The organism is Streptomyces cyaneofuscatus (assembly GCF_033109485.1).
Lineage (GTDB): Bacteria > Actinomycetota > Actinomycetes > Streptomycetales > Streptomycetaceae > Streptomyces > Streptomyces cyaneofuscatus.
Map to the genome: position 1 here is coordinate 7,098,122 of NZ_CP137002.1, position 56,686 is coordinate 7,154,807.

Consider the following 56,686-nt stretch of genomic DNA (forward strand, 5'->3'; position numbering starts at 1 on the left):
CCTGCCTGGAGGAGGGCGCCGACTTCTCCGACATGAACCGGGCGCTGCGCGAGCGCGACGTCCCGCGCATCCGGGAGATCTGGTCGCAGCTCGTCGAGCGGCTCGACAACCAGACCTTCTACGGCTTCCTCTGCGAGTCCGAGGCCTTCAAGTCCTTCCGGCACCGCGAGATCTTCGGCCAGGTCGGCTTCGGCACCGGCGGCTGGGACACCGACTTCCCCAACTCCATCCTGGAGATCCTGCGGGTCGTCTACACCGAGGCCGACGACCACCACCGCGGCATCGTCGGCGGCAGCCAGCAGCTCCCGCTGCGCCTGTGGGACCGCGAGCCGCAGAAGATCGTCCACTGGCCGCTGGGCACCTCGCTGGCCTCCCTGCACGGCGGCGAGCCGCGTGGCGCCGTGACCCGGCTGACCCGTACGGCCGGCAACCGCATCACGGTCACCGACGCCACCGGCGACATCCGCACCTTCCGGGCGGCCGTCTTCACCGGCCAGTCCTGGCTGTTGCTCTCCAAGATCGACTGCGATGACGCGCTCTTCCCGATCGACCACTGGACGGCGATGGAGCGCACCCACTACATGGAGTCGTCCAAGCTGTTCGTCCCCGTCGACCGGCCGTTCTGGCAGGACAAGGCCGTCGACAGCCAGGGCAACGTCACCGGCCGCGACACCATGTCGATGACGCTCACCGACCGGATGACCCGGGGGACGTACCTCCTGGACGACGGCCCGGACAAGCCCGCCGTCATCTGCCTCTCCTACACCTGGTGCGACGACAGCCTGAAGTGGCTGCCGCTCTCCCCGCAGGAGCGCATGGAGGTCATGCTCAAGTCGCTCGGGGAGATCTACCCGAACGTCGACATCCGCAGCCACATCATCGGCAACCCGGTCACCGTCTCCTGGGAGAACGAGCCGTATTTCATGGGCGCGTTCAAGGCGAACCTGCCCGGCCACTACCGCTACCAGCGGCGGCTGTTCACCCACTTCATGCAGGACCGGCTGCCCGCCGACAAGCGGGGCCTCTTCCTCGCGGGCGACGACATCTCCTGGACGGCCGGCTGGGCCGAGGGCGCCGTGCAGACCGCGCTGAACGCGGTGTGGGGCGTCATGCACCAGTTCGGCGGTGCGACCGACCCGACCAACCCCGGCCCCGGCGACGTCTTCGACGAGATCGCGCCGGTGGAGCTCCCGGAGGACTGAGCTCCACGGAAGACCGGCGCGGGCGTCAGCGGCACGGGGTGAGCAGGAAGCGCACCACGAGCCCGGCGCCCGCGTCGTTCTGCTTTGCGAACTCCTCGGCCGCCGCAGGGAATCCACGCAACTGCCGGAGCACCCGGGCCGCCATCCAGGCGGCCTCACGGGCCCGCTCCAGGCTCCACGTACTCACCAGGTGGGTCAGCGGATCCGCGATCCGGAGCAGATCGGGCCCCGGCATCAGCTCGTCGTGGATCCGCTCCTCCAGCAACGCGAGGAGATCACCCACCCGCTCGAACTCCCCTTCCAGCGCGGCCGGTTCGCAGTCGCGCGTACGGCAGGTGTCCACCACGGCCAGGACCAGGTCGTGCGCGATGTGCCCATGCAGCCCGGCCAGGGCGAACTGCACCGGGCGTACGCCGGGGTGGTGGCGGTACCGGAAGAGCGGCCGCCTGCACTCCGGCACCGGCCTGCCCGCATCGGCCGCGTCGAGGGCCGAGAGGTAGCGCTCGGCGAGACGCGCTTCGAGAGTGCCGGCGGGTGCGGCCTTCCACCCCATCGCCTGCCGTACGTCGTGGAAGACCCCGACCCCGTCGCCGGGCGGCCATCGGTGGGGGCGGGCGAGCACTGCTGGTTCCGCGAACTGTTCGGTCTGCGCCATGTGCGGAGCGTGGCAGCCGCGCGTCCCGCGTGGCACCGACCGGCCGAAGGTTCATCGGAACGGACGAACGGCGGTGCCGGAAGAAGGGGTTCCAGGAGTGCCGGGCAGACGCGCGCCACGCCGCACCACCCACCGGGCGCGCCGGCGTGCCGCCCGCCGCCACGCTCTGCTGGCCGTCGCCTCGGCCGTCGTGGCGATCGGCGCAGCGGCCGGTCTGATCGAGGCCGGGCAGGACGACCGGCGGCGGACCACGGGCGTCCCGGAGCCAACGCCTCCGCCGGTCCTCCAGCCGCTCTCACCCACCGTCCCGCCCTACGCCAGCGTCTTCCGTACGAGCGCCGTCCCACGGTGACCGCCTCGCGGCGCAGCCGGCGGCGGTCGGGTTCGCGCAGTGCAACCCGGGGGAGGTCGCCGGGGAGGTCCGCGCCGTCGCCCGGGGCGCGGCCGCCGCCGGACGGACCCCCGGTGCTCGTCCCGTACGCGATACCCGACCGGGACTGCGGCGGGGCCTCGCAGGGCGGAGCGCCGCTTCGCCGCACTCGCCCGCGCCGGATCCACCCTGCGTGCCGCCAACCCGAAGGCCCGGGTCCACTTCGACGGTGGGCACTCCGGCAGGCACCCGCCGGCGAAGCAGGCGGCCGCGCTCAGAGCTGCGGGGGCGGCCACCAGCGGCCACGGCATCTTCATCAACGTGGCCAACTTCCGCCCCCACCGCTGACGAGCGGACCTACGCCCGCCAGGTACTGGCGGCCCTCGGCGACCCCCTCCGCCCACGGGCTGGCCACGGGCTGAGCTGTTCAGCGATCGGCCGGCCGACTGTCGACGCAACCATCGCGCATGCTTGACTTTCGTCGGCCCACCGTTCCGACAAGGCCGGACGCATCCACCGTCGATACGCCCAGGAGCAGCACGTAGCCATGACCGACCGGATCACTGCACACTTCGGCGCCGACGGCCTGCGCCGCTTTCACCTCATGTCGCTTCAGGGTGCCCCGATGCCTGACGCAGCCGTCCGCGCGCTCAAAGATCAGGGAGTTCCGGTCGCTGTCGCGCCCTATTTCCGGGCGGCGGCCGCGAGCGATGCCGCGCAACTCGGGGCATTCGCCGTCCAAGGGGAGCGACCCTCCCCGCCCGGTGCGCTCAGCCGTTGGCTGCGGTTGGGCACGGACGGCGGAGCCGAGTTGTGTGTGAGGCCCGATGGTGCTGTCCAGGCCGTCTTCCTGGCCGAGACGGTTCCGGACATGTATGTCAGTTCCAGCCTCGATCTGTTCAACGAGGCCCTGGTCCTGCTCGACCGCGGCCTGCCGAGGCTGGCTTCCGCGGACGGCCTCGAAGACGCGCTTCCTCCCTTGCGTAACCTCATGGTGGGGCTCAAGGACCTCGACCCGATGGCTTTCGCCGAACGCGAGAGCTGGTGGCCGCGCGTTCTCGACGACGTCCGGCACACCCTGAACTTTCCCTTCTCGGCTTCCTTCGAGTTCACGTTGCCCGACGGCCGCAAGGAGATCGTGACCGACAGCGCCGGCCCCGGCCGACTCCATCCCGAGGAGCGCATCTGGCAGCGTCTGTCGGCCTCAGGCGTGCGGCCGGAAGATGTCACCCGGGTGTATTGCGAACTTGAACCGTGCCTCATGCCAGGCCACTACTGTGCCCAGTGGATGCAAGAGCTCTTTCCCACAGCCCGGTTCACGCACAGCTTTGACTATGGCGTGACGTCGGAATCACGCGAGGAAGGGCTGAAGCAGGCGATCTTGTACGCTGCGCAGCAGGCTGGCCCACAGGAGTAGCGGACCGGGGGAGTGCAGTGCCGGACATATCTGGCCTTCGTCTGCGCAAGCCGGGCGCGGGCCGCGAGCCCGCAGCGTCCGCGCTGCTCGGATGGCTCACGGATGAACGCTCGCCTCAACTCTGTGTCCTCACCGGGCCTGCGGGCGCGGGAAAATCCCACCTGCTGGCTTGGCTGGTCGAGTACGGCACCACCTCCGCGGACACCACGAAGCGCCGTGTCCACGCCGTGGCCCCGCTTGGGGGTACCGGCCTTCGCGGTGCCGCGTGGCTCCTGGCGGACCACCTGAGACTGGCGGCGCGGGCGCCCGCCGAACTCACCGCAGCCATCGCGAGAGATGGACGGCATACGGTTCTTGTCCTGTGTGACCTGCACCTTTCCCGCGCACCCGAAGCAGTCCTCGAACAATTGGTCCGGCCCCTGCTGCAACTCGGCCATGTGAGGCTGATCATCGAGTCCCGCACCGGAGCGCCCTGCACCGAGCACCTCTTCGAACAGACCCGGAACTCAGCGGTCATGGACCTCATGGACCCACGCTGGACCACGCCGGAGACCTTCAGCCGCTGGGCCCTGGCAACCGACCCCGCCGCCGATGCGGAACAGTGCTACCCGCTGCCCGGTCCGGTCGTACGGTCGGAGCAGGTGACCGAAACCTCGCCCAGCCTTGACTCCTTCGTCCTGGCCGCGGAGACCATGGTGCGAGCAGATCCCCACGCCGTCACGGCTTGGCTGGATCACCATGCCGGCGCCGCGGAGCGGGAGAGCGACCTCGGCCGCGCGTGGCTACGCGCAGGACAGTCTCTCTGCGTCTCCGACACAGCGTCAGCGCGCGCACTGACGCTGATTGCCGCACTCGACAGCGACACGGGTACTGATACCCGTCATGCCCTGAACGGCCTGGCGCAGTCTGAGCCATGGCATGTCGCACACACGTCCACCCGCGAAGGCGTGAGCGGGCACTGGCCGGGTCCGGCAACAGCGCTCTGTGCCGGAACGGCTCTGCACGCGCGGCATGTGCTGTGCGCCGGTCATCTCGGAGACGTTCGACTTCTCGATCCCACAAACGGCAGAGCTGTGGGCCGCCTGACGTCCCCTCATAACGGTCCGGCCGCAGCGATCTTCTGCCTCCCCGACGGGACGGTCGTCGCGGTCGATGACTTCGGTGGCGTCAACCTTGTCGGCGAAGCTCCGCGCAGACCAGGTCTGCGGGCCCTGCTGGAACCTGACGCCGACCCATCGACCCGACTACGGCGAGCCGTACTGGCCTTCCCCCAGCGGATGGCAGGAGCTACGCTCACCACCGCCGCGTCCCTTCCGGACGGTGCGGTTTTCGGCGACAGCGGCGGCCGTGTCCACGTTCTCCTGCTGAAGGAGAACACCGTGGACGTGACTTCCAGCATGCTGCACGACGGGCCCGTCACGGCCGTGACCGGGATCTCCCTCGAAGGGACAGGCCCCACGGTCGTGTACTCCGGCGGAGTTGACGGCAGGATCCGAGTGTGGAGCCCGGGCGTGGCCCCGATGCCCGAACCGCTCCTCCACGGGCCCAGCCCCGTCGTCGATCTCAGCGCCAGCAGCAGCGAAGGACGTTCCGCCGCGCTGGCGGTGGCTCAAGGTGACGGCTTGGTCCAGCTCCTCGACCTCGACAGCGGAACCGACCTGTCCTTCCGCCCGGGACCGCCTGTCCGCGCGGTGTGCTGTCTTCGTACCGGCGCAGGCGAGCTCCGCACCATGATCGGTATGGACGACTGCATCACCACGCTCGTTCCGCGCCCCTCACGCATTCACAACAGCCGATAACATCAACTCACCTTCTCTCGGCAGCACTTAGAGTGGATCTCTGACCATGAGTGGTCTTGAGCTGACACGGGGGAGTGGCGGGGTGGGCATCAAGCTGCCTGAAGATCTGCGCGACATCATCGAGATGGTCGGCGTGGACTGGCCTGACATCGACGAGGACGAACTCACGGGCACGGCCAAGGAGTACCGCGAGTTCGCGGAAGAGCTGCGCGACACCATTCGCGATGCCAACAAGGCATGCAGTAACGTTTTGGCCGGGCGCAGCAAAGGTAAGGCGGTGGACGCCTTCAGGCAGCGCTGGGGCAAGGTCTCCGGCCAGGACATGAAGCACCTCGCTGACGCCGTAGATCTGCTGGCCGACGCTATGGATACCGGTGCCGGATACGTCACCACCTGCAAGGTCGCCGTCATCGCCGATCTGAGCGCCGCTGCCGCAGCCGTCGCGGGAGGTCTCGTAGGTGCCTTCTTCACGGGAGGACTCTCGGCGCTTCTGGGAGCCGGCGCAGCCCTTGCCCTGAAGCTTGCGATCCGGGAAGCCCTTGAGCTCCTCGTCTCCCAGCTCATCGACCTCGCTGTCGAGAAGATCGAGGGCGAGGTCCTGGCGAAGCTGGAAGGGCTGTTCGATGACACCACCTCTTCAGGAGGCCGCGACAAGACCGGAACCCTCCTGCCGGAAGGACTTGATTCCGTCGGCCAGGACCTCTGGATCGAGTTCGCCGAGTTCGCCGACGCCATCGACCAGCTCGGCCGAGAGAAGGGAAAGCTCCAGGACAAGAAGAAGAACTTCGGAGACAAAAGGGCCAAACGTAGTCTCGTGGCGAAGAAGGACGACCGATTCGCCAAGTTCGGGGCGGCCATCGACAAGGCCGAGGACAAAGTCGAGGCCACCGCGCACTCCATGCAGAAGGAGATCGAGAAGAATGTAGAGGGAATCGACAAGACAAAGAAGAGCAACGACGAAACCGAAAAAGACGTCAAGAAGGACATGGAGGGCTGCGGTCCCGGCAAGAAGGACGGTGACGGGAAAGACGTACCGATGTACCTCCTCGCCAAGGACGGGACGGTACAGCAGCTGCTTCCGGACGGAACGTTGAAACCTGTCGACAAGAGCGACACGTCAGGAATCCATGGCCTGCTCGAGTCCGACGGAAAGGCGTGGCGGCCGGAGAGCAGAGCGGAAAAGAGGGACGTCGGTGTCCAGGACGGCGAAGGCAAGGTGGTCAGATCAACTCGTGTCGACCCCTACGAAGACCCCTTGGGGCAGGCTACGCAACTCGCTCGCTATGCCAACGACGACTACGAAACGAAGCACAACTACGCCGCAGGCCGATACATCGACCCCTCCGACAAGGGAAAGGAGCTCATACTCATCGGCCGAAGTGATCGAGGGATGCACTCCGAACGCGTTATCGGGTACTCCCTCATACGCAAGGGGAAGCAAGAAGGACTTCACGAAGTATTCACGGAACGGGCGCCTTGCCAAAAACGCAACAGTCGTTGTGACGCATGGCTCGCCAAGCATTTTGGTGAACACATCAAGGTGACGGATGCGGTTCCCTACGATCAGCTCAACGGGAAGAGAGAAGAGGGAAACGCGCTGCATCAAGCTTACGTGGATGAACTGAAGAAGGCGCACGGTCGCTGACATTGAATACGATAAGGTCAACCCATGAGCTACTCTGTCAGTTCACATGAGATTATCCGCCTGTTCGGCCTCCAGGGGATCGTTCTTTTTCCCCGAGAGGTGCAGCAGGAGCCGGACGGACTGTCGCGCTCGATGCGGATCCTGCACGAGGTGGGCCTTCCGCACGACGACCTCTTCCTGTCACGCATGGACGTGAAGAACCCTGGTCAGGACTCCGTTTACCTGGGTGAGTTCCTCGTATCCACGGGGCGGGCTTGCCCGGCCGAGGCCCAGAAGTGGCTGGTGCTGGGGTACTTCAACGACTCCGTCCTGGCCCTCGACCCCGATAGCCAGCACGTCTACGCTTTCCCGGAAGGTACTTCACGGCATCTGCTCATCCACCGCGATGTCGAATCCCTCGTCCACAGTCTTTGTGTGCTGCAGACCTACCACGTGGAGCGGGACTCCGCCGACGACGAGGAAGCGCTCGCGCGGCAGGCGCATGCGGAGATCGAGCAGTTCGACAGCACGCCGTTCCAGGACCCGGTCTCGGAGTGGAACATCATCTTCGAGGAGATCTTCGAAGGGTCCTGGTAACGAGCCCGCGCGGAGGTTCAGGACTTCCCGGGCCCGCCGTTCGGGTCGCCGGATCCCTCGTCGTACGTCGACGTCCCGGCGTCCAGCAGCGGTTCCTCGGTCTTCAGGTGGGCCGGGGCGAAGGCGCGCAGCACGTGGTAGCCGGTGATCACGACGAGGGTGCCGAGCGCGATGCCGCCCAGCTCGAAGTTGTCGGTGATCTTCAGGCTGACCCCGCCGACGCCGATGATGATGCCCGCGGCGGCCGGGACCAGGTTGAGCGGATTGCGCAGGTCCACCCGGCCGTTGAGCCAGATCTGGGCGCCGAGCAGGCCGATCATCCCGTACAGGATCACGGTGATTCCGCCGAGCACCCCGCCCGGGATCGCCGCGACGACCGCGCCGAACTTGGGGCAGAGGCCGAAGAGCAGCGCGAAGCAGGCGGCCGCCCAGTACGCCGCCGTGGAGTAGACGCGGGTCGCGGCCATCACGCCGATGTTCTCGGAGTACGTGGTGTTGGGCGGGCCGCCCACGGCGGTGGAGAGCATGGAGGCCGCGCCGTCCGCCGCGATGGCGGTGCCGAGCTTGTCGTCCAGCGAGTCGCCGGTCATCTCGCCGACGGCCTTCACATGGCCCGCGTTCTCCGCGACCAGCGCGATCACCACGGGCAGGGCCACCAGGATCGCGGACCACTCGAAGGCCGGGGCGTGGAAGGACGGCAGGCCGATCCAGTCGGCCTTGCCGACCGCGGAGAGGTCGAGACGCCAGTGGTCGACCGCCTCCGCGCCGCCCGCAGGGGAGTGGATCTTGCCGAAGACCAGGTCCAGCACCCAGGAGAGCACATAGCCGAAGACCAGCCCGAGGAAGATCGCGATCCGGGAGAGGAAGCCGCGCAGGCACACCACGGCGAGCCCGGTGGCGAGCATCACCGCCAGCGCCGTCCACTGGTCCTGCGGCCAGTATGTGGACGCGGTCACCGGCGCCAGGTTGAAACCGATCAGCATCACCACCGCGCCGGTCACCACCGGCGGCATCGCCGCGTGGATGATCCGCGCGCCGAACCGCTGCACCGCGAGGCCCACCAGGAACAGGACGGCGGCGACCACCAGCACCGCACCCGTGACGGTCGCGCTGTCACCGCCGCTCGCCCGGATGGTCGCCGCGACGCCGACGAAGGAGAGCGAGCAGCCGAGGTAGCTCGGCACCCGGCCCTTGGTGGCCAGCAGGAAGATCGCGGTCGCGACGCCGGACATCATGATCGCGAGGTTCGGGTCGAGCCCCATCAGGACCGGCGCGACGAACGACGCCCCGAACATCGCCACCACATGCTGGGCGCCGAGTCCGAACGTACGGGGCCAGGAGAGCCGCTCGTCGGGGCGGACCACCGCCCCGGGCGCGGGGGTCTTCCCGTCGCCGTGCAAGGTCCAGCGCACGCCGAGGCTCATGGTTGCTCCCTGAAAGGTCTGCTCGGTGTGCCGGCCGGTCCGCGACGTCGCGCGCCCCGGACTTCGGTGTTCACCTGCGGAAAAGATCAGCGCCATGGTAGTGGTGCGGCGCCGCTTCTCGCCGCCGGGGCGGCCTCAGCTCCCGGCCGGGCTCTTCGCCGCCGCACCGCCCAGCGTGGAGCCGACCCCGGGCCCGGACCCGGTCACCTTCCGGTCGCCCGCCCGCAGCACCCCGGCCCCCACCACCAGGCCGAACGCCAGCGCGGTCACCACGCCGAAGGACACCACCAGCGAGGTCGTCTCCGCCAGCGCACCGATCGCCGAGGGGGCGATCAGGCTGGAGGTGTACGTGATGGTGGCGACGCCCGCGATGGCCTGGCTCGGGTTCGGCCCGCTGCGCCCGGCAGCGGCGAAGGCCAGCGGCACCACGACCGCCACGCCCAGCCCCAGCAGCCCGAAGCCGCCCATCGCGGCCACGGGGGAGGGCGAGAGCACCACGAGCAGCCCGCCCAGGGTGGCCAGCGCCCCGCCCACCCGTACGGTCCGCACCGCGCCGAACCGGTCCACGATCCGGTCCCCGGCGAGCCGCGCCACCGCCATCGTCAGGGCGAAGGCCGTGGTGGAGGCGGCCGCGACCCCGTCCGAGCTGCCCAGGATGTCCCGCAGGTAGACCGCCGACCAGTCCAGGCTGGCGCCCTCCGCGAACACCGCGCAGAACCCGACGGCCCCGATGATCAGCGCCGACTTCGGCGGCAGGGTGAAGCGCGGCGGCGGCTCCTCGTCCGGCTCGCTGCGCAGGTCCAGCACCCCCCGGCAGGCGAGCAGCCCCAGCGCCGTCAGCACCAGCGCGGCGAGCGTGTGGTGGAGCCGGGCGTCGGCGCCGACATGCGCGGCGACCGTGCCGGCCGCCGAACCGATCAGCGCGCCCACGCTCCACATCCCGTGCAGCCCCGACATGATCGACTTGTCGAGACGGTTCTCCACCTCCACGCCCAGCGCGTTCATCGCCACGTCGGACATCCCGGCCGTGGCCCCGTAGACGAACAGGACGGCGCACAGCGTCAGCAGGTTCGGCGCCAGCGCGGGCAGGATCAGCGCCAGCGTCCACAGGGCGAGCAGCCCCCGCAGGGCGGTCCGCGCGCCGAAGCGGTGGCTGATCCGGCCCGCCAGCGGCATCGCGATCGAGGCGCCGATCGCCGGGAAGGCCAGCGCGAGGCCGAGCTGGCCCGCGCTCACCCCGGCGTGGTCCTGGATCCAGGGCACCCGGGTCGCGAAGCTGCCGGTCACCGCCCCGTGCACCGCGAAGACGGCGGCGACGGCGACCCTGGCCCGTTTCACCTGCTCCATGCTGTAGACGGTGGGGACCGTGGCGGTCGGTTCGTGCGTCATGCGGTCGTGCCCTCCCCTGAGGATCGACGGTGTGCGGGCCCTTCCCGGCGCTCCCGCTCCTCACTGCGTCGCGTAAACTATCAGGAACCCTGCCTGATAAATAGTTCTTTCGTGGCGCTCCTGACACCGACCCGGGAAAGAGGCTCCCCAGTGGTCTGGAAGGATCCCGGTATGCCCGCATCACCGAGCACGGCTCGGGCCATCAACGACCGGCTCGCCCTGCAACTGCTCCAGCAGGACGGCCCGTTGACGGCCGCCCAGCTCAAGACCCTGACCGGCCTCTCCCGTCCCACCGTCGCCGACCTGGTCGAACGGCTCCAGGGCGCCGGGCTGATCCACGTCGTCGGCGAGTCCGGCGCCGTCCGTCGGGGCCCCAACGCCAAGCTGTACGGGATCGTCGCCGACCGGGCCCACCTCGCCGCCCTCGACGTGCGCACCGGCAGCGTCTCCGTGGTCGTCGCCGACCTGCTCGGGGCCACCCTCGCGGAGGCCACCCTGCCCATCGCCGACGGCATCGGGACCGGCCCTGCCGTCGACCAGGCCGTCGCCCTCCTGGAGCGCACGGCCCGCGAGGCCGGGTCCGTGCCGCTGCACAGCGTCGGCATCGGGGCCCCCGGCCTGATCGACCCGGCCACCGGCGAACTGCGCGACAGCTCCGGACTGCCCGCCTGGCACCGGGGCCTGGTCCGGGTGCTCCAGCAGCGGCTGCCGGCGACCGTGCTCGTCGAGAACGAGACCAACCTCGCCGCCGTCGCGGAACACCGCGCCGGGGCCGCCCTCGACCGTGAGACCTTCGTCCTGATCTGGCTGGGCCAGGGCATCGGAGCCGCCGTCATGCTGGACGGCAAGCTGCGGCAGGGCGCCTCCGGCGGCGCGGGGGAGATCGGCTTCCTGCCGGTGCCCGGAGTGGCCGGACTGCCCTCCGCCGTCGACTGCGAAGGCGGCTTCTTCTCGCTGGCCGGTTCGGCGGCCGTCTGCGAACTCGCCGCCCGGCACGGCATCGCGGGCGAAGGGGCGACGGAGGCCGCCGCCGTGACCGCCGTACGCGCCGCACTGGAGGCGGGCGAGCGCGGGGAGCCGTTCCTGGACGAACTGGCCGACCGCCTCGCCCTCGGGGCCGCCGCCGTCGTCTCGGTCCTGGACCCCGGCTGCGTCCTGCTTGCGGGCGCCGTCGGCGAGGCCGGCGGGCCCGCGCTCGCCGCCCGGGTCGAGGAGCGGCTCGCCCTGATGTCACCGCTGCGCACCGAGGTCCGGGCCGGTTCGCTGGGGGACGGGGCGGTGCTGCGCGGGGCGCTGCTCACGGCCCGGGACGCGGCGCAGGACGCGCTGTTCGCGCGCGGCGGCTGAGGGCCCCTCGTACAGCCGGAGCTGTAGGTGGTCAGCCCGCCCGCCGGTGGCGCCGGGCCAGGAACTCCTCGAACGTCACCGTCCCCACCGCGTGCTCCGGGCTCAGATGGCCGCCGCTCCGGAACCCCGCGTACGCCTTCCCCGCCAGCCGCACCGGCACCACCCGCCGCCTGCGCCCCGTCGCCCGGAGGTAGGCCCCGGCGAGGGCGCTGAACTCCCGGACCTCGGGCCCGCCCAGGTCCGGCACCCGGCCCGCCGGAGCGCCGAGCGCGAGGGCCGCCAGGCGGTCGGCGACCTCGCCGCTGTCGACGGGCTGGACCGACACCCCGGCCGGCACCGGCAGCACGGGGAGCTTGGCCGCGCCGGAGACGACGGACAGGACCAGGTCGTGGAACTGCGTGGTCCGCTGGATGGTCGCGCCCACCCCGGAGTCCTCGATCATCCGCTCGACCCGGCGCTTGGCCGTGTAGTAGCCGAGCGGCACCCGGTCCACGCCCACGATCGAGATGTAGACCAGATGGGGGACCCCGGCCCGCCGCGCGGCCTCGATGAGGAAGCCCGCCGCCCGGTCGTCGCCGCCGCGCGGGGAGCTGGCGCAGTGCACGATCGTGTCCACCCCGTCGACCGCCGCGTCGAGCCCCTTGCCGTCCCGCAGATCGACGGCGTACGAGGGGGAGCGGCGGCTCAGACCACGGACGTCGGCCCCTTCGGTGCGCAGCCGTTCGGCGACCTGGCGGCCGAGCGTTCCGGTGGCGCCGGTGACCAGAATCGTCGTCATGGGGCCAGCCTGCCAGAGGCGGGATCCGGTCGCGGGGGGAACGTGTGAAGCCCCGGCGGTGGACGCCGGGGCTTCACGTGGGGTGCGGGGAGGTCACCGGGGCGGTGAGCTCACCCCCGTACGAGCAGGGGCGATGAGCTCACCCCCGTACCGGAGCTAGCAGGCGCCCTGGTCCTTCCAGACGCCCCACTCGCCGGTGGTGCCGGGCTTCTCGCCCTTCGTCCACCACGAGGCCTTCCACGTGCGGCCGTCCTGGCTGACGAGGGAGCCGCCGCCGTACTCGGTGGCCGCGTTCCACGCCGGGGCCGTGCAGGGGCCGCCCGGCTGCGTCGGGGTCGGGGTCGGAGTCGGCGTGGGGCCGGTCGGCGTCGGGGTCGGCGTCGGCGTCGGGTTCGTGCCGGTGCCGGGCTCGACCAGCTTGGTGCCGCGGGCCAGGTCACCGGCGAGGGAGTAGGACTTCCCGCCGAAGGTCACGGTCCAGTTGGACGGGGTGGAGGTCGGGAGGTAGTAGACGAAGTCCAGCTCCACCGAGGCGCCGGGGGCCACCGTCTGCCAGGCCGGGAGCTTCAGGGAGACCCGGTTGTAGGGGCCCTTGAGCCCGCCGATGTTGTTGGCGGCCGTGTGGTCGCTGCGGATGATCGACGTACCGAAGCCGGACTGGTCCTTGGCGTTGGCCGGGGCGGAGGTGGAGTAGTCGAACTGGAACTCCGTGCCGCCGGGCAGCGTGGCCTGGGTGCGGTTGGTGATCTTCAGCTTGGGGCTGATCGGGTAGTTGGAGTCACCGAGCGCGAACTGGTTGAAGGAGACGTCGATGTCGACGGCCTCGGTGGGCAGGGTGACCGTGGAGCGCTTCGCGCCGTACGGGGCCGCCGACTTGAAGGCGTCGTACATCGCGGTGGTCAGCGTGTTGCCGGTCTCGTACTGGCCCTTGGCGGCGTTCCACTGGTAGTCGCCCGCCAGCTCCCAGATCATCGTGCCGCCGATGCCCTTGTCGACCACGTAGTCGGCCTTGCGCTTCACCGACTGCTCGTCCTCCGTCGAGAGGAAGACCTTCTTCTGGGCGTTCCACAGCCACGGGGCGACCAGCGTGGAGTCGTACTTACGGACGTAGGTGCCGGTCAGCTGGGTGTTCGCGGGGAAGCCGTAGCTGGCGAGGTAGTCGCCGGCGATGCCCTTCTCCAGGTTCTTCGCGTGCCACATCGGGTTGGAACCGGCCGGCGATTCCTTGCCGTTGTCGTCCTTGTCGTGCCACAGGTTGTCGATGCCGACGGCGCCGTCACCGCACTTGGTCAGACCCGCGCCCGCCGGGCAGGTGGTGGTGGCCGCCTTGCCCCAGAGGCCGTCGGTGCCGCCCTGGACGTTCTTGAAGCCGCGGGTGTAGTACGGCAGGCCGATGTTGATGCGGCCGGCCGGCATCGAGCCGCGGAAGTAGTGGTAGGCCCAGTCGGTGTTGAGGTAGCCGACCCCGCCGTACTGCGAGGTGGTGTACACACCGGCCTGCGCCAGCTCGTTGTCCTTGCCGTCGTCGAACAGCTGGGCGTTCGGGCCGACGTACTCGTTCCAGGCGCCGTGCAGGTCGTAGGACATGATGTTGACGTAGTCCAGGTACTTCTGCATCTGGTACGTCTCCATGCCCCGCAGCAGGTAGCCGGAGGACGGGGCGGCGACGGTCAGCAGGTAGTGCTTGCCGTCGGCGGCGCCCGCGCGGTCGAGCTTCTCGCGCAGGGTCTTCATCAGGGCGTCGTAGCCCTTCACCAGGCCAGCGCGGCGGCCGTTGGCCAGCGTGTGGTCCATGGGGTTGCCCGCGTCCTTCATGGACGTCGCGTACTCGTAGTCGATGTCGACGCCGTTGAAGCCGTACTTCTTGATGAAGGCGACGGCCGAGTCGGCGAAGGTGTTGATGCCGGTCTGGTTGACCGAGCCGTCGGCGTTGGTGGCCATCGAGTAGAAGCCGCCGGAGTTGACGCGCTTGCCGTCCGGGCCGAAGTAGCCGCCGGTCTCGGCCCAGCCGCCCACGGAGACCAGGGTCTTCACGTCGGGGTGCAGCTTCTTGTACTTGGTCAGCAGGTTGAAGTGACCCTTGTACGGGAGCGTCGGGTCCATCTCCGCGCCCGCCACGCCGGGCCAGGTCATCCCGGTGGAGGCGTTGTCGGCGCTGTCGGGGCCGACCGAGAGCTTGTTGGAGCTGTCGACGTGTGCGAAGGCGTAGTTGAGGTGCGTGACCTTGTCCCAGGGGATGTTGGGGACCAGGTAGGCGTCCTTGCCGTCCTTGCCGGTACGCCAGTTGGTGAAGTAGCCGATGACGCGGCGCTTGTGGTCGGCGCCCATCTTCTCGCGTCCTTCACCGTCGTAGACGGTGCAGTACGGGGTGTCGACGCCGGGCGTCTTGTACAGCCCGTCGGGTCGACAGGACTCGTGGTCGGTGGCGGCGGCCGACGGAGTGGCGGCGAGGGAGGTCATCAGCAGGCCGGCGACAGCGGCGCCGGCGGCGAGGAGCGTGGCTCTCGCTCGGGTGGGGGACAGCATGTGGACGTTCCTCCTGGGGAGGTCGGCAGAACACAACTGGCTAAGGGGGTGGGTCGTGTCGGGGTCCCGGTGTGCGCACACCGTGGGACCGAACCTCGGAGGTGACGCAGAGATTAAGAGGACTAGACCAGTGCGTCAATAGGTCTGGACCTTTAGCGCTCAACTTTCTGAATGACTACGTTGTCGCCCACTTGTCGGGTTTCCTCTGGGCGGGTTTGCGCCAGGTGTCCTGTGACCCAGCCCACAGCCCTCACTCGCATGGCCGAGGAGCGTCCGTGGCAGACTGGTTCCGTACCAGTAGCAGCGCACTCCGGGGTCGGTGCAATTCCGAACCGGCGGTTATAGTCCGCGACCCGTCCGCAGCCAGCGGCCGGTTGACCAGGTGAGATTCCTGGACCGACGGTTAAAGTCCGGATGGGAGGCAGTGCGCGGCGGTTCTTCATCGGTACGCCGCCGTAGGCGGACGCATGGCCGGGATTCGCCGGACCCCTGCGTCCCTTCTCGGGTTTTTCGGCGTTTCCCCTGGTGAGCCGCTTCATCTGTCGTCATCGACAGGCCCCGGAGTCCGTGCCCGAAGAGGCAGGAGGACCCGGTGGCCACCGCAGCCGACATCACCGCCATGGGCCGAGCCGTCATGCTCGCAGCCCGCGGTCTCGGCTCCACCAGCCCCAATCCGGTCGTCGGATGTGTGATCACCGACGCCTCCGGAGCCGTGGCCGGTGAAGGCTTCCACCAGCGCGCCGGGGGACCCCACGCCGAGGTCCACGCCCTGCGCGCGGCCGGCGAGCGGGCCCGGGGCGGCACCGCCTACGTCACCCTCGAACCCTGTAACCACACCGGCCGCACCGGCCCCTGCGCCCAGGCCCTCCTGGACGCCGGGATCAGCCGGGTCGTGTACGCGGTCGGCGACCCGAACCCGCAGGCCACCGGGGGTGCCGACACCCTGCGCGCGGCCGGGGTCCAGGTCGGGCAGGGCCTCCTCGCCGACCAGGCCGAGGCGGGCAACGCCGCCTGGCTCACCTCGGTGCGCCTGGGCCGCCCGTACGTCCTGTGGAAGTACGCCGCCACCCTCGACGGCCGCATCGCCGCCGCCGACACCACCAGCCGCTGGATCACCTCGCCCGAGGCCCGCGCCGACGTCCACCGGCTCCGTGCCGAGGCCGACGCGGTGATCGTGGGCTCGGGCACCGCCCGCGCCGACGACCCCCAGCTGGGCGTACGCGGCATCGACGGCGCCACCCAGCCCCTGCGCGTCGTCGTCGACACCGACGCCACGGCCGTCAAGCCCGGCGCCCGGGTCCTGGACGCCACCGCGCCCACCCTGATCGCGGTCGCCGACGACGCACCCGCCGACCACCTCCCGCAGGATGTCGTCCTGCGGCTGCCCCGCGCCGCCACCGGCCCCGGCCTGGACCTCGACGCCCTCCTCGCCGCGCTCCACGGGCGCGGCGTCCTCTCCGTACTCCTCGAAGGCGGCCCCACCCTCGCCGGAGCCTTCGTCGCCGCGGGAAAGGTCGACAAGGTCGTCGGCTATCTCGCCCCGGTCCTCCTCGGTGCGGGCCCCGCGGCCCTCGGCGACGCCGGAATCACCACCATCTCCCGCGCGTTGCGCCTCGATGTGACCGAGACGGTCCGCATCGGCCCCGATCTGCGCATCACCGCCGCCCCCGCCCCTGCTCGGAAGGGAAACTGAGTGTTCACCGGAATTGTCGAAGAACTGGGTGAGGTCACCGCCGTCGAGCCCCTGGCCGACGCCTCCCGCTTCCGGCTGCGCGGCCCCGTCGTCACCGACGGCGCGAAGCACGGCGACTCCATCGCGGTGAACGGCGTCTGCCTCACCGTCGTGGAGACCGGCGAGGGCGAGTTCACCGCCGATGTGATGGCCGAGACCCTCAAGCGCTCCAGCCTCGGCGCCCTCACCACCGGCTCCCGCGTCAACCTGGAGCGCCCGATGGCGCTCGGCGGCCGGCTCGGCGGGCACATCGTCCAGGGCCACGTGGACGGCACCGGCACCATCGTCGAACGCACCCCCTCCGAGCACTGGGAGATCGTCAAGGTCTCCCTGCCGACCGAGCTGACCCGGTACGTCGTCGAGAAGGGCTCCATCACCGTCGACGGTGTCAGCCTCACCGTCGTCGAGGCGGCGGCCGACTACTTCACCATCAGCCTCATCCCCACCACCCTCGCCCTGACCACGCTCGGCCACAAGCAGCCCGGCGACCCGGTCAACCTGGAGGTGGACGTGATCGCGAAGTACGTCGAGCGGCTGCTCGGGGACCGGTCCGGGTCCGTGCGGGACCCGCTGAGCGACCTTGCCGCCGGGCAGAGCCCGCTGCCGGGAAGTGACGAGGCCACCGGGCGGGACCCGCGATGAACGCCGTCTCCTGGCTCAACTCCGAGGCCTTCACCGTGTTCGGCCAGCACATCAAGTGGGCCGACATGATCGGCAACCTCATCGGCCTGGCCGCCCTGGCCCTCGGCTGGCGGCGCTCCATCTGGACCTGGCCCGCCCAGCTGCTCGCCGGCGCCATCCTCTTCACCGCCTTCGCCTCCGCGCACCTCTCCGGCAGCGCGGGCAAGCAGCTGGTCGTCATCGCCGTCGCCCTGTGGGGCTGGCAGGCCTGGAAGCGTGGCAAGCAGCAGGCCCAGGACGGCTCCCTCGCCGTCCGCTTCGCCACCTGGCGCGAGCGCGGCGTGCTGATCGGCGCCGCCGCCCTCGGCACCCTGGCCGTCGGCGGCCTGTTCACCCTGTTCCCGTCGCTCTCCTGGGACCCGTGGCCGGACGCGTACATCTTCGTCGGCACGATCGTCGCCATGTACGCCCAGGCCAAGGGCATGGTCGAGTTCTGGTTCGCCTGGCTCCTGGTCGACCTCGTCGGCGTCCCCCTGAACTTCGCCAACGGCTTCGCCTTCTCCGGCTTCGTCTACATCATCTACGGCGCCCTCGTCCTGTGGGGCATGCGCGACTGGTGGCTGCGCACGCGGACACCCGCTCTGGAAGGAGCCACGGCATGACTGCTCAGCCCACCTGGCTGCACCCCGGCCACGACCCGCTCGCCGAGGACCTCTCCCTGGACCCCGTCGAGCAGGCCATCCGTGACATCGCCGCCGGCCGGCCCGTCGTCGTCGTGGACGACGAGGACCGCGAGAACGAGGGCGACCTCGTCATCGCCGCCGAGATGGCGACCCCGGAGATCGTCGCCTTCATGATGAGCGAGTGCCGCGGCCTGATCTGCGCACCGATGGAGAGCGACGAGCTGGAGCGGCTCGAACTCCCGCAGATGGTCGTCGACAACACCGAGTCGATGCAGACCGCCTTCACCGTCTCCGTCGACGCCTCCGCCGCCCACGGCGTCACCACCGGCATCTCCGCCGCCGACCGCGCCACCACCCTGCGGATGCTCGCGGGCGGGGTCGCCGGACCCGGTGACTTCGTCCGCCCCGGCCACATCTTCCCGCTGCGCGCCCGCTCCGGCGGCGTCCTCGTCCGCAACGGCCACACCGAGGCCGCCGTCGACCTCGCCAAGCTCGCCGGACTCCGCCCGGCCGGAGCCATCGTGGAGATCGCGGGGGAGGACGGCACCATGCTGCGCCTGCCCGAGCTGGTCCCCTTCGCCCGCAAGCACGGCCTGACGATCATCTCCATCGAGGACCTGATCGCCTACCGCCGCAGCGCCGAGCCCACCGTCCGCCGCGAGGCCGCCACCCGGCTGCCCACCGCGTTCGGCGACTTCACCGCGTACGGCTACCGCTCCACCGTCGACGGCGTCGAGCACGTCGCCCTCGTCCACGGCGACGTCACGGAGAACGGCGGCGAGGACATCCTCGTCCGCATCCACTCCGAGTGCCTGACCGGCGACATCTTCCAGTCCGCCCGCTGCGACTGCGGCCCCCAGCTGCACGCCTCCATGCAGCGGATCACCGAGGAGGGCCGGGGCGTCGTCGTCTACCTCCGCGGCCACGAGGGGCGCGGCATCGGCCTGCTCTCCAAGCTGCGCGCGTACGAACTCCAGGAGCGCGGCGTCGACACCCTCGACGCCAACCTGGAGCTCGGCCTGCCCGCCGACGCCCGCGACTACGCGGCCGGCGCGCAGATCCTCAAGGACCTCGGCGTACGCAGCCTGCGGCTGATGACCAACAACCCCGACAAGACCGCGGCCGTCCTGCACCACGGGCTCGCCGTCACCGGCCGGGAACCGATGCCCGTCCAGGCCGGCGAGCACAATCTGCGGTACCTGCGCACCAAGCGCGACCGCATGGGCCACGACCTGCCCTGGCTGGACGGCGCCCCCGCGTCGCCCTGCGCCAACCAGTAACGCATACCCCGTATCCAGCAACAGGAGAACCATGAGCGGCAAGGGTGCCCCCGAACTGTCCGTACGCAACTGCGCCGACCTCCGGGTGGCCGTCATCGCGGCCCAGTGGCACGAGAAAGTCATGGACGGCCTCGTCGACGGCGCCCTGCGCGCCCTGCACGAGCTGGGCATCGACGAGCCGACGCTGCTCCGCGTCCCCGGCTCCTTCGAGCTGCCCGTCGTCGCCAAGGTGCTCGCCGGCCGTGGCTACGACGCGATCGTCGCCCTCGGCGTGATCATCCGAGGCGGCACCCCCCACTTCGAGTACGTGTCCCAGGGCGTCACCCTGGGCCTCACCCAGGTCACCGTCGACACCGGCGTCCCCGTCGGCTTCGGCGTACTGACGTGCGACACCGAGGAGCAGGCGCTCGACCGGGCGGGCATCGAGGGGTCCAACGAGGACAAGGGGCATGAAGCGGTCACCGCCGCCGTGGCCACCGCGGCCACGCTGCGGACCGTCAGCGAACCCTGGCGCTGAGTGCGCCCCGGCGACCCCGTATTCTGAGGACCATCATGGCGAACAAAACCTTCGAAGAGCTCTTCGCCGAGCTCCAGCTCAAGGCCGCCGAAGGCGACCCCTCCACCTCGCGCACCGCCGAACTGGTGGACAAGGGTGTGCATGCCATCGGCAAGAAGGTCGTCGAGGAGGCTGCCGAGGTCTGGATGGCCGCCGAGTACGAGGGCAAGGAGGCCGCTGCCGAGGAGATCTCGCAGCTGCTCTACCACGTCCAGGTGATGATGGTCGCGCGCGGGATCTCCCTCGACGACGTCTACGCCCATCTCTGAGCCCGGCCCGAGCACCGCACTTCCCCCAGTTCCCCCCCGTTCTCCCTCCGCACAAAGGAACCTGACCTCATGCTGCGCATCGCCGTCCCCAACAAGGGTGCACTCTCCGGCTCTGCGATGGCGATGCTCCATGAGGCGGGCTACCAGCAGCGCAAGGAGTCCAAGGAGCTCGTCCTGGTCGACCCGGAGAACGAGGTCGAGTTCTTCTACCTCCGCCCCCGGGACATCGCGATCTACGTCAGCTCCGGCAGGCTCGACATCGGCATCACCGGCCGCGATCTGCTGCTGGACTCGGCCGCCGACGCCGAGGAGATCCTCCAGCTCGGCTTCGCGCGCTCGACCTTCCGCTACGCCACCAAGCCCGGCACCGCCACGGGCCCGCAGGACTTCGACGGCATGACGATCGCCACCTCGTACGAGGGCATCGTCGCCGCCCACCTCAAGGAGTCCGGCGTCAAGGCGTCGATCGTCCACCTCGACGGTGCGGTCGAGACCGCCATCGAGCTGGGCGTCGCCCAGATCATCGCGGATGTCGTCGAGACCGGCACCAGCATGCGCAACGCCGGACTCGAAGTGATCGGCGACCCGATCATGACCTCCGAGGCCGTCGTCATCCGCCGCAACGGCGCCCCGACCGACGACCCCAAGGTCCAGCAGTTCCTGCGCCGCCTCCAGGGCGTCCTGGTCGCCCGGTCCTACGTGATGATGGACTACGACTGCCGCGTGGAGCACCTGGAGCGCGCCGTCGCCCTCACCCCGGGCCTGGAGTCGCCGACCATCTCCCCGCTGCACCACGAGGGCTGGGTCGCCGTCCGCTCCATGGTCGCCGCCAAGGAGGCGCAGCGGATCATGGACGACCTGTACGAGCTCGGCGCCCGCGCCATCCTCACCACGGCGATCCACGCCTGCCGCCTCTGAGCACCACGGCGATCCACGCCTGCCACCTCTGAGCGCCCGGCCACCGCACCCCCGGCCACCGCACGATCCGAGAGAAGACCCCGATGTCCGCGCCCCGGCCCGACGTTCCCGCCCTCCCGGTCACCTTCCGGCCCACCCTCACCCGGGTGGTCCTGCTGAGCGTGGGCCTCGCGATGTTCCTCGTCATCACGGTCATCGCCCTGATGCTGGAGCGGCTCAACCCGGGGGAGCGGATCACCTTCATCTTCGTCGCCGCGCTCTTCCTCGGCGTCCTGGCCCTGCTCAGCAGGCCCCGGGTCACCGCCGACGACACCGGGGTCACCGTCGTCAACATCACCCGGACCCGCAGGCTGGCCTGGGAGGAGATCCTCCGTGTCAACCTGCGGTCCGGCGACCCCTGGGTCTTCCTCGACCTCAGCGACGGCACCAGCATGCCCGCCCTCGGCATCCAGCCCGGCATGGCGAAGGAGCAGGCCATCCGCGACGCCCGCGCCCTGCGCGCCCTCACCGAGTCCCGCTCGGCCGCAGGCGACGACACCCCCTGACCGGCGGAGCACCCGCGCCGCGCGGGGCCCTGGTGTCTACTCTGGTGGGCGGCGGCGCCCCGTGCGCCCCGCCCCGCCCGTACCACCGGCCCCCCAGCGGGGCCCGCGGGGCCTTCCTGCGACCCAAGGAGTGACTCCCTCCAGCAATGGACGGATCGTCCGGTAATACCTGCGCCGCCCCTTCACCGGAGGCGGCGGCCTCATGACCACCCCTCTGCTGCTCCTCGCGGCGGCCTTCCTCCTCATCCTCGCCAACGGATTCTTCGTGGCAGCCGAGTTCGGGCTCGTCACCGTGGACCGGCCCGACGCCGAACGCGCGGCCGCCGAAGGCGACCGACGGGCCCGTACCGTCGTCGACGCCCTGCGTGAACTCTCCTTCCAGCTCTCCGGCACCCAGCTCGGCATCACCATCACCTCCCTGGTGGTGGGCATGCTCGCCGAACCGGCCCTCGCCCAGCTGCTCGCCGGACCCCTCACCGCCACCGGGCTGCCCGCGGGCGCGGTCCCCGGCGTCGGTGTCGTCATCGGGATGCTGCTCGCCTCCGCCGTCCAGATGGTCGTCGGCGAACTCGTCCCCAAGAACTGGGCGGTCTCCCGGCCGCTCCAGGTCGCCCGCTTCGTCGCCGGACCGCAGGCCCGCTTCGCCACCCTGCTGCGGCCCGTCATCACCGCGCTGAACGCCCTGGCCAACCGGCTGGTGCGGCTCTTCGGCGTCGAGCCCACCGACGAGCTGGCCTCCGCCCGCACCCCCGGCGAACTGGTCTCCCTGGCCCGTCACTCCGCCGAGGCCGGCACCCTGGAACAGGACACCGCCGACCTCTTCGTACGGACCCTGTCGCTGGCCGGGCTCACCGCCCAGCACGTCATGACCCCCCGGGTGAAGGTCAGCGCCCTGCACTCCTCCGCGACCGCCGAGGACGTCCTCAACCTCACCCGCGCCACCGGCCTCTCCCGCTTCCCGGTCTACCGGGACCGGATCGACGAGGTCGTCGGCATGGTCCACCTCAAGGACGCCCTCGCCGTCCCCGCCCACGAGCGGCTGCGCACCCCGGCCGGCCGGATCGCCGTCGCCCCGCTCCTGGTGCCCGGGACCCTGCCGGTGGAGCGGCTGCTGCGGCGGCTGCGCCACGAGCAGCCGATAGCCGTCGTGGTCGACGAGTACGGTGGTACCGCCGGGGTCGTCACCCTGGAGGACATCATCGAGGAGCTCGTCGGCGAGGTCCGCGACGAGCACGACGCGGTGGGCTCCGACCGCCCCGAAATCACCCCCGCCACCGGCGAGGACGGCCGCCCGGCCTGGGACGCCGAGGGCAGCTGCCGGGTCCACACCCTGAGCCGGGCGGGCCTGGAGCTGCCGGAGGGGCCGTACGAGACCGTCGCCGGGCTCGTCGCCGACCTGCTGGGCCGCATCCCCGCCCCCGGCGACCAGGCCGAACTCCCCGGCTGGCGGATCACCGTCCGCCAGGTCGGCCACAACCGCGCGGAGCGGGTCCGCCTCACCCGCACGGCCGGTGCGCTGCCGGAGCCGCCCGTACGACCCGGCCCGCAGCCGCGGAAGCCCGCACCCGCCCTGCTGGAGGCCGTGCGATGAGCCTGCTCCAACTCCTCTTCGCCGCCTTCCTCGTGCTGGCGAACGGCTTCTTCGTCGGCGCCGAGTTCGCCCTCGTCTCCGTCCGCCGCAGCCAGATCGAACCGCTGGCCGCCCAGGGATCGAGCCGGGCCCGGACCGTCCTGTACGGGCTGGAGAACCTGCCGCGGATGATGGCCGCCGCCCAGTTCGGCATCACCGTCTGCTCGCTCACCCTCGGGGCGGTCGCCGAACCGACCGTGGCCCGCCTCCTGGAGCCGGTCTTCCACCTGCTCCACCTCCCCGAAGAGCTCATCCACCCGCTGGGCTTCGCGCTGGCGCTCGCCCTCGTCGTCGCCCTGCACCTGGTCATCGGCGAGATGGTCCCGAAGAACCTCGCGATGGCCGCCCCGGAGCGCACCGCCCTCTGGCTGAGCCCCGGCCTCGTCGCCTTCGCCCGGCTCTGCCGGCCGGTCACCACCGCGCTGGGCGCCTGCGCCGACGCGGTGCTGCGGCTGTTCGGCGTCGAACCGAAGGACGAGGTGGAGGCCGTCTTCACCAGCGAGCAGCTCAACCGCCTGGTCGAGGACTCGGGCCAGGCCGGGCTGCTCGGCCCGGACGCCCAGGAACGCCTGGAGGACGCCCTGGTCCTGGGCAGCCGCCCGGTCACCGACGTCCTGCTGGAGCGGGGCGGTCTGGTCACCGTGGACCCGTCGGTGACCCCGCGCCGGGTCGAGGAGCTGACGGTGCGGACCGGCTTCTCCCGCTTCCCCGTCTGCGCGGAGGGCGGGCAAGGCCCCTTCATGGGCTACCTGCACGTCAAGGACGTCCTGGACCTGGAGGACGCCGACCGGGCGGTCCCGCAGCAGCTCTGGCGCCCGATGACCACCGTACGGGCCGAACTCCCGCTCGACGACGCCCTGACGGTCATGCGCCGCGCCGCGACGCACCTGGCCCAGGTCGCGGACGGCTCGGGCCGTATCCTCGGCCTGGTGGCGATGGAGGACGTCCTGGAGACGCTGGTGGGCGAGGTCCGCGACCCGGCCCACCGGGTGGTGCCGGTTCCGCTGCGCACGGTGGACGCCGCGGGGCCGGAGGACCGGGCGCTGGTTTCTTGAGGGGTACGGGTTCGGGCCGGCCCGGAAGTCTCGGGCCGGCCCGAACCCGTACAGGACTCACACCCCGCCCGGCTCCTGCTTCCCCCGCCCCACCGGTCCGCGCCCGGACAGCACCTCGCCGTACGCCTGCATCAGGTCCGGCAGCCGGAGCGTGGACAGGTCCTCCCGGCTCAGCGTCCCCGGGTATCCGGAGAGCCGCAGATCGCGGTAGGCGCAGCTCTTCTCGTACAGCGTGCGCAGGAAGCGGCCGTTGCCCAGCTCGTCGATCCACCCCTGGTCCACCACATGGCCGCTGATGGAGCGCAGCTCGTCGAGCGCCTCCTCGTCCCACACGTCGTCGTTCTCGGCGGCCAGCACGCTCCCGATCGCGGTGAGTTCGAGCGGGCGGTAGCTGGGGAAGTCCACCCGGCTGGTGAAGCGCGAGGAGAGCCCGGGGTTGGTGGCGAGGAGGCGGTCCATGCCCTCCGGGTAGCCCGCGAGGATGACGACGAGGTGGTCCCGGTTGTCCTCGGCCCGCTTCAGGAGGACCTGGAGGGCCTCGTCGCCGTACGCATCGCCCTTGCTGTAACCGGAGTTGGCCAGGCTGTACGCCTCGTCGACGAAGAGCACCCCGCCGAGCGCCGAGTCGATCAGCTCGTTGGCCTTCACCGCCGTCTGACCCAGGAACTCGCCGACCAGGTCGGACCGTTGGGCCTCGATCAGATGGTCGCCGCCGAGCAGCCCCAGCGCGTAGAAGACCCGGCCCAGGATGCGGGCGACCGTCGTCTTGCCGGTGCCGGAGGGGCCCGAGAAGATGAAGTGGCGCTTCGGCGGCTGGACCGGGAGCCCCTGCTCGGCCCGCAGCCGGGCCATGTTGAGCTGTGCGGAGAGCGCCTTGACCTGCCGCTTTACCGGCTCCAGGCCGACCATGCGCTCCAGTTGGGCGAGCGCCTCGGCCAGCAGGACGGGATCGCTCGGCCCGGCCGGGAACGGCGGCGGCTTCCGCGTCTTCGTCCGCCGTACGCCTTCGACGGGACCGGCCGAGGAGGGCACCGGGCCGTCCCCGCCCCCGCCCCCGTCACCGTCGCCGAGCAGCCCGGCCTCGCCCATCGCCCACGGCTCGCGGCCGTCCCCCAAGTCCGTCCCCAGATCCGTCCCCAGGTTCGCGTCGCCGTCCGGGAGGGTCTCCGCCCCCGCGCCTTCCGCTCCTCCCGCTCCGAAGCCGGTCAGCATCACGGCGGCCAGGTCGGCGGACTCGTCGTACCCGTCGCCTTCAGAGATCGCCGCCAGACGGGCCGAGGTGTCCATGAACGCCGGGTCGACCCGGTGCACCGCCCGGTACAACGGCAGCGCCGCCGCGCTGCGCCCGGTGCCCTCGTGGGCCCGCGCCAGCCAGTAACGCAGCTCCTTGCGCTGCGGCTGTTCGCTGCGACAGCGCATCAGGGCGGCGGCGAGGAGTGGTTCGGCCTGCCTGTACATCTCCAGCCGGACCCGGGCCATGCCCCCGAAGAGGCCGGCCTCTATGCCGAGCACCGGGTCGTCGACGAGCTGCTCGGTGTAACGGACCAGCTGTTCCCAGTCCTTGACCAGATACGAGCGGCAGGCGTGCAGGAACCGCACCTGCGGGTCCGCGTCCACCGGCGGCAGTCCCGCCAACGCCCTGTCCAGCTCCGGCACATGGCGTCCGTCCAGCCAGTGCGACGCGTGGGCGAGCAGCAGATCGCGCGGGCTCTCCAGCAACGGCTGCACCCACCAGCCCAGCCAGTACCAGGAGTTGAGCGGGCGGCGGTGCCGGGCCCGCTGCTCGCCGAAGCGGTCGCGGTGCCGGTACATACGTAAGAGCGCGGTGGCGGTGTCGATGCGCAGCGCGTGGAGGCCGAGCCAGCCGTCCGCCATGCCGGGATCGATCCGTACCGCAGCTCTGAACTCCTCCTCCGCCTGCGGGTAGGCGCCCATCGTGTAGGCGTCCATGCCACGCAGCCAGGCGAGGTCGGCGGGGGCTTGTGCGCCCGGTGTGCCGATGTCCATCAGGTCCCCCACGCCAACCGTTCCCCCAGGATGTCCCGCCCGCACAGCATGCCCACCTGAGCGTGCCGAATCACTGCGCGGAGGAAGGGAATTGACCGCACCGAGGGGCATCGTACCTGCGCACGGGGGAGACGGCCGGTCAATGGGGGACCAGGCGGGCGGTGACCGAACGTGAGCGGATCGCTCTGTGTGGTCGCCGGGCGGCGGTGCGCGCACAGAACGAAGCCCCCGATCACGGGGGAACAACCGGGGGCTTCGCGTCTGCGGGGGCTCCGAAAAGCCGCACAATGAGAACGTAAGACCAGTACGGCCCCTCGGTCAAGCCGAGTTGAGGCACTTCCGGACTGATTTCCGACTGCTCAGTACGGGGGAGTCCGCTGCCTACCGTCGGTGACGAAACGGTTCGCTCCCGCTGTCGCGCCGGGCCCCTCCCGCCACGCGTACCCCTCGGGTACCTGACGGACCAGCACATCGGCGTACGGACGTGAAGGGTCCCCGGCGAAGTGCGCCTGCTCGGCTGCGGTCCACCCGTCCCAGAACTCCGTGAGCCCCGCGCCGTCCCGCGCTCTCCCGCGCCCCCAGGACGTCTCCCGCTCCAGCTCCATCCAGCACAGCGCCGCCAGCCACGGCCGCACCTCCCGGCGGCCCGCCCCGACGCCCTCGACCAGGACCACCGGGGCCGGCTCCAGGGTCCGCGCCGGGCCGAAGCGCCGCTCGGTCCAGTCGTACGGGGCGTACCGGGCGGCCTCGCCGCGCGCGAAGGGCAGGAGCACCTGGTCCCGCAGCCGCCCGACCCAGCCGAACAGCTCCTCGTGGGTGGCGAGATCGTCCAGATGGAGCACCGGCGCACCCCCCAGCGCCTCCGCCAGCCGCCCGGTGAACGTGCTTTTGCCGGACCCCGCGTGCCCGTCCACCGCGACGAGCCGGACCGGCCCGCAGGAGGCGGGGAGGGAGCACAGGGTGTCGGCGTGGCGGGCCAGGTCGTTCATGGCCCCAGGGTACGGGCCGGGCCCCGCCGCCCACGGCCCACCGCAGGTCACGCCAGTGGTCCAGACCCATATTGGTAGCGCGGCACAGGCCGAATCACTGGCCCGACCGAGCCGGGAGACGGGATAGTTGGCCCACCGATCGGCATCCGCAGCCCCACTCCCACCCATGACCGGGGGTCTCGCCCATGACCAGTCCGACCTCACGCAGGACCGTCCTGACCGCCGCACTCGCGACAGCGGCCGCCGCCGCATCGGCCGCCCCCGTGGTAGCCGCACCCACATCCAAGCCCTCCGCACCCCAGGCAGCCGCACCCCTCGTGGACAACCGTTTCTGGCACACGTACACCGACTGGCGCTGGGGCTCCGGCGACGGCACCCGCGTCCTCGCCGGCACCCGCCCCGGCCTCGCCATCGCCACCCCCGCCGGCCGCACCGACTACACCGACCCCCACACGGGGGAGACGGCCGCCTGGGAGTACGCCACCTGGACCTCGCCGCTCCACCGCTCCGCCGTCCCCGCCACCGAGCTGATCACCTCCTGGAACGCCCGTACGCCCGCGGGCACCTGGATCGCGGTCGAGCTGAGCGCCACCTACGCGGACGGCACGGCGACGCCCTGGTTCGTGATGGGCCGCTGGGCCTCGGGCGACGGCGACATCCGCCGCACCTCGGTGGACGACCAGGGCGACCCGCACAGCTCGGTCTGGACCGACACGCTCTCCGTGGACGACGCGGCGACCGGCGTACGGTTCACCGCGTACCGCATCCGCCTCACCCTGTACCGCACCCCCGGCACCCGCCTCACCCCCACCGTCTGGCGCGTCGGCGCGATGGCCTCGGACATCCCCGACCGCTTCACGGTCCCGGCGACCACCCCCGCCCACGCCCGCGAACTGCGGGTCCCGCGCTACTCGCAGAACGTCCACATCGGCCAGTACCCCGAGTACGACAACGGCGGCGAGGCCTGGTGCAGCCCCACCTCCTCGCAGATGATCATCGAGTACTGGGGCCGTAAGCCCACCGCCGAGGACCTCGCCTGGGTCCGGCCGGGCCTGCCCGACCCCCAGGTCTGCCACGCCGCCCGCCACACGTACGACTACCAGTACGGCGGCTGCGGCAACTGGCCCTTCAACGCCGCCTACGCCGCCACCTACCGCGACCTGAACGCGGTCGTCACCCGCCTCGGCTCGCTCACCGACCTGGAGCGGCTGGTCCACGCCGGAATCCCCGTCATCACCTCGCAGTCCTTCCTCCAGGAGGAGCTGCCCGGGGCGGGCTACGGGACGGCGGGCCACCTGATGACGGTGGTCGGGTTCACCCCCGCGGGTGACGTCATCGCCAACGACCCCGCGTCCCCGGACAACGAGGCGGTACGCCGCGTCTACCGGCGCCGCGACTGGGAGAACATCTGGCTGCGCACCAAGCGCTACGACGCGAGCGGCCGGGTCAGGAGCGGTACGGGCGGGGTCTGCTACGTGTACTGGCCGTCGGGTCCGACGCCGGGGCAGCGCCGTGTGCTGCGCTCGCTCGGTCTGCTGTGATTCCCCCCCTGCGGTGACCCCGTCAAGGAGGGCTTGGGGCAGGGGAGTTGATCGTACGGTGCGATAAGTTGACGGGGTGACCGACATCGAATCGCGCATCGACACGACCCGGCCGCACACCGCCCGGATATGGAACTACTGGACCGGCGGGAAGGACAACTACCCCGTCGACCGGGAGGCCGGAGACCGGATCCGGGCGCTGCACCCCGGCATCGGGGAGTACGCGAAGGCGGACCGGCTGTTCCTGGGACGGGCGGTGCGTCACCTGGCCGGGCAGGAGGGCATCCGGCAGTTCCTGGACATCGGGACAGGGCTGCCGAGCGCCGACAACACGCACGAGGTCGCCCAGCGCATCGCCCCCGACGCGCGGGTCGTGTACGTGGACAACGACCCGCTCGTCCTGGCGCACGCCCGTGCGCTGCTGGTCGGGACACCCGAGGGGCGCACCGACTACCTGGACGCCGATCTGCGGGACATCGACACGATCCTGGCCGCCGCGTCGAAGACGCTCGACCTCTCGCAGCCGGTCGCGCTGATGCTGCTCGGCGTCGTCATCTTCATCGAGGACGACGAGGAGTCGTACGCCATCGTCCGGCGGCTCCTGGACGCGCTCGCCCCCGGCAGCCACCTCGTCCTGTCCCACACGGTCACCCACCCCGACATGCCGGACGTCGACGAGGCGGTGGCCTTCTGGAACGAGCACGGCACCCCGAAGCTCACCCAGCGGACCCCCGCCGCCGTCGCCCGCTACTTCAACGGGCTGGAGCTGCTGGAGCCCGGGGTGGTGTCCTGCTCCGCGTGGCGGCCGGAGACGCCGACGGCGGACGTCGCGATGTACGCGGGCGTCGGGCGTAAGTGACGTCATGGGCAAGGCGTAGAGCTCCGGGAGGCGCAGAGCTTCGGTGAGGCGCCCGCCCAGCCGGGCGGACCCGGCCGGGCGGGCGCCTCGTACCGGACACTCAGGCGGTACGCCGCTGTCGGCGGACCGCACCCACCACCACGTCGACCACCAGGAACCCGGCCAGGGTCACCCCCAGGACGGGCAGCGCCCAGCCCAGGGCGATGACCGCCGGGATGCCCAGGACGAGGACCGGGAGCGGGAGTCGCCGCCACGCCCCGCGCTCCGGGGCCCGGCCGACGAGCGCCCGGCGGTCGTCCCGGGTGGGGCGCCGCTGCCACCACATGCGGTAGCCCCAGACGATCACGGCCGTCAGGCCCAGGGCGACCAGCGCCAGCACGATCTGGTTGACGACCCCGAACAGCACGCCCATGTGCCCCTGCACGCCCAGCTTGCTGAGCTTGGACAGAGCCGGATGGTCGGCCCAGTAGGTGCGCGAGGTGATCTCGCCGCTGGAAGCGTCCACGGCCACCCGGTCGTAGTGCACCGGCCAGACGTTGTCGTTCTGCGCCACGGTCCACGCGCTCGCCGCGTCCGCCGCGGGCGTGACCACCACCGTGCCGCCGAGACCCGCGTCCCGTGCCGCTGTGAGGGCCGCGTCGAAGTCGGCCGGGTCGGCGTCGGCCGTCGCTTCGCCGCCGCCGTGGCCGGCGTGTTCCGAGTGGTCCTCGACGGGGGCCTGAGCACCCGGGAGGGCGGTGTCGAGGGCCGGGGCGTTGCCGTTCGCCGCGTCCAGCAGCCGCCCGAACCGCTCACCCGCGTAGTTCGACCAGGTCAGACCGGTGGCGCTGAGGAAGAGCAGCGCCAGCGCCAGCCACACCCCGGTGGCCGCGTGCCAGCTGCGCGTCCGGCGCACCCCGCGGGCCTTGCGGTCCGGCAGCAGTGCGCCCCGGGCCGACTTCGCACGCTGTCCCCGGCTGCGCCCGAGCCACAGGACGAGGCCGCCCAGGACGGTCACCCCCAGCCAGCTCGCGGCGACCTCGGAGTACAGGCGGCCCGTCTCGCCGAGGTTGAGGTTGCGGTGGAGGTCGTCGAGCCAGGTGGTGAGGGGCGTCGACCCGAACCAGGTCGTCAGCTCACCCCGTACCTCGGCGGTGTACGGGTCGACGAAGACCGTGCGCTGCTTCTCGCCCAGCTCCGGCACCGCGAGCACCACCCGCGTGGTGTCCTCCGGGTCCGGCGGGGTGACCACCGACGCCACGGTGCCCTCGGGGTACGCCGCCCGCGCGGCGGCTATCTGCTCGGCCAGCGGACGGGGCTCGTCCCCGACCTTCTCGACCCGCAACTGGTCGCCGTACAGGAGCTGGTCGAGCTGGGGCGTGACGGTGTAGGCGAGTCCGGTCAGCGCCGCCACCAGCAGGAAGGGGGCGACGAGCACACCGGCGTAGAAGTGCAGCCGGACCAGGAGGTGGCGGACGGCCTCCCAGGAACGGGCCGGGCGCTGCCGGTCGGAGCCGGGATCGTCGGCCGCTGCCACAGGGCCCTCCGCCGTGGCGGCGGCGGGTTTCGCGAGGCCGTCCGGTCTGTTGCCGTCCGGCTCGCCCTGAGCGGTGCCGGTCGGGTCATGGTCGTTCTGCGGTATTTCTTCGGTTCTGCGAGACATGGGTGCTCCTCGGAGGGCAGGCGGGAGGGAGGCTCCGTCGACCTGCCGGTGGGGGCCGGGTTCTGCCCGGGCGGTGGGACGCGGTGGCGTTGGCGATCCGGCGGCTCCCGCACGTATGCCTCAGGGCGCCGGATCGGCTCCGGCGCTCGTGGGGCTGGGTGCGGGGCCCGTCAGGCCGCAGTCGCCGCCGGCGGCCCGCGCCGGTGGCAGGACCGGGCGAGGAGCGCCCCGAACCGGATCCGCGCGACCGCCGGCGGCACCGGGCGCGACCGGGGCAGGCAGGGGAGGGGAGGAGCGGTCCGGAGGGCGACGCGGGGGATGAACAGGGCCGCGAGGCGCCGCAGCACCCGCTCCCCGTAGATCACGCAGAGGGCCGTTCCGAGGGTGGCCGCCGCATGGGCGAGGGCCATCCCGGGGTCCATGGCGTGCCCGCCGTCGTGGCCGCCGGAGGGCCCGGCCGCGTGGTGCCCGCCTCCGGCAGCCATCGCGGAGTGCTGTACTCCGCCGGACGCCGGGAGGAAGTGGAAGGCGCCGTGCAGCGCGAACTGGGTGGAGCCCAGCACCAGCGTCACGACGTCGAAGCGGCGCCGCCGGCCGCCGAAGAGCAGGGCGCCCTGGAGGCTGAGCGCGAGGAACAGGAGGGCGAGCACCCCCGCGCCCGGCAGGCGTCCGCCCGCCGCGACATGGCTGACGGCGCCGAGAAGCAGGCAGGCGGAGCCGCAGAGCAGGCCCCTGGCCGCTCGCGTCGGCCAGCCGCCCCGTGCACGCATGGAGACAAGGTAGCCAGCCCCCTCGCGCGCTCCGACCCGGGGTCCTCCGTCACGGTCTCTTCCCATGGGGCAGTAGTCGGCCAGGTGGCCGAAAAAGTTCCCGCACGCCTACCGAAAAGATTCCTGTCCGAAAAGCGGCAGATCTCCCGTCCGGGCGGCGAACGTTGCCGCCGCACGAACACCGTGTTGCCCGGCCCCCGAAACGCCCGCCGCGCCGACGCGCGTGCCCTACGCTCCGACGGCGGTGCGGCGGATACGGCACCGGCCCCTGACCCGTCATCGGAGGACCGACCATGCCGAGGCCCCTGTGGTCCGCAGCGTGAACGCGCGAGCAGCCCGGACGGCGGCCGCCACCGGCACGAGCCGCCTGCTCACCCGACCGATGCTCCTGCTGCTCGTGGCCTCGGTCGGCGGGATGGGCGGCTTCTACCTGCTGCTGTCGGTGCTTCCTCTGTACGCGGCCACGGCCGGCGGAGGCGGCGTGGGGGCGGGGCTGACCACCGGCGCCATGATGCTGGCCACGGTCCTGGCGGAGCCCGCCGTTCCGTGGTTCCTCGCCCGGTTCGGCCACCGCGCCGTGGTGGGCGCGGGCCTGCTCCTGCTCGGTCTCCCGTCGGCGGTGCTGTCCCTGTGGTCCTCGTTCCCGCTGACGCTGGGCGTCTGTCTGGCGCGCGGCGTGGGCCTGGGCATCGTCGTCGTCGCGGGGACGGCACTGGCGGCCGAACTCGCGCCGCCCGGACGGCGGTCCGAGAACCTGGGCCTGTACGGGGTGAGCCTGGGCGTCCCGTCGGTGCTCGGGCTGCCCGCCGGGGTCTGGCTGAGCGACCGCCTCGGCTTCGAGCCGGTCTTCCTCCTGACCGCCGCGCTGACGTTGCTGGCCCTTCCCGCCGTCGCGGGGCTGCCCGCGCGGCGGGCAACCCGGGCAACCCGGGCCGAACGGCTGAGCGGAGACCCGGACGGCCGGAACGGGGAGCCGGGCGGCCGGAACGGGGAGCCGGGCGGCCGGAGTGAGGACCCGGGCGTCCGGAAGGGGACCCCGGACGGCCCCCTCGGTGCCGCGGTGAACCGGTCGCTCGTCCGGCCGACGCTGATCCTCGGGGCCGCGACGTTCGCCTCCGGTGTCCTCGTCACCTTCCTGCCGCTCGCCCTGCTGGGCGGGCCGTCCCACCTGGCGGTGGTGGCCCTGCTGGTCCAGGCGTCCGTCGCGCCCCTCGCCCGGTGGGGCGCCGGGTGGTGGGGCGACCGGCACGGGAGCTCGTCGCTGCTCCTGCCCGCGGTGCTCGCGGTCGCCCTCGGCACGGCGGGGCTCGTACGGCTGGAGAGCCCGGTGATGGTGATCGTGAGCATGGTCCTGTTCGGGGCGGGGTTCGGCGCGGTGCAGAACGTGACCCTGGCCACCATGTTCGAGCGTGTCCCCCGCTCCGGATTCGGCCGGGTGAGCGTGGTCTGGAACCTCGCCTTCGACGCGGGCATGGGTCTGGGCGCGGTCGGGTTCGGCCTGCTGATCGACCGGACCGGCTACCCGTGGGGCTTCGCCGTCACCGCCGTACTCCTCCTGGCCGTCCTGGGCCCCGCCTGGCACGACCGGCGATACGTGCGGGCCGAGACCGCCTGAGCGGGCTCCGGCGGCCGCCTCACTTGAGCAGCCCCCGCTGCGCGGCGAGATACCCCGCCTGGAACCTGCTCTCCGCGCCGATCGCCTCGAAGATCTCCGCCACGTACTTACGGCAGGTCCGCAGCGACACCCTCAGCCGCCGCGCGATCGTCTCGTCCCGCGCCCCCTCACTGAGCAGCCGGAGGACGGTCCGGTGCAGATCGCTCAGCTCCGCCGGTTTCGTGCGGCCGTCCTCGACGGCGTTGGCCCGCCCCCAGGCATGGTCGAACGCCTCGCAGAGCAGCGTCACGACCGACCGGTCCCTGACCACGGCGGCGCCGCCGGCGACCCGGTGATGCGGTACGAAGGCGACGGACCGGTCGACGACCATGAGCCGCCCGAACAGCTCGGCGCTCGTTCGCACATGGGCTCCCGCCGCGGTCACCCTGCTGACGTGGGAGCGGGTGGGCGGGTGGTGGAGGGACGACTCCCTGTACAGGAACCGGAGTCGGACCCCGCGGCCGAGCAACTCGACATCCCTCGCCGTGGCCGGCCGCGCCTCGTCCGCCGGGCCGCCCTCGCCCGGCTGCGCGCTGATCACCTCGCTCCTGCATCTGGCCATGGCCTCCTCGATGAGCAGGGCCGCCTCCGCGGGCGAGTCGAAGACCTCGATCGCATCGCCGCTGCGGTGGGCCGTGGAGAGGATCGAGTAGACACGGAAGAGTTCGTCGAGATTCCGCCGGGAGCCGCTCAGTTCGGCCACCTCCCGCCGCAGGCGGGATTCGGCCGATGCCAGGCCGGCCGCGGCGATCTGCGGATTGAGCGCACGCCACCGCAGGGCCGTGTCGTCCCCCGCCTTTTCGGAACCTGCCTGTAACTCCATCAAATGTACGGAAACCAGGCTGTCGAGTGAGTCCCTGGCCTCACACTGCGTCAACCCCAGGAGGTCAATTGTTTCAGCGATTGAAACATACCCCCGGGAAACCGACCATTTATAGACGCGAATGGCAGTCGTATTAAGCCGGTGATCGTCCTGCGTGTTGCCGATAAAGTCGTTTCTGTCCATCTTTACCCCCGTGCAGGTTGCTGTTTGCAGCATCATGGCCCCATGGGTGGTTGAATGCAAGGCGCGGAGTGAGAGACCCTTACATGGGCGTGAATCGGCCACCCATTCCGTGGCTCCCGAGCCCCTTTTTCTTTCGAGGCGAAAGAAGACCATGGCCATCAATGACGTCGACCAGACGGAACGTGATACCGCCGGAGAACAGAGCCTCCCTCGCCTTCTTCTGCGGCAGGTGCGGGACCATCCAGACCGCACAGCTGTCGTTCAAGGAGACGAGCACCTCAGCTACCGCGACCTTGCCGCGCACAGTTCGGTCATCGCGGATTATCTGCTGAATCTCGGGGTCGTTCCCGATGATTCCGTCGGAATCTTCGTCGAACCGTCGATCGAATTGATGACGAGCATCTGGGGCGTCCTCCTCGCAGGCGGCGCCTACCTCCCGCTCTCGCCCGAATACCCCGAAGAACGCCTCCGCTACATGATCGAGGACTCCGGGGTGCGCGTGGTCATCGCGTCGGAGGAACTCCGGCCGAGACTTGCCCTGCTGGCCCCGCCCGGCACCAGGGTCATCAGCCCGGCCGGCGCGGCGGCGGCCCGTACCTCCGCCGGCCCGCCGCCCGCGTGGACGGTGCCCGCGGACCTCACGCCGGATCGTCTCGCGTACGTCATCTACACCTCGGGCAGCACGGGAAAGCCGAAGGGCGTGATGATCGAGCAGCGCGGCATCGTCAACCAGATGCGCTGGCTGGCGGAGTCCGGAGTGCTGGACCGCTCGACCACCGTCCTGCAGAAGACGCCGATGAGCTTCGACGCGGCGCAGTGGGAGATCCTCGCCCCCGCCTGCGGAAGCACGGTCGTCGTGGGCGGTCCCGGCCTGTACCGCGACCCCGAAAGAATCATCGACACCGTCATCAGGCACCGGGTCACCGCACTGCAGTGCGTCCCCACGCTGTTGCAGGCGCTTCTGGACACCGACGACTTCCGCACCTGCACCTCGCTCACCCGGGTCTTCAGCGGCGGCGAAGCGCTTTCCCGGAACCTCGCGCAGAAATTCGTGGAGACGCTGCCCGGGAGCGCGCTGACCAATCTGTACGGGCCGACCGAGACCACGGTCAACGCGTCGGCTTTCACGGTCGACCGGCGAACGCTCGCCGAGGGCCCGCAGGTAATCTCCATCGGCAGCCCGGTCCGGGGAACCCGGTTCCATATTCTCGACAAGCACCGCAATCCGGTGCGTTCCGGTGAAGTCGGCGAGCTCCACATCGAGGGAGTCCAGCTCGCCCGCGGATATCTGAACCGGCCGGACCTGACCGCGGAAAGATTCATCGAGCACACCGTCGACGGTGAAGACGTCCCGGTCAGGCTGTACCGGACGGGAGACCTCGCCCACCGGGACGACGACGGTGCCGTCCATTTCGCCGGCCGGGCGGACAATCAGATCAAGCTGCGCGGATTCAGGGTCGAACTGGACGAGATACGGCTGGCGATCGAGACCCACGACTGGGTCAAGAATGCCGCGGTTCTCGTCAAGGAGGACCCCTCCACCGGATTCCAGAACCTGATCGCCTGCATCGAGCTGAGCCCCAAGGAAGCGGCGCTGATGGACCAGGGCCGTCACGGCGCTCACCATCAGTCCAAGGAGAGCAAGCTCCAGGTGAGGGCCCAGCTCGCGAATCCGGGTCTGCGGGAGGACCAGGACACCGACGGCAGGGTGACGGTCGATCTGCCCGGCTCGGTCCCCACCCCCGAGCAGCGGCAGCTCGCCTTCGGCCGGAAGACCTACCGGTCCTTCGACGGCGGTGACATCACCGCGGCCGACCTTCTCGCCCTGCTCGCGGGACCCGACGGGACCGGCGAGCCCGCCGGGGCATCCCGGGACGTCGGCGCGCTGGACCTGTCCGAGCTCGGTGAACTCCTGCGCAACTTCGGGCAGTTCATCAGCGAGGAACGTCTCCTGCCGAAGTACGCCTACGCGTCACCGGGCGCCCTGTACGCGACCCAGCTCTACCTGGAGGCCGACGGCATCCCCTTCCTGCGCCCCGGCTTCCACTACTACCACCCGGTGGAGCACCGGCTGATCCTGATCAGCCCGAAGCCGGAGACCCCGGGGGCGGCGGCGCGGATCAGGCTGCACTTCGTGGGGAAGCGCCAGGCCATCGAGCCTGTCTACAAGAACAACATCGCCGAGGTCCTGGAGATCGAGGCGGGCCACATGGCCGGTCTCTTAGACCGGGTGCTCCCCGCCTACGGACTCGGCCTGGCGACAGGGACGTACGAACCGGCCACCCTGGACCGGCTGGACTGCGCCGACGAGGACTTCTACCTCGGGACGTTCGAGGTGCTCCCGCTCACCGCCGTACGCCCCGGACCCCCAGCCGAGATCTACGTCCAGGCGCACGCCGGCAAGGTCGCCGGTCTGCCCGAGGGCCAGTACCGGTACCGGAACGGTGGGCTGGAACGGATCTCGGACGCGCTGATCCACAAGAGACATGTCATCGCGATCAATCAGCAGGTGTACGAGAGGTCCTCGTTCGGGGTCACCGTCATCAGCCGCGCACGGGAGACGTGGCTCGACTACATCGATCTCGGCCGGGCACTCCAGCACCTCCAGATGAACGACCTCCACATCGGTCTGATGGCCTCCGGATACAGCTCGAAGACCGGACACGACCTGCCGGCCGCGGTCAGGATGACGGGCATTCTCGGGGCCCTGGGGGAGAAGGCCGGAGCGTCGTACTTCTCCGTGGGCGGGCGCATCAGCGAGGGGCAGCTGCGCAGCGAGGGAATGCGCGAGGACATCGTGCACATGAAGGGTCCTGCGGAGATCGTCCGGGAGGATCTCAGCCGCTTTCTGCCCGACTACATGATGCCGAACCGGGTCGTCGTCATGGACGCACTTCCCCTCTCCGCCAACGGAAAGATCGATGCGAAGGCGCTCGCGTCCTCGGAACGGATCGCCGCCGCGACCACCGATCGCGTCTTCGTCGCACCCAGGACGAGGACCGAGGAGAGGGTCCGGGACATCTGGGAGAAGGTGATGAAGCGCGACGGCTCCTCGGTGCACGACGACTTCTTCGCCTCCGGCGGAAATTCCCTCCTGGCCGTCGGACTCGTCAACAGGATCAACCGGGAGTTCGGGAGCGCGCTGCCGCTCCAGATCCTGTTCGAGTCGCCGACCGTCGAGAAACTCGCCCTCGCGCTCGAAAGCACCGACACCGAACCCGCATCACGGCTCGTGCGCCTCCATTCCGAAAGCACCGGAAATCCGGTGTTCTGCTGGCCGGGCCTCGGCGGCTACACCATGAACCTGCGGTTCCTCGCCGGGGAACTGGACATCGGCCGCCCGTTCCACGGAGTGCAGTCCTACGGAATCAACCCGGGGGAAATCCCTTACGCCACCATCCAGGAGATGGCCGCCGCCGATGTGCGCGCCATCCAGCGACTCCAGGAGACAGGCCCGTACACGTTATGGGGGTACTCCTTCGGCGCCCGCGTGGCCTTCGAGGCCGCCCACCAGATCGAGCAGGCGGGCGGAACGGTCGAGAACCTCTTCCTGCTGGCTCCCGGATCCCCCCTCATCCCGCAGACGAACGCCGAATCCCTCGCGCACGGCGACGACCCCGTCTATACCAACAAGGCGTATGTGCGCATCCTCCACTCCGTCTTCGCCGGCACCATCACCGGCGAGGAGGCGGACGCCTGCGTGGCCTACGCCGAGGACGACGACAGCTTCACGGAATTCATCCGCGCGGAACGGCCGGACCTCGACACCGAACTCGTGAAGAGAATCATCCAGGTGGTCCGCTCCACCTTCTCCCTGCGCTACACCTTCGAGGAACTCCGTGAACGGAGGATCAAGGCGCCGATCACGATCTTCAAGGCGCGCGGTGACGACTATTCGTTCATCGAGAGCAGCCAGGGATATTCCGAGGTGGAGCCCGATGTGGTCGAACTGTCGAGCGGGCACTACACCATGCTCAGAAGCCCCGGACTGAAGGAACTGGTCCAGCAGATCCGCCACCGTCTCTCCGCGAGGAAAGAGGAAACCGTCGTGCCGCACGTCAACATCAAATTCTTCCCCGTCCCACTCAGCGAGGACCAGCGTTCGGAGCTGGTGGAGGCGGTCACCAGGGCGGTGAAAAGTGCCTTCCGCTGCGACGAGGGAGTGATATCGGTCGCCCTCGAACCGGTGGAGAAAGAAGTGTGGAACGAACGCGTCTACCTGCCGGAGATAGTGCAGCGAAAGGACCTGCTGCACAAGACACCGAACTACTGAGGTGTTCGGTGACACACGAATGAATTCCGTATCCCAAAGGGAGGGTGCATGAAGAACGCAACCGTCGGCCGGTTCCTGCTGCTGGCATTTCTGTGGGGAGGCAGCTTCACCTTCATCAAGGTGTCCCTGGACGGGCTGACCCCCGGTCAGCTCGTGCTCAGCCGACTGGTGCTCGGCGCCGCCGTGCTGCTCGCCATCGTCGCGTTCCGCAAGATCGGCCTTCCCCGGTCCGCCGGCGTCTGGGGCCATGTCGCCGCCGCGGCCCTCTTCGGCAACGTCATCCCGTTCCTGCTGCTCTCCTACGGTGAACAGACCACCGGGGCCGGTATCGCGGGCGTCCTCATCGGGGCGACCCCGCTGCTGACCCTGACGATCGCGGCCGCGGCGCTGCCCACCGAGCGGGCGACCCGGCGCAAGGTGCTCGGCCTCCTCATCGGATTCGCCGGTGTGGTGGTCCTGATCGGACCGTGGACCGACGCCCTCGGCTCCTTCGGCGGCCAGCTCGCCTGCCTCGGCGCCGCACTCAGTTACGCGTGCGGCTTCGTCTACGTACGCAAGTTCCTCTCCCCGCTCGGTCTCGCCCCGATGGCCGCCGCGGCCTCCCAGCTCCTGGCCGCGACCGTGCTGCAGGCCGTCGTCACCCCCTTCCTCACTTGGCACACCCCGGAGTTCACCCTCAAGGTGACGCTCAGCATCGTCGCGCTCGGCCTGTTCAGCACCGGCCTGGCGTACGTGCTGTACTTCCGGCTCATCGGCGACGTCGGCGCCACCACCGCGTCGGCCGTGAACTACGTGGTCCCGGTCGCCTCCGTGCTCATCGGCGTGGTGGCGCTCGGCGAGTCCGTCACCTGGAACCTGCTGGTCGGCGGCCTGGTCGTGCTGGCGGGTGTGGCGTACGCGGAGAACCGGCTGCGGCAGCTCCGCTCCAAGGAACCGGCGCCGGCGGCTCCGGCGGCGGCCTCCGAAGCCGAGACCGGAGCCGCGGCGGCCGAGCCGGTCGCGGGCAGCCGCCCGCGCGGCGCGGAGGAACCGCGGTGAGCCCGCCCGGGCTCTACCGCCGGGCGGTCGGCGACCTCGACATGATCAGGTCCCGCGACCCGTCGGTGCACTCGCGCACCGAGGCCCTCCTGCACCCCGCCGTCCCCGCCGTCTGGGGCCACCGCGTGGCGCACCGGCTGCACCGGCGGGGGCTGCGCCGCACCGCGCGGCTCGTCTCCGTCGCCGCGCGGCTGGCGTCGGGCGGGATCGAGATCCACCCCGGCGCCCGGATCGGCCGAGGCTTCTTCGTCGACCACGGCGCGGGAGTGGTGATCGGCGAGACCGCCGTCGTCGGCGACGACGTCACGGTCTTCCACCAGGTCACGCTGGGTTCGGTCGGCTGGTGGCACGACGAGGCCCGGCCGCGGGACGCGCGCCGCCACCCCGAGGTGGGCGACCGGGTGGTGATCGGCGCCAACGCCACCCTGCTCGGGCCGATCACCGTCGGGCACGACACCGTCGTCGGCGCCCAGGCCCTCGTCGTCCGCGATGTGCCGAGCCACTCCCGGGTGCTGGCACCGGTGGCCACCGTGCCGCGCCCCCGGCACGCGCCGCAGCGGCCCCACCCGCCGCGAGGGACGAGGGAGGTGTCCGTCCTCTTCCCCGCCTGGTGACCCCTTCCTGGCTCCCCGCTCCTCGTGCCCCCGCCTGGTGACCGCTCCTGGTGCCCCGCCCCCGGTGACCCGCGCCGGGGCGACCCGATCCACCGAAACGGAGAAGCCCATGCCCGTCCCGGACCGACGCAGGCCCGCATCGTCGCTGGACGATCTGATCGGTTCCACCCCCACCATCCGGCTCGACCTGGGCGGGACCGCCTCCGGCACGACCGTCTACGCCAAGCTGGAGATGGCGAACCCCCTCTCCAGCGTGAAGGACCGCACCGGGCTGTACATGCTGGAGGCGGCCGAGAAACGCGGCGAGCTGGTCCCCGGCCGCTCCACCGTCGTGGAGGCCACCTCGGGGAACACCGGTATCTCGCTCGCCGCCCTGTGCGCCGCCCGGGGCTACACCTGCGTCATCGTGCTCCCGGACAACGCCACCAACGAACGGGTGCAACTGCTGCGCGCGTTCGGCGCGGAAGTCGTCCGGACCCCCCACGAGCAGGGCTACACGGCGGCGATCGAGAAGGCCCAGGAGATCCACCGCGAGCGGCCGGGGTCCTGGTTCGCCTGCCAGCACGAGAACCCGGACAACGTAGCTGCGCACTACGCCACCACCGGACCGGAGATCTGGAACGACACCGAGGGCACGGTGGACGTCCTGGTCTGCGGCGTCGGCACCGGAGGCACCCTGAGCGGCACCGCCCGCTACCTCAAGGAGCGGAACCCGGACCTCAGGGTGGTCGCGGTCGAGCCGGTGCGCTCGCCCGTCCTCAGCGAGGGCTGGGGCGGCCTGCACCGCATCCCGGGGCTCAACGGCGGGTTCGTCGCCGACACGACGGATGTCGAGGTGATCGACGAGGTCGTGACCGTCTCCGACGACGAGGCCTTCTCCACCGCACGCTTCCTGGCCCGCACGTTCGGCCTCCTGGTGGGCGTTTCCTCCGGAGCCGCGGCCCACGCCTGCCGCCTCCTGGCCGAGAGGCCCGACTACGCCGGCAAGACCATCGTCACGGTCTTCCCCGACACCGGCGAGAGATATCTGTCCCTGCTGGAGGCCGCCGCCGATGAGGAGTCGGCCGGCCAGGCGCGGGACACCGAAACCGTCGCGAAGATTGAGGAGTGAGTCCGGATGACCATGCTTCCCCGCATATTGCTGCCCGGTGAAGGCGAAGCGGTGCAGATCGGCACGACCACGAAGACCACGTTCAAGGCCGTCGGCGGTGAGACCGACGACCGCCTCGGCCTCTTCGAGCACCGCATGGAGCCGGGCGCCCCGGGCGCCTCGCCGCACATCCACCGCGAGCAGCTCGAAGCCTTCTACGTCCTGGACGGTGTCGTCGAACTGCACCTGGACGGGGAGACGTTCGCCGCGCCACCGGGCACCTATGTGAACGTCCCCGAGAACATGTCGCACGGGTTCCGCAACCCTTATCAGGACCAGGCGACCATGCTCATCATCTTCACGCCCGCCATCAACCGCGAGGAGTACTTCCGGGGACTCGCCGAGCTCTACGCGGACGGGAACCGGCCCACCGAGGACGAGCTGCTCGACCTCATGGCCCGCTACGACCAGTTCGAACTGACCTTGGACGGGACGACCTCCCGCCCCGGGTGGGGCAGGCACTAGCCGGCACCGTTCCCGGTGGGCCTCCCTCCTGGGAGGCCCACCGGACGTACCTCCGGCGCCTCACCCGGCCGTGAGGCCCCATTCCGCGGCGAGCAGCTCGAAGCTGCGCACCCGGTCGGCGTGGCCGTGCGTGATGGTCGTGACGATCAGCTCGTCCGCCCCCGTGGCGTCCCGAAGGGTCCGCAGCTGCTCGGCCACGTGGGGTGCCGTGCCGATGAACTGGGTCGCGGTGCGGTCCGCGACCAGCGCCCGGTCCTCCTCGCTCCAGATGTGGCGGCGGGCCTCCTCCGGCGTCGGGAACGCGATGGCGCCCTCGCCGCTGCGGATGCTGCGCACCCACAGGCCGTATCCGGTGGCCAGTTCGCGGGCGGTGCCCTCGTCCTCGGCGACCACCACATCGGCGGAGACGCTCACATAGGGCCGGTCCAGCCCGGCCGAGGGCTTGAACGCCTGCCGGTACCCCTCGACGGCCTCCAGCACCGTGCCCGGGCTGACGTGGTAATTGGCCGCGAAGCGGAGGCCGTTGGCGCCGGCCACCTGCGCACTGATCCCGGCGCTGCTGCCCAGGACCCACAGTTGCAGCGCGGCCCCTTCCCCCGGCACCACCTGCGTCTCGAACCCCGCGTCGGGTGCGTAGGTGCCCTCCAACAGGGCCAGGATGTCGCCCACTTGCTCGTCGTACGGCTGCGACTCGGCGCCCGGCAGCTGGAGCAGCTTCCGGTGCAGGGCGAGGAGCGGTGAGCGCAGCAGGTGCTCGTTGGAGTAACGCTCCGGAACGAGCAGCCCGTTGGGGGCGCGTCCGTCGACGGTGGCCGCCGCCTCCGCCACCCCGTCCGCCACCGGCGTACCCCTCTCCGCCGGCCCGCCCGACCGCCCGAGCCCCAGGTCGAAGCGGCCCGGGTGCACCGCGTCCAGCAGCCCGAACTCCTCCACCGCCGACAGGGCCGTACGGTGCCCGAGTTGGAGCGCTCCGGAGCCGAGCCGGATGTCCGACGTCACCGCCGCGGCGAGCGCCAGCAGCACGGCCGGCGAGGTGCCCGCGACCCCGGGGTTGAGGTGGTGCTCGGCGAACCAGTAGCGGCTGTAGCCGAGTCGCTCGGCCCGGCGGGCCAGGTCGAGACTGTTGCGTAACGCCTGTCCGGCCGTCGATCCGGTGGAGACCGGCACGAGGTCCAGGACGGCGAGAGGCGTGCGGGCGGTGGCCACGATGGGGTTCCCTGTGCAGCAAGAGGCAGCGGTACGGAGCCGGTCTGGCCGTAACGTACGGAGGCCGCCGAAAGAGCGTCAATCACTTCCCGGAGCTGGCAACGCAACCTTCATGTGAGGCTCGGGCGCGAGAACGCCGAGGGCGCCGGGGACGCCGAGGACGCCGGGGACGCCGAAGGGGCGGGGCGTCTGTCCGGCACCCCGCCCCCGCACTCCGCGTGACGGCTAGTCGATCGCCTTGATCAGCTCGCCGTTCGCGGTGTCACCGCTCAGCTCCCAGAAGAACGTGCCTCCCAGGCCCTGTTCGTTCTTGTAGTCCATCTTGGTGCCGATGGTCTCCGGGGTGTCGTAGCTCCACCAGTCGTTCCCGCAGTGGGCGTACGCCGTACCGGCCACCGTGCCCGAGACGGGGCAGCTGCCCTTCAGGACCTTGTAGTCCTCGATGCCGTCCTCGTACGTGCCCTTCGCCGCGCCGGTCGCGCTGCCGCCCGGCTCGGTCTGGGTGACGCCGGTCCAGCCACGGCCGTAGAAGCCGATGCCGAGCAGGAGCTTCTCCGACGGGATGCCCAGCGACTTCAGCTTGGAGATCGCCGCGTCGGAGTTGAAGCCCTCCGTCGGGATGCCCGGGTAGGAGGTCAGCGGGGAGTGCGGCGCCGTGGGGCCCTGCGCCGCGAATGCGCCGAAGAAGTCGTACGTCATCGGCAGGTACCAGTCGAGGTGCTGCGCCGCGCCCGCGTAGTCCACCGCGTCGATCTTGCCGCCGTCGGAGCCGTCCGCGGTGATCGCCGAGGTGATCAGGTTGTCGTTCCCGAAGGACTTGCGCAGCTCGCCGAGCAGTTCGCCGTAGGCGTCCCGGCCGCTCGTGTCACAGGTCAGACCGCAGGCGTTGGGGTACTCCCAGTCGATGTCGATGCCGTCGAAGACATCGGCCCACCGCGGGTCCTCGACCAGGTCGTAGCAGGACTTCGCGAACGCGGCCGGGTTCTGCGCGGCCTCACCGAACCCGCCCGACCAGCTCCAGCCGCCGAACGACCAGAGGACCTTGATGTCCGGGTGGAGCTCCTTCAGCTTGCGCAACTGGTTGAAGTTGCCGCGCAGTTCCTGGTCCCAGGCGTCGGCGACCCCGTCGACGGACTCCTCGGCGGTGTAGGCCTTCTCGTAGTCTGCGTAGGAGTCGCCGATCGTGCACTTGCCGTTCTGCACGTTGCCGAAGGCGTAGTTGATGTGGGTGAGCTTGTCCGCCGAACCTGACGTCACGATGTTCTTGACGTGGTAATCGCGGTCGTACGTGCCCCAGTTGGTGAAGTAACCGATCACCTTGTCGCCGGCCGCTGTGGGGGCGGCCTCGGCGGCGGGGGCCGCGGGAGGCTGTGCGGCGGGGGCCGCGCCGGCCGGGGACATGCCCGCGACGCCGAGCAGGGTGGCGCCGAGCGCCGCCGTACAGGCGGCCGCGGCGAGCGCCCGGAGCCGGGCGCGGGGACGGTGCAGTGTGAGCATCGTGGCTCCTCGTGGGGGGAGGGCTGGTGCGTGGGGGGTGCGGGCCGAACGCCGGGCCGTACGTGCCCGGTTTGGCATGAACGCGGTAAGGCGTTCGCTGGAACCGTAGAAGGACTAGACCAGTTGGGTCAATGGTTCGGACCAATTCGCGGATCTTCGCGGACCGCTCCCACCCCTCCGACCAGCACGTCACCCCGTGACGGGAGGCATCCGATCGGGCATACTCAACCCGCCACAGCCGCTGACCCGCGCCCCCCGAGACCCGGGAGGGCAGGATCGGCTGGGCAGTCTGCTTTTCCCGGCTCCGTTCCGGGAGATCACCCGGCGGCGCCTCTCACACCCCGAGCGCGCGACCGTCGCAACGCCCGACAGGGAGGAGAGCGCCGTCATGTCCGACCGTGCCCCGCAGCCGGTGGAACGCCGTCTGCCCACCGAGGAGTCCCGGCAGCTCGTCGCGCTCGTCCGCGACATCGTGTCCAAGGAGATCGCCCCCCGGGCGGCCGAGGAGGAGGATGCGGGCCACTTCCCGCGCGAGGTCTTCACCCTCCTCTCCGAATCCGGTCTCCTCGGACTTCCCTACGGCTCCGCCCACGGCGGCGGCGACCAGCCCTACGAGGTCTACCTCCAGGTACTGGAGGAGCTGGCCGCGGCCCGCCTCACCGTCGGCCTCGGCGTCAGCGTCCACTCCCTGGCCTGCCACGCGCTCGCCGGCTACGGCACCGAGGAGCAGCAGGCCGCGCACCTTCCCGCGATGCTCTCCGGCGGTCTGCTGGGCGCCTACTGCCTCTCCGAGCCGGCCTCCGGCTCCGACGCGGCCTCCCTGCGCACCAAGGCCGTACGCGACGGCGAGGACTGGGTCATCACCGGCACCAAGGCGTGGATCACCCACGGCGGCGTCGCCGACTTCTACACCGTGCTCGCCCGCACCGGCGTGGACGGCCCCCGCGGCATCACGGCCTTCCTCGTCCCCGGCGACGCCGAAGGCCTCAACGCCGCGCTCCCCGAGAAGAAGATGGGGATGAAGGGGTCGCCCACGGCCCAGCTCAACTTCGACGGCGTACGGGTCGGTGACGACCGCCGCATCGGCGCCGAGGGCCAGGGCTTCGCCATCGCCCTGTCCGCGCTCGACTCCGGGCGCCTGGGCATCGCCGCCTGCGCGATCGGGGTCGCCCAGGCGGCCCTGGACGAGGCCGTGCGGTACGCCACCGACCGGCGCCAGTTCGGCCGCCCCATCGCGGACTTCCAGGGGCTGCGTTTCATGCTCGCGGACATGGCCACCCAGATCGAGGCCGGCCGGGCGCTCTACCTGGAGGCGGCACGGCTGCGCGACGCGGGAGAGGCCTTCTCCCGCCAGGCGGCCATGGCGAAGCTCTTCTGCACGGACGCGGCCATGCGCGTGACCACCGACGCCGTCCAGGTGCTCGGCGGCTACGGCTACACGCTGGACTTCCCGGTCGAGCGGCTGATGCGCGAGGCCAAGGTGCTGCAGATCGTGGAAGGCACCAATCAGATCCAGCGCATGGTCATCGCCCGTCACCTCGCGGGTGCGGAGACCCGCTGACCCTCAGGGGGTGTCCGACACCCCCTGAGGGCCGGAGACCCCCTGGGGGCCGGTCGGACCAGGCGGGGAGCGCGGCGGCCTGGTTCCACTCCTGGTCGCGGTGGCCCGGCACGGTCCGGCCGCTGCCGCGCCAGTCCCGCAGCAGGGCGCTGTAGATGGGCGGGTCGACGGGGGAGGCCATCGGGGAGTTCCCCGTCGACCGGGGCAGCGGCTGCGGCTGCCGAACCGATTCTTCGGGTGCCGGGGGAGCGAGACGGCGGCGCCCCGAGCCGACTGGTGAATGCAGCGTCGTCATACGGGGTCAACGCCCCGGGGCGGGCACGGGTCACTGCCGCCGTGAACCGAGTGCCAGTTCGGCGGGTGCCCGTGGGCACCCGCCGGGAACGTCCCTACGGCCGCGGGCGGCGGTTCAGGCGGCCTCGCGCCGCATCCGGTCCACCCGCAGCGGGCGGGAGCCGGGGCCGCCGGTGTGCGAGAAGGGCTGCAGCCGCCAGTCGAGCCCCTGGGGGAGCGTCAGCAGGAGCGCCGCCTCCTGCTCCTGGGGTTCCAGCGTCTCGTCGGCGGGCCGGGCGTCCGCCGCGAGGCGGCCGGTGCCGGAGCAGACGGTGAGCACGAACGGGTTCCACGGGGTGGGGCACCGGGCGTGCTCCGGCAGGACGTCCTCGTCGGCCAGCAGGGCGATCGGCTGGGCGCAGTCCGGGCAGACCACCCGGAACATCTCGAACATGTCGTACACATCGGCGCCGTCGTCCTCGTCGGGATCGACAGGCTCCGGTTCGGTACGTCCGGTGAGCTTCATGCTCTGCATGGGATCTTCCCCCCTCGGGTGGGCCGGCACAGCGCCACGGCCACGACCACAGCAAGCACTTCCCTCCGCCCGTGGCCGATAACCGCGAGGGGGCCCGCTACCGACCCGTAGGTCTGTGGCGTTCGTCACATGCCCCCCGCAGGTGCCGTTCCGTGACCCGCGCGACTGTGCCGACAGGCACCCGGGGCCATAGGTTGATCCGCATGGAGGAGCTGGACCGTCAGATTGTGGAGTTGCTCGTCAAGGACGGGCGGATGAGCTACACCGACCTGGGCAAGGCCACCGGCCTGTCCACCTCGGCCGTTCATCAGCGCGTTCGCCGGCTTGAGCAGCGCGGGGTGATCCGCGGCTATGCCGCCGTCGTCGACCCCGAGGCCGTCGGGCTGCCCCTCACCGCGTTCATCTCGGTGAAGCCGTTCGACCCCAGCGCGCCCGACGACATCGCGGAGCGGCTCGCGGGGGTGCCGGAGCTGGAGGCCTGCCACAGCGTCGCCGGGGACGAGAACTACATCCTCAAGGTGCGCGTGGCGACCCCGCTGGAGCTGGAGCACCTGCTCACCAGGATCCGTACGCTGGCGGGCGTCTCGACCCGGACGACGGTGGTCCTGTCCACCCCGTACGAGGCGCGCCCCCCGCGCGTCTGAGGGGGCCGCGGGCCTGCCCGAACCGGGCAGGCGCGAGACTGGTCCCATGACCGAGAGCACCGCCCCCCAGAGCGCCCCCGAACACCGCACCCTGCTGCTGCGCGGGGGAGACGTCCACAGCCCGGCCGACCCGTTCGCCACCGCGATGGTCGTGGAGCGCGGGCACGTCGCCTGGGTGGGCTCCGAAGGGGCCGCCGACGCCTTCGCGAGCGGCGTCGACGAAGTCGTCGACCTGGAGGGCGCCCTGGTCACCCCGGCGTTCACCGACGCCCACGTCCACACCACCGCGACCGGCCTGGCCCTCACCGGGCTCGACCTCTCCGGCGCCCGTACGCTCCCCGAAGCCCTCGGCCTCGTCCGTGCGTTCGCGAACCGGCACGCCGCCACCGACGTCCTCCTCGGCCACGGCTGGGACGCCGCGCGGTGGCCCGAACAGCGCCACCCCTCGCGCGCCGAGCTCGACGAGGCGTCCGGCGGCCGCGCCCTCTACCTGCCCCGGATCGACGTGCACTCCGCCGTCGTCACCACCGCCCTGCTGGACCTCGTCCCTGGCGTCACCGGGATGGCCGGATACCACCCCGACGCCCCCCTGACCGGCGACGCCCACCACGCCGTACGCGCCGCCGCGCACAACGCGCTCACCCCTGCGCAGCGCACCGCTGCCCAGCGCGCCGCGCTCGACCACGCCGCCTCCCTCGGCATCGGCACCCTCCACGAGTGCGCCGGACCCGAGATCTCCGACGAGGAGGACTTCACCTCCCTCCTGGCCCTCGCCGCCGAGCGGCCCGGACCCCGGGTCTTCGGTCTCTGGGCCGAGGAGATCGCCGACGAGAAGGGCGCCCGCCGCATCCGGGAGCTCGGCGCGATCGGCGCGGCCGGCGACCTCTTCGTGGACGGCTCCCTCGGCTCCCACACCGCCTGCCTGCACGAGCCGTATGCCGACGACCCGCAGACCGGCACCGCCCACCTGGACGCCGCCCGCATCGCCGCCCATGTCACCGCCTGCACCGAGGCCGGCCTCCAGGCGGGCTTCCACGCCATCGGCGACGCGGCCGTCACCGCCGTCGTGGAGGGCGTACGGGCCGCCGCCGAGACGCTCGGCCTCGCGCGGATCCGCGCCGCCCGCCACCGGGTCGAGCACGCCGAGATGCTCACCCCCGAGACGATCGCCGCCTTCGCCGAGCTGGGGCTCACCGCCTCCGTCCAGCCCGCCTTCGACGCCGCCTGGGGCGGCCCCGAGGGCATGTACGCCCAGCGCCTGGGCGCCGAGCGGGCCGCCACCCTGAACCCGTACGCCGCCCTCCTGCGCGCCGGAGTTCCGCTCGCCTTCGGCTCCGACAGCCCGGTCACCCCGCTCGACCCCTGGGGCACCGTCCGGGCCGCCGCCCACCACCGCACCCCGGAGCACCGCATCTCCGTCCGGGCCGGCTTCACCGCGCACACCCGGGGCGGCTGGCGGGCCATCGGCCGCGACGACGCCGGGCTCCTGGTGCCGGGGGCACCCGCCGACTACGCCGTCTGGCGGACCGCCGAACTCCTGGTCCAGGCCCCCGACGACCGGGTCGCCCGCTGGTCCACCGATCCCCGCTCCGGCACGCCCGGGCTGCCGGATCTGACCCCCGGCGCCGAACTGCCGGTCTGCCTGCGGACCGTGGTCTCCGGACACACGGTCTACATGCGACCGAACGAGTGACGTCGGAGGGTTCCGTACCGCCGATCGATGGCTCGGGCACGCGTTCCCGACCTGCGCATCCCGGGCACTGACCAGGCAATTTGGGCAAAAGGCCCAGGTCGCACGGGTGTTGACAGAACGCGCCCACAGGCCGGTAGGTTCGGCCGGGTCCACCACAGGACGTCCGACCGGTTAAACCTCCACGCAGTCGTCGAACGCCGCTGGGTCATGGGGTGGTGTGCCGCACCGGCCCACCATCACTGACAGCCAGGTTCAGCGCCCGCGCCTCGGGGGCGAGGGAAGGTTTCAGCCGGACGGAGGGTGCGACCCGGGTGGGGCCCGGACGTTCAGTAGACAACGGCTTTCGGTCGACCCGCAGCCAGCGGGTCCCAGGTCGGCCCGAAGGGCGCCGGGCCCCGATCCGCAGTTCCCACGCGTGTCATCGCGTGTTTCTGTCCGCAGTTCCGTCCATCTGCCCGGCCTGTGCCACGCGCCCACGCGACCGCGTAGGAGCTCCGGGGCGGTGTGCTGGATATGGTGTCCCCCTGTGTACGGACTCTAAGGGGCAGTAGTGAACGACGGCGGTCAGAGGCAGTTCGGCCCGCTCGGCAAGGTCCTGGTGATCATTCCGACCTACAACGAGGTCGAGAACATCAGGCCGATCGTCGACCGGGTGCGCACGGCCGTGCCGGATGCCGACATCCTGGTGGCCGACGACAACAGCCCCGACGGCACCGGAAAGGCGGCCGACGAGATCGCGGCCGCCGACGAGCAGGTCCACGTCCTGCACCGCAAGGGCAAGGAAGGGCTCGGCGCCGCCTACCTCGCGGGCTTCTCCTGGGGCACCGAGCACGGCTACGGCGTCCTCGTCGAGATGGACGCAGACGGCTCCCACCAGCCCGAGGAGCTGCCCCGGCTGCTCACCGCGCTCAAGGGCGCCGACCTCGTCCTCGGCTCCCGCTGGGTGCCCGGCGGCCGCGTCGTCAACTGGCCCAAGAGCCGCGAGGCCATCTCCCGCGGCGGCAGCCTCTACTCCCGCCTCGCCCTCGGCCTCTCCGTCCGCGACGTCACCGGCGGCTACCGCGCCTTCCGGACCGAGACCCTCCAGGGCCTCGGACTCGAGGAGGTCGCCTCCCAGGGGTACTGCTTCCAGGTCGACCTGGCCCGCCGCTCCGTGGAAGCCGGCTACCACGTGGTCGAGGTCCCCATCACCTTCGTGGACCGCGAGGTCGGCGACTCCAAGATGAGCCGGGACATCCTCGTCGAGGCGCTGTGGCGGGTCACCGGCTGGGGCATCACCTCCCGCGCCAACAAGGTCCTGGGCCGGAAGAAACCCTGAACCCCGGCGCGTACTGGCCGGTCCATGATCACCCCCTTACGCCGCTTCCACCTCCGTACGGGCACACTGGTTGCATGACGACCGGCACTCCGCCCCCGACCCGTCCCCGGCGCTCGCGCGCCCGTAGATTCCTGCCGTTGGCCCTCGCCGCCTGGCTGGTCCTGGAGATCTGGCTGCTGACCGTGGTCGCCTCGGCCGCCGGCGGGCTCACCGTCCTGCTGCTCCTGGTCGCCGGGGCGGTGCTCGGCACCGTGGTGATCAAGCGCGCCGGGCGCCGCGCCTTCAAGAACCTCACCGAGACCCTCCAGCAGATGCCGGGGCAGCCCGGCGCCACCGAGGCCCCGCAGGTCACCGGAGGAAAGGCATCCCAGGGCAACGGCCTGCTGATGCTCGGCGGACTGCTGCTCCTGATCCCCGGCCTCATCTCGGACGCGGCCGGTCTCCTCCTGCTCATCCCGCCCGTCCGCACCGCGATCAGCCGCCGGGCGGAACGATCCCTCGAGCGCCGGATGCGGGCCGCGTCCCCCGGCAGCCTTTCGGACGCCTTCCAGCAGGCCCGTATGCACCGGCCGGACGGGAAGGTCGTTCAGGGGGAGGTCATCCGCGAGGATGGCACACAGCCCCCTTCCCGCCCCTCCGGCCCCGATGACGACCCCCGGGGCCCGCGCCCGCCGCTCACGCCCTGAGGCCCGGGCGGGCCGGCGCCGGACGGAGATAAAGAGCCGCGGGCCGTGACACACGTTCTGTGTCACGGCCCGCGGCTCTTGTGCTGTGCTGTTGTCGCGCTCGATGCGATGGTTACGCGGAGTGCGGTGGTGCTACGCGGTCAGGCAGACTTCCTGCTGTCCCGCGGGTGCACGGCGATGTTCATGGCTCCGGAGCGCAGAACCGCCAGCCTCTCGGCCAGCACCTCCTCGAGCTCCTCACGCGTGCGCCGCTCCATGAGCATGTCCCAGTGCGTACGCGCAGGCTTGCCCTTCTTCTCCTCGGGGCCATCCCCGTCCACCAGGAGTGCCTGGGCGCCGCACGCCTTGCACTCCCACTCCGGCGGAATTTCCGCCTCCACCGAGAACGGCATCTCGAATCGATGTCCGTTCTGGCATGCGTACTCCACCGCCTGGCGCGGGGCCAGATCGATGCCGCGGTCCGTCTCGTAGCTGGTAACCACAAGTCGCGTGCCGCGAAGAGCTCGCTCACTCATGAATCGTGCCTCCCGGGCTTGTCGCCCACAGGACAAAATGTCGCTGTCGTCGTCATCCGGTCAACGTCCGGTCGCTGGCAAAGATTCCCGTCGCCGGTCATGCGTCGCCCGTTCGTGCCGCTGCTTTATCTGGGTTGAGTACCCACCCTTGCCCGGTTTGTCACCTCTGGAGGGTGGTGTCACCCAACGGTTGAGCTGCTTCCACTCGCAGTAACGGTCCTCCGGGCAGGCCAAAGGCGTACACTACCGGCCTTTGACTTCAACGTCTAAATCCGTTCCGGCACGGGATTGCCCGCGGCCGTGATCGCACGCCGTACCGGCACCCGCGCGAGCAGCACCGCGCCGAGGGCGAAGAACACGATCAGCGAGATGATCGCCTCCCGGTAGCTGCCCGTCAGCTGGTACGCCAGACCGAACACCAGGGGCCCCAGCCAGCTCAGACCCCGGTCGCTCATCTCGTACGCCGAGAAGTACTCCGCCTCCTTGCCGCGCGGCACCAGGTGGGAGAAGAGTGAGCGGGACAGCGCCTGGCTGCCGCCCAGCACGAGCCCGATGGCCGCCGCGAGAACGAAGAAGAAGACGGGCGCGTCGGCGGGCAGCAGATAGGCGGAGAGCAGGATCGCGGTCCATACGACGAGTGAGCCCAGGATGGTGCGCTTGGCGCCGTACACCCGGGCGAGCCGGCCCATGCCGAGCGCCCCCGCCACCGCCAGGATCTGCACCAGCAGGACGGCGACGATCAGGGTCGTCTGGTCGAGGCCCAGCTCCTCGGAGCCGTACAGGGAGGCCTGGGAGATGACCGTCTGGATGCCGTCGTTGTAGACGAGGTACGCGAGCAGGAACGAGAGCGTCAGCGGGTGGCGCCGCATGTCCTTCAGGGTCGCCATCAACTGCTTCCAGCCGGAGCCGACCGCCCCCTCGCCGTCCGGTGCCACCCGCCGGTCGCGCAGCCTGCGCAGCGGTACGAGGGTGAAAGCGCCCCACCACACACCCGCCGACGCGAGGCAGATCCGCACCGCGTCGGACTCCGCGAGGCCGAAGGACTCGTGGCCGGTGTACAGGATCAGGTTGAGGACGAGGACCAGGGCGCCCGAGGTGTAGCCGAAGGCCCAGCCGCGCGAGGAGACCGCGTCCCGTTCCTCCGGCCCGGCGATCTGCGGCAGATAGGCGTTGTAGAGGACCATCGACACGGAGATCGAGGCGTTCGCCACGATGAGCAGGAACGCGCCCAGCAGATAGCGGTGGCCGTCCAGGAAGAACATCCCCGCCGTCGCCGCGGCACCTGTATAGGCGGCCGCCGCCAGCAGCGGCTTCTTCCGGCCCGTACGGTCCGCCGCCGCGCCCACGATCGGCATCAGGATGACGGCCACCACGATGGAGGCCGAGACGGAGTACGCGAACAGCGAGCCCGCCCTCACGGGTATGCCCAGCGGGTGCACGAAGCCGTCAAGATCGGCCGCCGCCTTGGCGATCGAGGTCAGATACGGACCGAGGAAGACGGTCAGCACACTGGTGGAGTAGACGGAGCAGGCGAAGTCGTAGAAGTACCAGCCGTGCTGCTCGCGTTTGCGGGCGGCGGCCGGCCCGTCGCCCGGCGGCTGCCCGGCCGGATCGGCCGTTCCTTTGGTCCCGGTGCTCAACCCGCGCCCCCTCGGTTCTCGCGTGCGGACGCGGACGGGCCCGGCGTCAGGCCCAGGCCCCCCGCTCGCTCAGCACCGTACGCAGCGTCTCGATGTGATCGGTCATGATGCCATCCACCCCGAGGTCCAGGAGGGCCGCCATCCGTTCGGGCTCGTTGACCGTCCAGACGTGCACCTGGAGCCCCAGCGCGTGCGCCGTACGGACGAAACGGGCGTCGACGACCGGGATGCCGCCCTGGCGCTCGGGAACCTGCGCACAGACCGCGCCCGTGCGCAGCGGCGCCGGGATCCCGTACGAGCGCAGCCGCAGCCCCAGCACGCCGCGCACTCCGTACGAGGTGGCCAGGCGCGGGCCCGCCAGGCGGTGCGCACGGGCCACCCGGGCCTCCGAGAACGAGCCGACGCAGACCCGGTCCCAGGCGTCGGTCCTGCGGATCAGCTCCAGGAGGGGTTCCAGGGCCGGTTCCGCCTTGACGTCCACGTTCCAGCGGGCCTCGGGGAACTCCTCCAGCAGCTCCTCGAAGAGGGGGAGGGGTTCGGTGCCCCCGACCCTGGCCCGGCACACCTCGCTCCAGGGCAGCGCGGAGATCCTGCCCGTGGCGTCGGTGACCCGGTCGAGCGTCGGGTCGTGGAAGGCGACGAGACGGCCGTCCGCCGTGGTGTGGACGTCGGTCTCGAAGTAGCGGTACCCCGCGGTCGCCGCCCGGCGGAAGGCGGCCGCGGTGTTCTCCACCCCGTCCGCCGCACCGCCGCGGTGGGCGAAGGCAATGGGTGTCGCGTGATCCAGATAGGGGTGGCGGCTCGGTTTCACTGCGGCAGTATGGCCTGCCCGGATGGAGGGGTGGCAACGGGGTCGGGTCCGGCGGGCGGCGCCGGGGTGAGGGTCACCGGGGCGGGCGCGGGGAGTTCGAAGACCCGCAGGAAGAGCTGGGCCAGCGGGCCGATCGCCAGGGCGTACAGGACCGTACCGGCCCCGAGCGAGCCGCCCAGCAGGAAGCCGGTGACGACGACGGCCACCTCGATCACCGTACGCATCAGCCGGATGGAGCGGCCGGTGACCCGGTTCAGCCCGGTCATCAGTCCGTCGCGCGGACCGGGGCCGAAGCGGGCGGCGATGTAGAGCCCGGTCGCCACCCCGTTGAGCACGATGCCCAGGACCAGCACCGGGATCCGGACCCCGTAGCCGTCGAGGTCGCCGACGAGGGCGAGCGTCCCGTCCATCGCCAGGCCGACCACGAAGACGTTGGAGACGGTGCCGAGCCCGGGGCGCTGCCGCAGCGGTATCCACAGCAGCAGCACGATCGCGCCGACGATGATCGAGACGACGCCGATCGAGATGCCGGTCAGCTCGGTGAGGCCCTGGTGCAGGACGCCCCACGGCTCCAGGCCGAGTTCGGCGCGGACGAGGAGCGCCGAACTCGCCCCGTACAGCGTCAGGCCGACGTACAGCTGGACCAGCCGCCGGGTGAGGTGGGTGGCGCTCCGGGCGGTGGTGTCGGACACGTGTTGCCCCCTGGTGTGGTGGTAGTGGACTGCTTCATGTCACCCTGTGGCAGGGGATTGGTCGCCAACCATGGCCAATTCGAGGAAGGTGGACTGATTTCGATGACGCAGTGGACTTCGACGGTGGGGGCGGCTCAGCTCGCGCGGCAGCTCCACGCGCAGCAGCCCCGGCCCACCGGCCCGGCCGGGCGGAAGCCGCCCGCCTACCGCGCGCTCGCCGACGGCGTGCGGCTCCTCGTCCTGGAGGGCCGGGTCCCGGTCGCCGCCCGGCTGCCCGCCGAACGTGAACTCGCCCTCGCCCTCTCCGTCAGCCGCACCACCGTCGCCGCCGCCTACGAGGCGCTGCGCGCGGAGGGGTTCCTGGAGTCGCGGCGCGGCGCGGGCAGTTGGACCGCCGTCCCGGCCGGGAACCCGCTGCCCGCCCGGGGCCTCGAACCGCTGCCCCCGGAGTCGCTCGGCTCGATGATCGACCTGGGCTGCGCATCCCTGCCCGCCCCCGAGCCCTGGCTGACCCGCGCCTTCCAGGGGGCGGTGGAGGAGCTGCCGCCGTACGCCCACACGCACGGCGACTACCCGGCCGGGCTGCCCGCGCTGCGGCGGACGATCGCCGACCGCTACACCGCGCTCGGCATCCCCACGATGCCCGAACAGATCATGGTCACCACCGGTGCGATGGGGGCCATCGACGCCATCTGTCACCTGTTCGCGGGCCGCGGCGAACGGATCGCGGTCGAGTCCCCTTCGTACGCCAACATCCTCCAGCTGATGCGGGAGACGGGGGCCCGCCTCGTCCCCGTCGCGATGGAGGAGGGCATCGGCGGCTGGGACATGAACCGGTGGCGCCAGGCGCTACGCGACTCCGCGCCCCGGCTCGCCTATGTGGTGGCCGACTTCCACAACCCGACCGGCGCCCTCGCCGACGAGCAGCAGCGGCGGGACCTGGTCGACGCCGCCCGCTCCGCCGGCACCGTCCTGGTCGTCGACGAGACGATGACCGAACTCCGCCTCGACCCCGGCACCACCATGCCCCGCCGGGTCTGCGCCTTCGACCCGGCCGGCAGCACGGTGCTCACCGTCGGCTCGGCCAGCAAGGCGTTCTGGGCCGGGATGCGGATCGGCTGGGTGCGGGCGGCCCCGGACGTCATCCGCTCCCTGGTCTCCGCCCGCGCCTACGCGGACATGGGCACCCC

The 56,686-nt window shown here is 71.1% G+C and carries 48 protein-coding genes and 1 riboswitch (2 of these 49 cut by a window edge); of the genes, 31 read left to right on the forward strand and 17 right to left on the reverse strand.

Annotated features, from left to right (window positions below; all coding sequences use genetic code 11):
* Positions 1–1,202 carry the 3' portion of a flavin monoamine oxidase family protein gene (locus R2B67_RS31380; RefSeq protein WP_317822668.1) on the forward strand. 508 nt of this gene lie to the left of the window's left edge, so only the last 1,202 of its 1,710 coding nucleotides appear in the window; the start codon falls outside the window, past its left edge; the stop codon is at positions 1,200–1,202.
* Positions 1,203–1,227: 25 nt separating this feature from the next.
* Here R2B67_RS31380 and R2B67_RS31385 read toward each other — a convergent pair whose 3' ends face one another.
* Positions 1,228–1,857, reverse strand: a complete 630-nt coding sequence (locus R2B67_RS31385) for a DUF5995 family protein (protein WP_317822671.1) — start codon at positions 1,855–1,857, stop codon at positions 1,228–1,230.
* A 97-nt stretch (positions 1,858–1,954) separates the two neighbouring features.
* On the opposite strand from R2B67_RS31385, the gene R2B67_RS31390 reads away from it, so the two are divergent.
* The 5 genes from R2B67_RS31390 (at position 1,955) to R2B67_RS31410 (ending at position 7,664) form a co-directional block, all read left to right on the forward strand.
* Entirely contained in the window at positions 1,955–2,209 is a 255-nt protein-coding gene (locus R2B67_RS31390; protein WP_317822673.1) for a hypothetical protein, read from the forward strand.
* A 565-nt stretch (positions 2,210–2,774) separates the two neighbouring features.
* On the forward strand, positions 2,775–3,644 hold the full coding sequence (locus R2B67_RS31395) for a nucleic acid/nucleotide deaminase domain-containing protein (RefSeq protein WP_317822675.1): 870 nt from the start codon (positions 2,775–2,777) through the stop codon (positions 3,642–3,644).
* A 17-nt stretch (positions 3,645–3,661) separates the two neighbouring features.
* Complete coding sequence (locus R2B67_RS31400; RefSeq protein WP_317822677.1) at positions 3,662–5,443, forward strand: hypothetical protein; 1,782 nt, start codon at positions 3,662–3,664, stop codon at positions 5,441–5,443.
* An 82-nt stretch (positions 5,444–5,525) separates the two neighbouring features.
* Positions 5,526–7,088: a WXG100-like domain-containing protein gene (locus R2B67_RS31405; RefSeq protein WP_317822678.1), complete on the forward strand. Its 1,563-nt coding sequence runs from the start codon at positions 5,526–5,528 to the stop codon at positions 7,086–7,088.
* Between the two features lie 24 nt (positions 7,089–7,112).
* Positions 7,113–7,664 carry an SUKH-4 family immunity protein gene (locus R2B67_RS31410; protein ID WP_018512485.1) on the forward strand — a complete coding sequence of 184 codons (552 nt, stop codon included), beginning with the start codon at positions 7,113–7,115 and terminating at the stop codon, positions 7,662–7,664.
* A gap of 17 nt (positions 7,665–7,681) precedes the next feature.
* On the opposite strand, the gene R2B67_RS31415 is transcribed toward R2B67_RS31410, so the two are convergent.
* Together R2B67_RS31415 and R2B67_RS31420 are read right to left on the reverse strand one after the other, a co-directional pair.
* On the reverse strand, positions 7,682–9,088 hold the full coding sequence (locus R2B67_RS31415) for a uracil-xanthine permease family protein (protein WP_317822681.1): 1,407 nt from the start codon (positions 9,086–9,088) through the stop codon (positions 7,682–7,684).
* A gap of 135 nt (positions 9,089–9,223) precedes the next feature.
* Positions 9,224–10,477, reverse strand: a complete 1,254-nt coding sequence (locus R2B67_RS31420; RefSeq protein ID WP_317822683.1) for an MFS transporter — start codon at positions 10,475–10,477, stop codon at positions 9,224–9,226.
* Between the two features lie 171 nt (positions 10,478–10,648).
* On the opposite strand from R2B67_RS31420, the gene R2B67_RS31425 reads away from it, so the two are divergent.
* Positions 10,649–11,824 carry an ROK family transcriptional regulator gene (locus tag R2B67_RS31425; RefSeq protein ID WP_317822686.1) on the forward strand — a complete coding sequence of 392 codons (1,176 nt, stop codon included), beginning with the start codon at positions 10,649–10,651 and terminating at the stop codon, positions 11,822–11,824.
* 31 nt (positions 11,825–11,855) lie between these two features.
* Here R2B67_RS31425 and R2B67_RS31430 read toward each other — a convergent pair whose 3' ends face one another.
* Positions 11,856–12,602, reverse strand: coding sequence for an SDR family oxidoreductase (locus R2B67_RS31430; RefSeq protein ID WP_317822688.1), 747 nt, complete (start codon positions 12,600–12,602; stop codon positions 11,856–11,858).
* A gap of 156 nt (positions 12,603–12,758) precedes the next feature.
* Positions 12,759–15,128 (reverse strand): chitinase C-terminal domain-containing protein, encoded by a 2,370-nt coding sequence (locus tag R2B67_RS31435; protein ID WP_317822689.1) that lies wholly within the window; start codon positions 15,126–15,128, stop codon positions 12,759–12,761.
* A gap of 301 nt (positions 15,129–15,429) precedes the next feature.
* A riboswitch (FMN riboswitch) is annotated at positions 15,430–15,560 on the forward strand.
* Positions 15,561–15,720: 160 nt separating this feature from the next.
* On the opposite strand from R2B67_RS31435, the gene ribD reads away from it, so the two are divergent.
* The 10 genes from ribD (at position 15,721) to R2B67_RS31485 (ending at position 24,417) form a co-directional block, all read left to right on the forward strand.
* The gene (gene ribD, locus R2B67_RS31440) at positions 15,721–16,821 is read left to right on the forward strand and encodes a bifunctional diaminohydroxyphosphoribosylaminopyrimidine deaminase/5-amino-6-(5-phosphoribosylamino)uracil reductase RibD (RefSeq protein ID WP_317822691.1); all 1,101 of its coding nucleotides are present in this window, start codon (positions 15,721–15,723) and stop codon (positions 16,819–16,821) included.
* Positions 16,822–17,502, forward strand: a complete 681-nt coding sequence (locus tag R2B67_RS31445) for a riboflavin synthase (RefSeq protein ID WP_317822693.1) — start codon at positions 16,822–16,824, stop codon at positions 17,500–17,502.
* Positions 17,499–18,143, forward strand: a complete 645-nt coding sequence (locus R2B67_RS31450; protein ID WP_237324903.1) for a nicotinamide mononucleotide transporter family protein — start codon at positions 17,499–17,501, stop codon at positions 18,141–18,143. Before R2B67_RS31445 ends, R2B67_RS31450 begins: the two co-directional genes overlap by 4 nt.
* A complete protein-coding gene (locus R2B67_RS31455; protein ID WP_317822710.1) occupies positions 18,140–19,444 on the forward strand; it encodes a bifunctional 3,4-dihydroxy-2-butanone-4-phosphate synthase/GTP cyclohydrolase II in 1,305 nt (434 codons plus the stop codon). Before R2B67_RS31450 ends, R2B67_RS31455 begins: the two co-directional genes overlap by 4 nt.
* Before the next feature lie 31 nt (positions 19,445–19,475).
* Positions 19,476–19,961 (forward strand): 6,7-dimethyl-8-ribityllumazine synthase, encoded by a 486-nt coding sequence (gene ribH / locus R2B67_RS31460; RefSeq protein WP_018512495.1) that lies wholly within the window; start codon positions 19,476–19,478, stop codon positions 19,959–19,961.
* A 35-nt stretch (positions 19,962–19,996) separates the two neighbouring features.
* Complete coding sequence (locus R2B67_RS31465) at positions 19,997–20,269, forward strand: phosphoribosyl-ATP diphosphatase (protein WP_018490177.1); 273 nt, start codon at positions 19,997–19,999, stop codon at positions 20,267–20,269.
* Positions 20,270–20,338: 69 nt separating this feature from the next.
* Positions 20,339–21,187 carry an ATP phosphoribosyltransferase gene (gene hisG, locus R2B67_RS31470; protein WP_018512496.1) on the forward strand — a complete coding sequence of 283 codons (849 nt, stop codon included), beginning with the start codon at positions 20,339–20,341 and terminating at the stop codon, positions 21,185–21,187.
* A gap of 83 nt (positions 21,188–21,270) precedes the next feature.
* Positions 21,271–21,732 carry a PH domain-containing protein gene (locus R2B67_RS31475; RefSeq protein ID WP_018512497.1) on the forward strand — a complete coding sequence of 154 codons (462 nt, stop codon included), beginning with the start codon at positions 21,271–21,273 and terminating at the stop codon, positions 21,730–21,732.
* 202 nt (positions 21,733–21,934) lie between these two features.
* Positions 21,935–23,323 (forward strand): hemolysin family protein, encoded by a 1,389-nt coding sequence (locus R2B67_RS31480; RefSeq protein WP_317822718.1) that lies wholly within the window; start codon positions 21,935–21,937, stop codon positions 23,321–23,323.
* Positions 23,320–24,417, forward strand: a complete 1,098-nt coding sequence (locus tag R2B67_RS31485; protein ID WP_317822720.1) for a hemolysin family protein — start codon at positions 23,320–23,322, stop codon at positions 24,415–24,417. Before R2B67_RS31480 ends, R2B67_RS31485 begins: the two co-directional genes overlap by 4 nt.
* Positions 24,418–24,474: 57 nt before the next feature.
* Here R2B67_RS31485 and R2B67_RS31490 read toward each other — a convergent pair whose 3' ends face one another.
* Together R2B67_RS31490 and R2B67_RS31495 are read right to left on the reverse strand one after the other, a co-directional pair.
* Positions 24,475–26,424 carry an AAA family ATPase gene (locus R2B67_RS31490; RefSeq protein WP_317825001.1) on the reverse strand — a complete coding sequence of 650 codons (1,950 nt, stop codon included), beginning with the start codon at positions 26,422–26,424 and terminating at the stop codon, positions 24,475–24,477.
* A 359-nt stretch (positions 26,425–26,783) separates the two neighbouring features.
* Positions 26,784–27,413: a uridine kinase family protein gene (locus R2B67_RS31495; protein ID WP_317822722.1), complete on the reverse strand. Its 630-nt coding sequence runs from the start codon at positions 27,411–27,413 to the stop codon at positions 26,784–26,786.
* Between the two features lie 185 nt (positions 27,414–27,598).
* Between R2B67_RS31495 and R2B67_RS31500 the strand changes: the two genes are divergently transcribed.
* Both R2B67_RS31500 and R2B67_RS31505 read left to right on the forward strand, forming a co-directional pair.
* Complete coding sequence (locus R2B67_RS31500; protein WP_317822724.1) at positions 27,599–28,954, forward strand: C39 family peptidase; 1,356 nt, start codon at positions 27,599–27,601, stop codon at positions 28,952–28,954.
* A 76-nt stretch (positions 28,955–29,030) separates the two neighbouring features.
* On the forward strand, positions 29,031–29,813 hold the full coding sequence (locus tag R2B67_RS31505) for an SAM-dependent methyltransferase (protein ID WP_317822728.1): 783 nt from the start codon (positions 29,031–29,033) through the stop codon (positions 29,811–29,813).
* A gap of 100 nt (positions 29,814–29,913) precedes the next feature.
* Here R2B67_RS31505 and R2B67_RS31510 read toward each other — a convergent pair whose 3' ends face one another.
* Positions 29,914–31,455, reverse strand: a complete 1,542-nt coding sequence (locus R2B67_RS31510) for a PepSY-associated TM helix domain-containing protein (protein WP_317822732.1) — start codon at positions 31,453–31,455, stop codon at positions 29,914–29,916.
* A 170-nt stretch (positions 31,456–31,625) separates the two neighbouring features.
* On the reverse strand, positions 31,626–32,225 hold the full coding sequence (locus R2B67_RS31515; RefSeq protein ID WP_317822737.1) for a hypothetical protein: 600 nt from the start codon (positions 32,223–32,225) through the stop codon (positions 31,626–31,628).
* Positions 32,226–32,544: 319 nt separating this feature from the next.
* Here R2B67_RS31515 and R2B67_RS31520 point away from each other — a divergent pair, with 319 nt between their 5' ends.
* On the forward strand, positions 32,545–33,840 hold the full coding sequence (locus R2B67_RS31520; RefSeq protein WP_317822739.1) for an MFS transporter: 1,296 nt from the start codon (positions 32,545–32,547) through the stop codon (positions 33,838–33,840).
* A 19-nt stretch (positions 33,841–33,859) separates the two neighbouring features.
* On the opposite strand, the gene R2B67_RS31525 is transcribed toward R2B67_RS31520, so the two are convergent.
* Entirely contained in the window at positions 33,860–34,702 is an 843-nt protein-coding gene (locus R2B67_RS31525) for a helix-turn-helix transcriptional regulator (RefSeq protein WP_317822741.1), read from the reverse strand.
* A 334-nt stretch (positions 34,703–35,036) separates the two neighbouring features.
* Between R2B67_RS31525 and R2B67_RS31530 the strand changes: the two genes are divergently transcribed.
* The 5 genes from R2B67_RS31530 to R2B67_RS31550 all read left to right on the forward strand — a co-directional run bounded on the left by R2B67_RS31530 (position 35,037) and on the right by R2B67_RS31550 (position 42,425).
* A complete protein-coding gene (locus R2B67_RS31530) occupies positions 35,037–39,158 on the forward strand; it encodes an amino acid adenylation domain-containing protein (RefSeq protein WP_317825002.1) in 4,122 nt (1,373 codons plus the stop codon).
* A gap of 48 nt (positions 39,159–39,206) precedes the next feature.
* Positions 39,207–40,196, forward strand: coding sequence for a DMT family transporter (locus R2B67_RS31535; protein ID WP_317822743.1), 990 nt, complete (start codon positions 39,207–39,209; stop codon positions 40,194–40,196).
* Positions 40,193–40,810, forward strand: a complete 618-nt coding sequence (gene epsC, locus R2B67_RS31540; RefSeq protein ID WP_109976936.1) for a serine O-acetyltransferase EpsC — start codon at positions 40,193–40,195, stop codon at positions 40,808–40,810. The genes R2B67_RS31535 and epsC overlap by 4 nt, the downstream gene beginning before the upstream one ends.
* Positions 40,811–40,919: 109 nt before the next feature.
* Positions 40,920–41,921, forward strand: a complete 1,002-nt coding sequence (gene cysK / locus R2B67_RS31545; RefSeq protein WP_237324886.1) for a cysteine synthase A — start codon at positions 40,920–40,922, stop codon at positions 41,919–41,921.
* 6 nt (positions 41,922–41,927) lie between these two features.
* Positions 41,928–42,425, forward strand: coding sequence for a cupin domain-containing protein (locus tag R2B67_RS31550; RefSeq protein ID WP_128851613.1), 498 nt, complete (start codon positions 41,928–41,930; stop codon positions 42,423–42,425).
* Positions 42,426–42,485: 60 nt separating this feature from the next.
* Here the strand turns inward: R2B67_RS31550 and R2B67_RS31555 are convergent, their stop codons facing one another.
* Positions 42,486–43,631 (reverse strand): LLM class flavin-dependent oxidoreductase, encoded by a 1,146-nt coding sequence (locus tag R2B67_RS31555; RefSeq protein WP_317822755.1) that lies wholly within the window; start codon positions 43,629–43,631, stop codon positions 42,486–42,488.
* A gap of 225 nt (positions 43,632–43,856) precedes the next feature.
* Positions 43,857–45,128 carry a glycoside hydrolase family 18 protein gene (locus R2B67_RS31560; protein WP_317822757.1) on the reverse strand — a complete coding sequence of 424 codons (1,272 nt, stop codon included), beginning with the start codon at positions 45,126–45,128 and terminating at the stop codon, positions 43,857–43,859.
* A gap of 388 nt (positions 45,129–45,516) precedes the next feature.
* On the opposite strand from R2B67_RS31560, the gene R2B67_RS31565 reads away from it, so the two are divergent.
* Positions 45,517–46,689, forward strand: a complete 1,173-nt coding sequence (locus tag R2B67_RS31565; RefSeq protein ID WP_317822758.1) for an acyl-CoA dehydrogenase family protein — start codon at positions 45,517–45,519, stop codon at positions 46,687–46,689.
* A gap of 409 nt (positions 46,690–47,098) precedes the next feature.
* Here the strand turns inward: R2B67_RS31565 and R2B67_RS31570 are convergent, their stop codons facing one another.
* A complete protein-coding gene (locus R2B67_RS31570; protein ID WP_018512519.1) occupies positions 47,099–47,497 on the reverse strand; it encodes a hypothetical protein in 399 nt (132 codons plus the stop codon).
* A gap of 203 nt (positions 47,498–47,700) precedes the next feature.
* Between R2B67_RS31570 and R2B67_RS31575 the strand changes: the two genes are divergently transcribed.
* The 4 genes from R2B67_RS31575 to fxsA all read left to right on the forward strand — a co-directional run bounded on the left by R2B67_RS31575 (position 47,701) and on the right by fxsA (position 51,838).
* Positions 47,701–48,141: an Lrp/AsnC family transcriptional regulator gene (locus tag R2B67_RS31575; RefSeq protein WP_015607305.1), complete on the forward strand. Its 441-nt coding sequence runs from the start codon at positions 47,701–47,703 to the stop codon at positions 48,139–48,141.
* Between the two features lie 46 nt (positions 48,142–48,187).
* The gene (locus R2B67_RS31580; protein ID WP_317822759.1) at positions 48,188–49,834 is read left to right on the forward strand and encodes an amidohydrolase; all 1,647 of its coding nucleotides are present in this window, start codon (positions 48,188–48,190) and stop codon (positions 49,832–49,834) included.
* A 550-nt stretch (positions 49,835–50,384) separates the two neighbouring features.
* Entirely contained in the window at positions 50,385–51,152 is a 768-nt protein-coding gene (locus R2B67_RS31585; RefSeq protein ID WP_317822763.1) for a polyprenol monophosphomannose synthase, read from the forward strand.
* A 74-nt stretch (positions 51,153–51,226) separates the two neighbouring features.
* Positions 51,227–51,838 (forward strand): FxsA family membrane protein, encoded by a 612-nt coding sequence (gene fxsA / locus R2B67_RS31590; protein ID WP_317822767.1) that lies wholly within the window; start codon positions 51,227–51,229, stop codon positions 51,836–51,838.
* A 140-nt stretch (positions 51,839–51,978) separates the two neighbouring features.
* On the opposite strand, the gene R2B67_RS31595 is transcribed toward fxsA, so the two are convergent.
* The 4 genes from R2B67_RS31595 to yczE form a co-directional block, all read right to left on the reverse strand.
* Positions 51,979–52,353: an RNA polymerase-binding protein RbpA gene (locus tag R2B67_RS31595; protein WP_003959706.1), complete on the reverse strand. Its 375-nt coding sequence runs from the start codon at positions 52,351–52,353 to the stop codon at positions 51,979–51,981.
* 266 nt (positions 52,354–52,619) lie between these two features.
* A complete protein-coding gene (locus R2B67_RS31600; RefSeq protein WP_317822777.1) occupies positions 52,620–53,993 on the reverse strand; it encodes an MFS transporter in 1,374 nt (457 codons plus the stop codon).
* A 46-nt stretch (positions 53,994–54,039) separates the two neighbouring features.
* Complete coding sequence (locus tag R2B67_RS31605) at positions 54,040–54,804, reverse strand: glycerophosphodiester phosphodiesterase family protein (RefSeq protein WP_317822784.1); 765 nt, start codon at positions 54,802–54,804, stop codon at positions 54,040–54,042.
* Positions 54,801–55,496 carry a membrane protein YczE gene (gene yczE / locus R2B67_RS31610; protein ID WP_317822786.1) on the reverse strand — a complete coding sequence of 232 codons (696 nt, stop codon included), beginning with the start codon at positions 55,494–55,496 and terminating at the stop codon, positions 54,801–54,803. Before yczE ends, R2B67_RS31605 begins: the two co-directional genes overlap by 4 nt.
* A 102-nt stretch (positions 55,497–55,598) precedes the next feature.
* Here yczE and R2B67_RS31615 point away from each other — a divergent pair, with 102 nt between their 5' ends.
* Positions 55,599–56,686 carry the 5' portion of an SCO1417 family PLP biosynthesis transcription factor gene (locus tag R2B67_RS31615; protein WP_317822791.1) on the forward strand. 412 nt of this gene lie beyond the right edge of the window, so 1,088 of the gene's 1,500 nt are visible here — the first part of the coding sequence; its start codon is at positions 55,599–55,601; the stop codon falls past the right edge of the window.

What these genes read in the sequence shown, in the direction of transcription:
- R2B67_RS31425 (WP_317822686.1), top strand. Translation starts at nt 10,649, where the DNA reads ATGCCCGCATCACCGAGCACGGCTCGGGCCATCAACGACCGGCTCGCC.
- R2B67_RS31395 (WP_317822675.1), top strand. Translation starts at nt 2,775, where the DNA reads ATGACCGACCGGATCACTGCACACTTCGGCGCCGACGGCCTGCGCCGC.
- hisG (WP_018512496.1), top strand. Translation starts at nt 20,339, where the DNA reads ATGCTGCGCATCGCCGTCCCCAACAAGGGTGCACTCTCCGGCTCTGCG.
- R2B67_RS31430 (WP_317822688.1), bottom strand. Translation starts at nt 12,602, where the DNA reads ATGACGACGATTCTGGTCACCGGCGCCACCGGAACGCTCGGCCGCCAG.
- ribH (WP_018512495.1), top strand. Translation starts at nt 19,476, where the DNA reads ATGAGCGGCAAGGGTGCCCCCGAACTGTCCGTACGCAACTGCGCCGAC.
- R2B67_RS31560 (WP_317822757.1), bottom strand. Translation starts at nt 45,128, where the DNA reads ATGCTCACACTGCACCGTCCCCGCGCCCGGCTCCGGGCGCTCGCCGCG.
- R2B67_RS31420 (WP_317822683.1), bottom strand. Translation starts at nt 10,477, where the DNA reads ATGACGCACGAACCGACCGCCACGGTCCCCACCGTCTACAGCATGGAG.
- R2B67_RS31510 (WP_317822732.1), bottom strand. Translation starts at nt 31,455, where the DNA reads ATGTCTCGCAGAACCGAAGAAATACCGCAGAACGACCATGACCCGACC.
- R2B67_RS31455 (WP_317822710.1), top strand. Translation starts at nt 18,140, where the DNA reads ATGACTGCTCAGCCCACCTGGCTGCACCCCGGCCACGACCCGCTCGCC.
- R2B67_RS31550 (WP_128851613.1), top strand. Translation starts at nt 41,928, where the DNA reads ATGACCATGCTTCCCCGCATATTGCTGCCCGGTGAAGGCGAAGCGGTG.
- R2B67_RS31485 (WP_317822720.1), top strand. Translation starts at nt 23,320, where the DNA reads ATGAGCCTGCTCCAACTCCTCTTCGCCGCCTTCCTCGTGCTGGCGAAC.
- R2B67_RS31465 (WP_018490177.1), top strand. Translation starts at nt 19,997, where the DNA reads ATGGCGAACAAAACCTTCGAAGAGCTCTTCGCCGAGCTCCAGCTCAAG.
- R2B67_RS31410 (WP_018512485.1), top strand. Translation starts at nt 7,113, where the DNA reads ATGAGCTACTCTGTCAGTTCACATGAGATTATCCGCCTGTTCGGCCTC.
- R2B67_RS31480 (WP_317822718.1), top strand. Translation starts at nt 21,935, where the DNA reads ATGACCACCCCTCTGCTGCTCCTCGCGGCGGCCTTCCTCCTCATCCTC.
- R2B67_RS31450 (WP_237324903.1), top strand. Translation starts at nt 17,499, where the DNA reads ATGAACGCCGTCTCCTGGCTCAACTCCGAGGCCTTCACCGTGTTCGGC.
- R2B67_RS31435 (WP_317822689.1), bottom strand. Translation starts at nt 15,128, where the DNA reads ATGCTGTCCCCCACCCGAGCGAGAGCCACGCTCCTCGCCGCCGGCGCC.
- R2B67_RS31500 (WP_317822724.1), top strand. Translation starts at nt 27,599, where the DNA reads ATGACCAGTCCGACCTCACGCAGGACCGTCCTGACCGCCGCACTCGCG.
- R2B67_RS31595 (WP_003959706.1), bottom strand. Translation starts at nt 52,353, where the DNA reads ATGAGTGAGCGAGCTCTTCGCGGCACGCGACTTGTGGTTACCAGCTAC.
- R2B67_RS31575 (WP_015607305.1), top strand. Translation starts at nt 47,701, where the DNA reads ATGGAGGAGCTGGACCGTCAGATTGTGGAGTTGCTCGTCAAGGACGGG.
- R2B67_RS31535 (WP_317822743.1), top strand. Translation starts at nt 39,207, where the DNA reads ATGAAGAACGCAACCGTCGGCCGGTTCCTGCTGCTGGCATTTCTGTGG.
- cysK (WP_237324886.1), top strand. Translation starts at nt 40,920, where the DNA reads ATGCCCGTCCCGGACCGACGCAGGCCCGCATCGTCGCTGGACGATCTG.
- R2B67_RS31570 (WP_018512519.1), bottom strand. Translation starts at nt 47,497, where the DNA reads ATGCAGAGCATGAAGCTCACCGGACGTACCGAACCGGAGCCTGTCGAT.
- R2B67_RS31495 (WP_317822722.1), bottom strand. Translation starts at nt 27,413, where the DNA reads ATGAACGACCTGGCCCGCCACGCCGACACCCTGTGCTCCCTCCCCGCC.
- R2B67_RS31580 (WP_317822759.1), top strand. Translation starts at nt 48,188, where the DNA reads ATGACCGAGAGCACCGCCCCCCAGAGCGCCCCCGAACACCGCACCCTG.
- R2B67_RS31565 (WP_317822758.1), top strand. Translation starts at nt 45,517, where the DNA reads ATGTCCGACCGTGCCCCGCAGCCGGTGGAACGCCGTCTGCCCACCGAG.
- R2B67_RS31385 (WP_317822671.1), bottom strand. Translation starts at nt 1,857, where the DNA reads ATGGCGCAGACCGAACAGTTCGCGGAACCAGCAGTGCTCGCCCGCCCC.
- R2B67_RS31530 (WP_317825002.1), top strand. Translation starts at nt 35,037, where the DNA reads ATGGCCATCAATGACGTCGACCAGACGGAACGTGATACCGCCGGAGAA.
- R2B67_RS31490 (WP_317825001.1), bottom strand. Translation starts at nt 26,424, where the DNA reads ATGGACATCGGCACACCGGGCGCACAAGCCCCCGCCGACCTCGCCTGG.
- R2B67_RS31415 (WP_317822681.1), bottom strand. Translation starts at nt 9,088, where the DNA reads ATGAGCCTCGGCGTGCGCTGGACCTTGCACGGCGACGGGAAGACCCCC.
- R2B67_RS31475 (WP_018512497.1), top strand. Translation starts at nt 21,271, where the DNA reads ATGTCCGCGCCCCGGCCCGACGTTCCCGCCCTCCCGGTCACCTTCCGG.
- R2B67_RS31515 (WP_317822737.1), bottom strand. Translation starts at nt 32,225, where the DNA reads ATGCGTGCACGGGGCGGCTGGCCGACGCGAGCGGCCAGGGGCCTGCTC.
- fxsA (WP_317822767.1), top strand. Translation starts at nt 51,227, where the DNA reads ATGACGACCGGCACTCCGCCCCCGACCCGTCCCCGGCGCTCGCGCGCC.
- R2B67_RS31525 (WP_317822741.1), bottom strand. Translation starts at nt 34,702, where the DNA reads ATGGAGTTACAGGCAGGTTCCGAAAAGGCGGGGGACGACACGGCCCTG.